60 protein-coding genes and 2 pseudogenes (1 of these 62 running past the window's edge) are annotated in these 54,251 nt (G+C 63.3%); 6 read left to right on the forward strand and 56 right to left on the reverse strand.

Features of this window, described 5'->3' with window-relative positions:
• Positions 1-123 precede the first annotated feature (123 nt).
• Positions 124-543 (reverse strand): annotated as a pseudogene (locus ACS5Q0_RS02320) (DUF599 domain-containing protein); the annotation flags it as partial.
• Between the two features lie 72 nt (positions 544-615).
• On the opposite strand from ACS5Q0_RS02320, the gene ACS5Q0_RS02325 reads away from it, so the two are divergent.
• Complete coding sequence (locus tag ACS5Q0_RS02325; protein WP_473125003.1) at positions 616-1,026, forward strand: rhodanese-like domain-containing protein; 411 nt, start codon at positions 616-618, stop codon at positions 1,024-1,026.
• Here ACS5Q0_RS02325 and ACS5Q0_RS02330 read toward each other — a convergent pair.
• The 4 genes and pseudogenes from ACS5Q0_RS02330 to ACS5Q0_RS02345 all read right to left on the reverse strand — a co-directional run bounded on the left by ACS5Q0_RS02330 (position 1,023) and on the right by ACS5Q0_RS02345 (position 4,498).
• Complete coding sequence (locus ACS5Q0_RS02330; RefSeq protein WP_473125004.1) at positions 1,023-1,316, reverse strand: acylphosphatase; 294 nt, start codon at positions 1,314-1,316, stop codon at positions 1,023-1,025. The two genes, ACS5Q0_RS02325 and ACS5Q0_RS02330, sit on opposite strands and share 4 nt — an antisense overlap.
• 209 nt (positions 1,317-1,525) lie before the next feature.
• Positions 1,526-1,936: pseudogene (locus ACS5Q0_RS02335) on the reverse strand (gamma-glutamylcyclotransferase family protein); the annotation flags it as partial.
• 29 nt (positions 1,937-1,965) lie between these two features.
• Entirely contained in the window at positions 1,966-3,966 is a 2,001-nt protein-coding gene (locus ACS5Q0_RS02340; protein ID WP_473125005.1) for an acetyl-CoA carboxylase biotin carboxylase subunit, read from the reverse strand.
• 118 nt (positions 3,967-4,084) lie between these two features.
• Entirely contained in the window at positions 4,085-4,498 is a 414-nt protein-coding gene (locus tag ACS5Q0_RS02345; RefSeq protein WP_473125006.1) for a hypothetical protein, read from the reverse strand.
• A 316-nt stretch (positions 4,499-4,814) separates the two neighbouring features.
• On the opposite strand from ACS5Q0_RS02345, the gene ACS5Q0_RS02350 reads away from it, so the two are divergent.
• Together ACS5Q0_RS02350 and ACS5Q0_RS02355 are read left to right on the forward strand one after the other, a co-directional pair.
• Entirely contained in the window at positions 4,815-5,744 is a 930-nt protein-coding gene (locus tag ACS5Q0_RS02350) for a ring-cleaving dioxygenase (RefSeq protein ID WP_473125007.1), read from the forward strand.
• A gap of 45 nt (positions 5,745-5,789) precedes the next feature.
• Positions 5,790-6,407, forward strand: coding sequence for an alpha/beta hydrolase (locus ACS5Q0_RS02355; RefSeq protein WP_473125008.1), 618 nt, complete (start codon positions 5,790-5,792; stop codon positions 6,405-6,407).
• A 119-nt stretch (positions 6,408-6,526) separates the two neighbouring features.
• Here the strand turns inward: ACS5Q0_RS02355 and ACS5Q0_RS02360 are convergent, their stop codons facing one another.
• From ACS5Q0_RS02360 to ACS5Q0_RS02370, 3 genes are read right to left on the reverse strand one after another with little or no spacing between them, the layout of a single operon-like run.
• Positions 6,527-7,597 (reverse strand): PLP-dependent cysteine synthase family protein, encoded by a 1,071-nt coding sequence (locus ACS5Q0_RS02360; protein ID WP_473125009.1) that lies wholly within the window; start codon positions 7,595-7,597, stop codon positions 6,527-6,529.
• Between the two features lie 20 nt (positions 7,598-7,617).
• Complete coding sequence (locus ACS5Q0_RS02365) at positions 7,618-8,319, reverse strand: hypothetical protein (protein ID WP_473125010.1); 702 nt, start codon at positions 8,317-8,319, stop codon at positions 7,618-7,620.
• On the reverse strand, positions 8,316-9,848 hold the full coding sequence (locus tag ACS5Q0_RS02370; RefSeq protein ID WP_473125011.1) for an acyl-CoA carboxylase subunit beta: 1,533 nt from the start codon (positions 9,846-9,848) through the stop codon (positions 8,316-8,318). The genes ACS5Q0_RS02365 and ACS5Q0_RS02370 overlap by 4 nt, the downstream gene beginning before the upstream one ends.
• A gap of 153 nt (positions 9,849-10,001) precedes the next feature.
• Between ACS5Q0_RS02370 and ACS5Q0_RS02375 the strand changes: the two genes are divergently transcribed.
• On the forward strand, positions 10,002-10,373 hold the full coding sequence (locus tag ACS5Q0_RS02375) for a hypothetical protein (RefSeq protein ID WP_473125012.1): 372 nt from the start codon (positions 10,002-10,004) through the stop codon (positions 10,371-10,373).
• Positions 10,374-10,447: 74 nt separating this feature from the next.
• Here ACS5Q0_RS02375 and ACS5Q0_RS02380 read toward each other — a convergent pair whose 3' ends face one another.
• The 4 genes from ACS5Q0_RS02380 to ACS5Q0_RS02395 all read right to left on the reverse strand — a co-directional run bounded on the left by ACS5Q0_RS02380 (position 10,448) and on the right by ACS5Q0_RS02395 (position 12,457).
• Complete coding sequence (locus ACS5Q0_RS02380; protein ID WP_473125013.1) at positions 10,448-10,741, reverse strand: hypothetical protein; 294 nt, start codon at positions 10,739-10,741, stop codon at positions 10,448-10,450.
• A gap of 97 nt (positions 10,742-10,838) precedes the next feature.
• On the reverse strand, positions 10,839-11,618 hold the full coding sequence (locus tag ACS5Q0_RS02385; RefSeq protein WP_473125014.1) for an ATP12 family chaperone protein: 780 nt from the start codon (positions 11,616-11,618) through the stop codon (positions 10,839-10,841).
• A gap of 17 nt (positions 11,619-11,635) precedes the next feature.
• Positions 11,636-12,313 carry an HAD-IA family hydrolase gene (locus tag ACS5Q0_RS02390; protein WP_473125015.1) on the reverse strand — a complete coding sequence of 226 codons (678 nt, stop codon included), beginning with the start codon at positions 12,311-12,313 and terminating at the stop codon, positions 11,636-11,638.
• Between the two features lie 18 nt (positions 12,314-12,331).
• Positions 12,332-12,457 carry a hypothetical protein gene (locus tag ACS5Q0_RS02395; RefSeq protein ID WP_473125016.1) on the reverse strand — a complete coding sequence of 42 codons (126 nt, stop codon included), beginning with the start codon at positions 12,455-12,457 and terminating at the stop codon, positions 12,332-12,334.
• A gap of 213 nt (positions 12,458-12,670) precedes the next feature.
• Between ACS5Q0_RS02395 and ACS5Q0_RS02400 the strand changes: the two genes are divergently transcribed.
• Positions 12,671-14,248, forward strand: coding sequence for a sensor histidine kinase (locus tag ACS5Q0_RS02400; protein WP_473125017.1), 1,578 nt, complete (start codon positions 12,671-12,673; stop codon positions 14,246-14,248).
• A 10-nt stretch (positions 14,249-14,258) separates the two neighbouring features.
• Here the strand turns inward: ACS5Q0_RS02400 and ftsH are convergent, their stop codons facing one another.
• The 14 genes from ftsH to rpsM all read right to left on the reverse strand — a co-directional run bounded on the left by ftsH (position 14,259) and on the right by rpsM (position 26,220).
• Positions 14,259-15,998, reverse strand: a complete 1,740-nt coding sequence (ftsH, locus tag ACS5Q0_RS02405; protein ID WP_473125018.1) for an ATP-dependent zinc metalloprotease FtsH — start codon at positions 15,996-15,998, stop codon at positions 14,259-14,261.
• Between the two features lie 145 nt (positions 15,999-16,143).
• On the reverse strand, positions 16,144-16,419 hold the full coding sequence (locus ACS5Q0_RS02410; protein WP_473125019.1) for a GNAT family N-acetyltransferase: 276 nt from the start codon (positions 16,417-16,419) through the stop codon (positions 16,144-16,146).
• A gap of 69 nt (positions 16,420-16,488) precedes the next feature.
• Positions 16,489-17,076: a GNAT family N-acetyltransferase gene (locus ACS5Q0_RS02415; protein ID WP_473125020.1), complete on the reverse strand. Its 588-nt coding sequence runs from the start codon at positions 17,074-17,076 to the stop codon at positions 16,489-16,491.
• A 127-nt stretch (positions 17,077-17,203) separates the two neighbouring features.
• A complete protein-coding gene (locus ACS5Q0_RS02420; RefSeq protein ID WP_473125021.1) occupies positions 17,204-17,665 on the reverse strand; it encodes a hypothetical protein in 462 nt (153 codons plus the stop codon).
• Positions 17,666-17,780: 115 nt separating this feature from the next.
• A complete protein-coding gene (locus tag ACS5Q0_RS02425) occupies positions 17,781-19,046 on the reverse strand; it encodes an RluA family pseudouridine synthase (RefSeq protein WP_473125271.1) in 1,266 nt (421 codons plus the stop codon).
• A gap of 212 nt (positions 19,047-19,258) precedes the next feature.
• The gene (locus ACS5Q0_RS02430) at positions 19,259-19,753 is read right to left on the reverse strand and encodes a hypothetical protein (protein ID WP_473125022.1); all 495 of its coding nucleotides are present in this window, start codon (positions 19,751-19,753) and stop codon (positions 19,259-19,261) included.
• A 108-nt stretch (positions 19,754-19,861) separates the two neighbouring features.
• Positions 19,862-20,248, reverse strand: a complete 387-nt coding sequence (gene crcB, locus ACS5Q0_RS02435) for a fluoride efflux transporter CrcB (RefSeq protein WP_473125023.1) — start codon at positions 20,246-20,248, stop codon at positions 19,862-19,864.
• Between the two features lie 3 nt (positions 20,249-20,251).
• A complete protein-coding gene (locus ACS5Q0_RS02440) occupies positions 20,252-21,574 on the reverse strand; it encodes a replication-associated recombination protein A (RefSeq protein ID WP_473125024.1) in 1,323 nt (440 codons plus the stop codon).
• Positions 21,575-21,579: 5 nt separating this feature from the next.
• The gene (locus tag ACS5Q0_RS02445) at positions 21,580-22,017 is read right to left on the reverse strand and encodes a GNAT family N-acetyltransferase (RefSeq protein WP_473125025.1); all 438 of its coding nucleotides are present in this window, start codon (positions 22,015-22,017) and stop codon (positions 21,580-21,582) included.
• On the reverse strand, positions 22,014-23,420 hold the full coding sequence (locus ACS5Q0_RS02450; protein ID WP_473125026.1) for a Do family serine endopeptidase: 1,407 nt from the start codon (positions 23,418-23,420) through the stop codon (positions 22,014-22,016). The genes ACS5Q0_RS02445 and ACS5Q0_RS02450 overlap by 4 nt, the downstream gene beginning before the upstream one ends.
• 304 nt (positions 23,421-23,724) lie before the next feature.
• Positions 23,725-24,147: a 50S ribosomal protein L17 gene (rplQ, locus tag ACS5Q0_RS02455; protein ID WP_473125027.1), complete on the reverse strand. Its 423-nt coding sequence runs from the start codon at positions 24,145-24,147 to the stop codon at positions 23,725-23,727.
• 120 nt (positions 24,148-24,267) lie between these two features.
• Positions 24,268-25,290 (reverse strand): DNA-directed RNA polymerase subunit alpha, encoded by a 1,023-nt coding sequence (locus ACS5Q0_RS02460; RefSeq protein WP_473125028.1) that lies wholly within the window; start codon positions 25,288-25,290, stop codon positions 24,268-24,270.
• A gap of 92 nt (positions 25,291-25,382) precedes the next feature.
• Positions 25,383-25,772: a 30S ribosomal protein S11 gene (gene rpsK, locus ACS5Q0_RS02465; protein ID WP_091136316.1), complete on the reverse strand. Its 390-nt coding sequence runs from the start codon at positions 25,770-25,772 to the stop codon at positions 25,383-25,385.
• A 79-nt stretch (positions 25,773-25,851) separates the two neighbouring features.
• Positions 25,852-26,220, reverse strand: a complete 369-nt coding sequence (rpsM, locus tag ACS5Q0_RS02470; RefSeq protein WP_473125029.1) for a 30S ribosomal protein S13 — start codon at positions 26,218-26,220, stop codon at positions 25,852-25,854.
• Positions 26,221-26,987: 767 nt separating this feature from the next.
• Between rpsM and ACS5Q0_RS02475 the strand changes: the two genes are divergently transcribed.
• A complete protein-coding gene (locus ACS5Q0_RS02475; protein ID WP_473125030.1) occupies positions 26,988-27,326 on the forward strand; it encodes a DUF6968 family protein in 339 nt (112 codons plus the stop codon).
• A gap of 27 nt (positions 27,327-27,353) precedes the next feature.
• On the opposite strand, the gene ACS5Q0_RS02480 is transcribed toward ACS5Q0_RS02475, so the two are convergent.
• From ACS5Q0_RS02480 to rpoB, 30 genes are all read right to left on the reverse strand, one after another.
• The gene (locus ACS5Q0_RS02480; RefSeq protein ID WP_473125031.1) at positions 27,354-27,935 is read right to left on the reverse strand and encodes an adenylate kinase; all 582 of its coding nucleotides are present in this window, start codon (positions 27,933-27,935) and stop codon (positions 27,354-27,356) included.
• A gap of 60 nt (positions 27,936-27,995) precedes the next feature.
• Positions 27,996-29,333 (reverse strand): preprotein translocase subunit SecY, encoded by a 1,338-nt coding sequence (gene secY, locus ACS5Q0_RS02485; RefSeq protein WP_473125032.1) that lies wholly within the window; start codon positions 29,331-29,333, stop codon positions 27,996-27,998.
• Positions 29,334-29,539: 206 nt separating this feature from the next.
• Positions 29,540-30,013: a 50S ribosomal protein L15 gene (gene rplO, locus ACS5Q0_RS02490; protein WP_473125033.1), complete on the reverse strand. Its 474-nt coding sequence runs from the start codon at positions 30,011-30,013 to the stop codon at positions 29,540-29,542.
• A gap of 11 nt (positions 30,014-30,024) precedes the next feature.
• The gene (gene rpmD / locus ACS5Q0_RS02495; protein ID WP_473125034.1) at positions 30,025-30,228 is read right to left on the reverse strand and encodes a 50S ribosomal protein L30; all 204 of its coding nucleotides are present in this window, start codon (positions 30,226-30,228) and stop codon (positions 30,025-30,027) included.
• Positions 30,229-30,242: 14 nt separating this feature from the next.
• Positions 30,243-30,812, reverse strand: a complete 570-nt coding sequence (gene rpsE, locus ACS5Q0_RS02500) for a 30S ribosomal protein S5 (RefSeq protein WP_370438041.1) — start codon at positions 30,810-30,812, stop codon at positions 30,243-30,245.
• 124 nt (positions 30,813-30,936) lie between these two features.
• Entirely contained in the window at positions 30,937-31,299 is a 363-nt protein-coding gene (rplR, locus tag ACS5Q0_RS02505; protein WP_370438042.1) for a 50S ribosomal protein L18, read from the reverse strand.
• Between the two features lie 12 nt (positions 31,300-31,311).
• Positions 31,312-31,845 (reverse strand): 50S ribosomal protein L6, encoded by a 534-nt coding sequence (gene rplF, locus ACS5Q0_RS02510; RefSeq protein ID WP_473125035.1) that lies wholly within the window; start codon positions 31,843-31,845, stop codon positions 31,312-31,314.
• Between the two features lie 37 nt (positions 31,846-31,882).
• The gene (gene rpsH, locus ACS5Q0_RS02515) at positions 31,883-32,278 is read right to left on the reverse strand and encodes a 30S ribosomal protein S8 (RefSeq protein WP_134499503.1); all 396 of its coding nucleotides are present in this window, start codon (positions 32,276-32,278) and stop codon (positions 31,883-31,885) included.
• A 15-nt stretch (positions 32,279-32,293) separates the two neighbouring features.
• Positions 32,294-32,599 (reverse strand): 30S ribosomal protein S14, encoded by a 306-nt coding sequence (gene rpsN / locus ACS5Q0_RS02520; RefSeq protein ID WP_473125036.1) that lies wholly within the window; start codon positions 32,597-32,599, stop codon positions 32,294-32,296.
• Between the two features lie 39 nt (positions 32,600-32,638).
• Entirely contained in the window at positions 32,639-33,205 is a 567-nt protein-coding gene (gene rplE / locus ACS5Q0_RS02525) for a 50S ribosomal protein L5 (RefSeq protein ID WP_473125037.1), read from the reverse strand.
• Positions 33,198-33,515, reverse strand: coding sequence for a 50S ribosomal protein L24 (gene rplX, locus ACS5Q0_RS02530; RefSeq protein ID WP_473125038.1), 318 nt, complete (start codon positions 33,513-33,515; stop codon positions 33,198-33,200). Before rplX ends, rplE begins: the two co-directional genes overlap by 8 nt.
• Positions 33,515-33,883 carry a 50S ribosomal protein L14 gene (gene rplN / locus ACS5Q0_RS02535; RefSeq protein WP_009764309.1) on the reverse strand — a complete coding sequence of 123 codons (369 nt, stop codon included), beginning with the start codon at positions 33,881-33,883 and terminating at the stop codon, positions 33,515-33,517. The genes rplX and rplN overlap by 1 nt, the downstream gene beginning before the upstream one ends.
• A 164-nt stretch (positions 33,884-34,047) precedes the next feature.
• Positions 34,048-34,287, reverse strand: coding sequence for a 30S ribosomal protein S17 (gene rpsQ, locus ACS5Q0_RS02540; protein WP_473125039.1), 240 nt, complete (start codon positions 34,285-34,287; stop codon positions 34,048-34,050).
• A gap of 12 nt (positions 34,288-34,299) precedes the next feature.
• Positions 34,300-34,512, reverse strand: coding sequence for a 50S ribosomal protein L29 (rpmC, locus tag ACS5Q0_RS02545; protein ID WP_473125040.1), 213 nt, complete (start codon positions 34,510-34,512; stop codon positions 34,300-34,302).
• A gap of 12 nt (positions 34,513-34,524) precedes the next feature.
• Positions 34,525-34,938 (reverse strand): 50S ribosomal protein L16, encoded by a 414-nt coding sequence (rplP, locus tag ACS5Q0_RS02550; RefSeq protein ID WP_473125041.1) that lies wholly within the window; start codon positions 34,936-34,938, stop codon positions 34,525-34,527.
• A gap of 24 nt (positions 34,939-34,962) precedes the next feature.
• A complete protein-coding gene (gene rpsC, locus ACS5Q0_RS02555; protein WP_473125042.1) occupies positions 34,963-35,667 on the reverse strand; it encodes a 30S ribosomal protein S3 in 705 nt (234 codons plus the stop codon).
• An 11-nt stretch (positions 35,668-35,678) separates the two neighbouring features.
• Positions 35,679-36,059 carry a 50S ribosomal protein L22 gene (gene rplV / locus ACS5Q0_RS02560; protein WP_161724274.1) on the reverse strand — a complete coding sequence of 127 codons (381 nt, stop codon included), beginning with the start codon at positions 36,057-36,059 and terminating at the stop codon, positions 35,679-35,681.
• Position 36,060: 1 nt separating this feature from the next.
• The gene (gene rpsS / locus ACS5Q0_RS02565; RefSeq protein WP_047186987.1) at positions 36,061-36,339 is read right to left on the reverse strand and encodes a 30S ribosomal protein S19; all 279 of its coding nucleotides are present in this window, start codon (positions 36,337-36,339) and stop codon (positions 36,061-36,063) included.
• Between the two features lie 15 nt (positions 36,340-36,354).
• Complete coding sequence (gene rplB / locus ACS5Q0_RS02570; protein WP_473125043.1) at positions 36,355-37,191, reverse strand: 50S ribosomal protein L2; 837 nt, start codon at positions 37,189-37,191, stop codon at positions 36,355-36,357.
• A gap of 20 nt (positions 37,192-37,211) precedes the next feature.
• Positions 37,212-37,508, reverse strand: coding sequence for a 50S ribosomal protein L23 (locus ACS5Q0_RS02575; protein ID WP_370438049.1), 297 nt, complete (start codon positions 37,506-37,508; stop codon positions 37,212-37,214).
• Positions 37,505-38,125: a 50S ribosomal protein L4 gene (gene rplD, locus ACS5Q0_RS02580; protein WP_473125044.1), complete on the reverse strand. Its 621-nt coding sequence runs from the start codon at positions 38,123-38,125 to the stop codon at positions 37,505-37,507. Before rplD ends, ACS5Q0_RS02575 begins: the two co-directional genes overlap by 4 nt.
• Entirely contained in the window at positions 38,125-38,853 is a 729-nt protein-coding gene (rplC, locus tag ACS5Q0_RS02585; RefSeq protein WP_473125045.1) for a 50S ribosomal protein L3, read from the reverse strand. Before rplC ends, rplD begins: the two co-directional genes overlap by 1 nt.
• A gap of 47 nt (positions 38,854-38,900) precedes the next feature.
• Positions 38,901-39,209, reverse strand: coding sequence for a 30S ribosomal protein S10 (rpsJ, locus tag ACS5Q0_RS02590; protein WP_009764298.1), 309 nt, complete (start codon positions 39,207-39,209; stop codon positions 38,901-38,903).
• Between the two features lie 67 nt (positions 39,210-39,276).
• On the reverse strand, positions 39,277-40,467 hold the full coding sequence (gene tuf / locus ACS5Q0_RS02595) for an elongation factor Tu (protein ID WP_473125046.1): 1,191 nt from the start codon (positions 40,465-40,467) through the stop codon (positions 39,277-39,279).
• A gap of 45 nt (positions 40,468-40,512) precedes the next feature.
• Positions 40,513-42,588: an elongation factor G gene (fusA, locus tag ACS5Q0_RS02600; RefSeq protein WP_473125047.1), complete on the reverse strand. Its 2,076-nt coding sequence runs from the start codon at positions 42,586-42,588 to the stop codon at positions 40,513-40,515.
• An 18-nt stretch (positions 42,589-42,606) separates the two neighbouring features.
• A complete protein-coding gene (gene rpsG / locus ACS5Q0_RS02605) occupies positions 42,607-43,077 on the reverse strand; it encodes a 30S ribosomal protein S7 (protein WP_473125048.1) in 471 nt (156 codons plus the stop codon).
• A gap of 33 nt (positions 43,078-43,110) precedes the next feature.
• Positions 43,111-43,482: a 30S ribosomal protein S12 gene (gene rpsL / locus ACS5Q0_RS02610; RefSeq protein ID WP_009764294.1), complete on the reverse strand. Its 372-nt coding sequence runs from the start codon at positions 43,480-43,482 to the stop codon at positions 43,111-43,113.
• A 460-nt stretch (positions 43,483-43,942) separates the two neighbouring features.
• The gene (locus ACS5Q0_RS02615) at positions 43,943-46,153 is read right to left on the reverse strand and encodes a hypothetical protein (RefSeq protein WP_473125049.1); all 2,211 of its coding nucleotides are present in this window, start codon (positions 46,151-46,153) and stop codon (positions 43,943-43,945) included.
• Between the two features lie 154 nt (positions 46,154-46,307).
• On the reverse strand, positions 46,308-50,483 hold the full coding sequence (rpoC, locus tag ACS5Q0_RS02620; RefSeq protein WP_473125050.1) for a DNA-directed RNA polymerase subunit beta': 4,176 nt from the start codon (positions 50,481-50,483) through the stop codon (positions 46,308-46,310).
• 111 nt (positions 50,484-50,594) lie between these two features.
• On the reverse strand, positions 50,595-54,251 hold the 3' portion of the coding sequence (gene rpoB, locus ACS5Q0_RS02625; protein WP_473125051.1) for a DNA-directed RNA polymerase subunit beta. The gene runs 504 nt beyond the window's last position; the window shows 3,657 of its 4,161 coding nt (coding positions 505-4,161); its start codon lies off the right edge, out of view; the stop codon is at positions 50,595-50,597.

Consider the following 54,251-nt stretch of genomic DNA (forward strand, 5'->3'; position numbering starts at 1 on the left):
AGGTCAGTGCGCTCGCGGCGGGTGAGATCGACAAGATAGCGCTTGAGCATGGGAGAGCCCTCCCTCAGATCCGCTCAGTTTACACCCCCTCGAACCATCCCGCAGCTCCCCTGTGGCAAAGGAGTAGTTGAACAGGCGGTACGACCAGGCGAACTTGAAGAAGGCATAGACGAAGATGATCGCAAGGCCGATCACCTTCACGTCCCAGGCGAGACGCGTCATCGGCAGGCCGAAGGGCAGCTCGGTGAAGAGCACCAGGACCTCGTCTGCCGAGCGCAGCAGCGCCAGCACGCCGCCGATCGCGATCAGGGAGGTGGAGGCGAAGAACGCCGTTCCGTTCATCAGGGAGGCCATGATCGTGGTGTCCACGATCCGATTCTCGCGCACGACCAGCTGCTCCATCCAGCGGAAGCGATACTGGTTCATGATCCTGTTGAGGCTTTTCTGTCCAGCGCCGGTCAGCTCGACGGCCGCGTGATAGCCGAGCCAGGACACGACGAAGAAGATCAGCGCCACATAATCGACGAAGGTAAACCCGAGCAAACTGCGCCTCCCGTTGACTCTGCCGTGATCATGCCCAGTTTGTTGACAGCCTCAAAGAGGAGCGAACCGGCTATGCCTCAGACCATCACCCGCGGCTACAAGACATTGCTCGATGAGGCCAGCGCAAAGATTCGAACCCTCTCCACCCAGGAGGCCATCGCCCTGCATGGACGCGAGGACGTGGTGTTCGTGGACCTGCGGGATCCGCGCGAGCTGGAACGGGAGGGCCGCATTCCCGGCGCCGTTCACTGTCCGCGCGGCATGCTCGAATTCTGGATCGACCCGGAAAGTCCCTATCACAAGCCGGTTTTCGCCCAGGACAAGACCTTCGTGTTCTTCTGCGCCGCCGGCTGGCGCTCGGCCCTGTCCGCCGCGACGGCGCAGGACATGGGGCTGAAGCCCGTGGCGCATGTCGAAGGCGGCTTCACAGCCTGGAAGGGGACCGGCGGCCCCGTCGAACAAACCGCGGCGAAGCCGAATTAAGCCGTCCTGCGCACTTCGAAACCTTTCACGCTGTCGAGCTCGTGATCAGCTCCGTCGACTGGCTCGACCAGCTGCACGAAGGATCCGATCGGCCCCTCGTGGCAGGCCTTGAGCATGACTTCCACCATCTCGCCGGGGCCTGAGAACACGGCCTCGACGCTGCCGTCCTGGCGGTTGCGGACCCAGCCGATCAATCCATGAAGCTGGGCCTGATGCTGCGCCCAGACGCGAAAGCCGACCCCCTGAACCCGTCCGTGAATCCGCACATGAGCAATCCGGTTGGCGATCATCGTTCCCTGTTCTCACACGACACATGCCGGGCATCGGCACGGCTTCGAACCTGCTACGCGCCTCGGGACTCAACGCATGCCTACGGCAAAGGTTCGAGCCAAGACGCTGCTGCTCAACCCTACTTGCGGATCGTACTCGAGGGCGCGGCCCAGAGCGGGCGGACCTTCGGCTGCGGAGCCGGAGCGGGAGCGCCCTGGTTCTTCGGCAGCCACACGCCGAGGTTTCGGACATAATCCTCCGGCAGCCCCGCACGGACGGCCGCCTCGATGACGCCTTCCATATAGCCCGGACGCGGCGTACCGGGCTTTGCGCTCCGCCCCACATAAACCACCGCCCGGCGCGGCCCCTGCTCCGTGACGACAGGCTGGATCACCTTGGTGTAGAGGCCGGTCGAGAGGCTCTCGTAGCGGTCGAGCGCGGGAACGTCCGCCAGCGCCAAATCCCACACCATGCCCCAGACCGTGCGTTGCGGATCGCGCGCCACCGTTGCGTAACCCTCATCGAAAATCATGAAGCGGTGGCGCATGAGCCGCGCGATGCCCACCGGCTTCGAGGCCGGACAGCGCTGGAGCATGGCGGCCCGGTCCATATTGGAGCCATAGGCGAAATAGAGGGGCATGGCACCTGCCTCGCGGGACCGACCGGTCTTCAGGCGAATTCCAGAATGACCGCGTCGACGGCGAGACTATCGCCTTCCTTGGCGTGAATTTTGGCGATCGTGCCGTCCCGCTCGGCGCGCAGCACGTTCTCCATCTTCATCGCCTCGACGATGCAGAGCGGCTCGCCCGCCTTGACCTCCTGGCCCTGGGACACGCTGATCGCCTTCACGAGGCCGGGCATGGGGCAGAGCAGCTGCTTGCCCGTATCCGCCTCCTGGCGCTCGGGCATGAGCGCCGCCAGCTCCGCCTCGCGCTTGGTATAGACGCGCACCTCGGCGGAGGCTCCCGCATGGGACAGGGCCATGCCGTTGAGGATGGGCCGCACCTGCACCGCGATGGCCTCGCCGCCGACCGTGCCCGTCCAGACGGGCTGGCCCGGAATCCACGCGGACTCGACAGGCCAGGACTGGCCGTCGAGCACCACGGCGACGCCGCCGTCGATATCCTCGATCACCACGTCGTGCCGTACCGCTCCGAGGAGCACGACCCGCTCCCTGTCGAACCTGAAGGACGACGCAGGGCGCATCTGACCGGAAATGTGTCGCTTGCGCTCGTTCATGAGGTGGTCGATGGCAGCTCCCACGGCCACCATGCGAAGCGCTGTCTCGCCTTCCGGCGCGGGAGCCTTGAAGCCTTGCGGGAACTCCTCGGCGATGAAGCCGGTGGAGAGCTTGCCGCTCTTCCAGCGCGGGTGCTGCATGAGCGCGGACAGGAACGGTATGTTGTGGCGGATGCCGTCGATGGCAAAGGCATCGAGGGCTGTGGCCTGAGCCTCGATGGCCTGCTCGCGGGTCGGCGCGTGGGTCACGAGCTTGGCGATCATCGGATCGTAATAGATCGAGATCTCGCCGCCCTCGTAGACGCCTGTATCATTACGCACGGTCACACCATCAGCCGTGCCCTCGTGGGGCGGCCGGTAAGTGACCAAGCGGCCCGTGGAGGGTAGGAAGTTGCGAACGGGATCTTCCGCATAGATGCGGCTTTCCACCGACCAGCCGCTGAGCCTCACATCGTCCTGCGTCAGGCTCAAGCGCTCGCCCGCGGCGACGCGGATCATCTCCTCCACGAGATCGATGCCGGTGATCATCTCGGTCACCGGATGCTCCACCTGCAGGCGGGTGTTCATCTCGAGGAAATAGAAGGACTTGTCCTGCCCTGCCACGAATTCCACGGTGCCGGCGGAATCGTAGCCCACCGCCTTGGCGAGCGCCACGGCCTGCTCGCCCATGAGGCGGCGGGTCGCCTCGTCCAGGAGAGGCGACGGAGCCTCCTCGATGACCTTCTGGTTGCGGCGCTGGATCGAGCATTCGCGCTCGCCGAGATAGATCACGTTGCCGTGCTTGTCGCCGAGCACCTGGATCTCGATGTGGCGCGGGTCGGTGATGAACTTCTCGATGAAGACCCGGTCGTCGCCGAAGGAGCTCGCCGCCTCGGACTTGGCGCGGGCGAAGCCCTCCGCCACCTCGTCCGAGGAATACGCGATGCGCATGCCCTTACCGCCGCCGCCGGCGGAGGCCTTGATCATCACGGGGTAGCCGATCTCGTCGGCGATCCGCACCGCCTGTTCCGGCCCCTCGATCACGCCGAGGAAGCCGGGGACGGTCGAGACCTTGGCGGCTGCGGCCGCCTTCTTCGACTCGATCTTGTCGCCCATGGCGGCGATGGCGCCGGGATTGGGGCCGATGAAGACGATCCCCGCCTCGGCCAGCGCCTTGGGGAAGGCCTCGCGCTCGGAAAGGAAGCCGTAGCCGGGATGCACCGCCTGCGCGCCGGTTGCCTTGCAGGCCTCGATGATCTTCTCGATCACAAGATAGGACTGGGCTGCGGCTGCCGGGCCGATATGGACGGCCTCGTCCGCCATCTCCACGTGGAGGGCGTCCCGGTCGGCATCGGAATAGACCGCCACCGTCTTGATGCCCATGCGGCGGGCGGTCTTGATGACCCGGCACGCGATCTCGCCACGGTTCGCAATCAGGATCTTGTCGAACATGAGCCTCGGACGCTCCACCCACAAAAGAACTCAACCCCACCTCCGTTACTGCACATCGGTGCATTGGGGAAGCAGGGCCACGTTCAGTATTTAGGTTAGATGGCGAAGGGCCGGGCGGTCATGCCGCCGCGAGGCTCATTCTGGCCTGCTGGCGCCCGCGCATGATGAAGTCGAGGAGCGCCACATCCACATAGCCCGCCTCGTCGAGGATGGCATAGGCGATGTTCATGGCATTGCGGCTGGGACCGCTGACCTCCAGAACGGTGGCGAGCCACAGGGCATCGTCGCCACTCACGACCCCGCGCGGCTCCCGCTTCCACACCACGAAATCCACAACAAGCTTGGTGAGGGCCGCGCCCCAGCTCTCGTCGGCCTCGACGATCCGGTCCACGGCCAGCAGCGTCTCCACCTCCAGGCGGCTGGTGATGCCGTCCTGCAGCACCTCGCCGGTGAGCGCCCGCACGGCATCGGCGGAGATAAAGTTGCAATCCGCAGCATTATCGATGAACTCGCGAAGGCTGTCCTTCATCATCCCCATGGCTCCCTCCGGCCTTCATCCTGTGTCGGGCCGGTCGATCTTTTGCATGCGATGAGTGTCACACGGGAGGTGGCGTAAACCGTTAACGCGAAATGCTGAATCGCCGTTGAGGTTAAGCCTTGCTGAGACTTTTTGGTTGCCGGATTCTTAGCCGCCCGGATTCCTCAGCTGCGACGCGGCTTTGAACCGGGGCCCCGTGCCGCTTGCATTCCCGCAAGGCCGCCCTTTCCGCACTCCCTTCCTGACCGGTGGTACATATGTTGCCGGCATGCGGCGCGCTTTTCGCAGTCGCTCGTTAAGGAACACAGCCATGCGGCATCACGGCATCCATCACGTCACCGCCATTGCGGGTCCGGCCCGTCGCAACCTCGATTTCTACACGCGGGTCCTCGGGCTTCGCCTCGTCAAGAAGACGGTGAATTTCGACGATCCCGGCACCTACCATTTCTATTTCGGCGACAGCCACGGCAGCCCGGGCTCCATCCTCACCTTCTTCCCCTGGGAGCACGTGGCTCCGGGGCGGACCGGGATCGGCTCGACCTCAGAGACCGCCTTCCGTGTGCCGGAGGGCTCCCTCGGCTACTGGAGCCATCGCTTCATCGAGCAGGGGGTCGAGCATAGCGCGCTGGAGAAGCGTTTCGGTCAGAGCGTCCTGCCTTTCAAGGATCCCCATGGCACCAGCCTGTCCCTGGTCGGGGTTCAGAACGCCGAAGCCGAGGAGGCCTGGGCCGCGGGCGAGGTTCCGGCTGAGCACGCCATCCGGGGCTTGGAAGGCGTGACGCTGCTCGTGGAAAACGGCGAGCCGACCGGTGCCATCCTCACGGATGTCTTCGGCTTCCGCGAGGTGGCGAGGGAGGGCTCTCTGGTGCGCTACAGGAGCGACGCCGCCATCGGCGGCACGGTCGACATCCGCAGCGTCGGCGGCTTTCTGCCGGGGCGCATGGGTGGCGGCTCGGTTCATCACGTGGCCTTCCGCGCCACCGACGATGACGACCAGGCCCGCATGGTGAAGACGCTCGAGGAGAAATTCGGCCTCCACGCCACCGAGCAGAAGGACCGCAACTACTTCCGTTCGGTCTATTTCCGCGAGCCTGGCGGCATTCTCTTCGAGATCGCCACCGACGCGCCCGGCTTCGCCGTGGACGAGGCGGAGGACCGGTTGGGCAGCGAGCTGAAGCTCCCCGCCTTCCTGGAGCCGCGCCGTCCGAGCATCGAGGCCCATCTGCCTGAACTGGCTTGAACAGAACCCTCTCCCCTTGCGGGAGAGGGCACGTTGAGAGAAATCATGACCGAGCTGTCCTTCATCCATCGCTATGAGCCCGCCGGCGAGCCGGGCCGCCCGCCCCTGCTGCTGCTTCACGGCACGGGCGGCGACGAGAACGATCTGATCAATCTGGGCCGCATGGTCTCGCCCGGCTCCGCCCTGCTATCCCCACGCGGCAAGATTCTGGAAAACGGCATGCCGCGCTTCTTCCGCCGGCTGGCGGAAGGCATGTTCGACGAGGAAGACGTGCGCTTTCGCGCCAACGAGCTTGCCGACTTCGTCGTCGAAGCGCGAAAGGCCTACGGCCTCGAGGCTCCGATAGCGCTCGGCTTCTCCAACGGCGCGAACATCGCCGCCGCCATGCTGATGCTGCGACCCGAGACGCTCGCGGGTGCCGCGCTGCTGCGCGCCATGGTGCCGCTCCAGGATGCGCCGGAGAGCGATCTTAAGGGCAAGCGTGTGCTGATGGTGTCGGGCCTGATGGATCCGATCATTCCAGCGGAAAACTCCGCGCAGCTCGCCGCATCGCTGTCCGCGGCGGGAGCCGAGGTCCAGCACGAGATGCTGCCGACCGGGCACGGGCTGTCCCAGACGGACTTGCAGCTGCTGGTGAAGTGGTTTGCCGAGGTCGGAAAGTAGCCATTCACCATTCTTCCCGTCATGGCCGGGCTTGACCCGGCCATCCACGTCTCCAGAACCGCAGCGTCTCAAAGACGTGGATCCCCGGCCCAGGGCCGGGGATGACGGCAAAGATGCGGCTAGAGAACGCCCGTCTCGAAGAAGCGCTCCATCGCTTCCTCCGCAGGCCTGATGTCGATGCCGCGCTCTTTCAGCCAGTCATCGTTGAAATGCGTTGAGCGGTAGCGATCGCCTGAGTCGCAAAGCAGCGTCACCACCGATCCCTTCTCTCCCTGGCTCACCATCTCACCGATGAGTTGCGCCACGGCCCAGAGATTCGTTCCGGTCGAGCCGCCGCAGGAGCGGCCGATGCGGCGGGAGAGCACGCGCGCCGCCGCGATGCTCGCCGCATCCGGGACCGCATAGGCGCGGTCGATGAGCTCGGGCACGAAGGACGGCTCGCAGCGCGGACGGCCGATACCCTCGATGACGGAAGGCGGCTCGCATGTGGTGCACACGCTGCGGTCCGCCAGATGCCGGTGGAACACGGAGGCCTCCGGATCGGCGAGGCACAGCTTCGTCGGCAGGCGGCGATAGCGGATATAGCGTCCGAGCGTCGCTGATGTGCCGCCCGTGCCCGCCCCGACCACGACCCAGCGCGGAACCGGATATTCCTCATGGCCCATCTGGCTGAAGATGGATTCCGCGATGTTGTTGTTGCCGCGCCAGTCCGTCGCCCGCTCGGCATAGGTGAACTGGTCCATGTAATGGCCGCCGAGTTCGGCCGCGAGCCGCGCGCTCTCCTCGTACATCTGAGCGGGCGAATCCACGAAATGGCTCTCTCCGCCATAGAAAGCGATCTGCGCGATCTTCTCGGCCGAGGTGGAGCGCGGCATCACGGCGATGAAGCGCAGGCCCAGCATCCGCGCGAAGTAAGCTTCCGACACCGCCGTCGATCCGCTCGACGCCTCGATGATCGTCGTGTCCGGCCCGATCCAGCCGTTGCACAATCCGTAGAGAAACAGCGAACGCGCCAGCCGGTGCTTGAGGCTCCCCGAGGGATGGGTCGATTCATCCTTCAGATACAGCGACACCCCCGGCACCGCCGGCAGCGGCACCTGCAGCAGGTGCGTATCCGACAAGCGGTTGAAATCCGCCTCGATGATCTGGATGGCGGTGGAAACCCAGGAGCGGTCGCAGGACGGTTTCATGATGGCTCTGTCAGCGCGGTTCAATGGTGTTCAGGATGAAAGCTGCCAGCATAATCTGGGCGAGGCTTTCCTTCTATGGTCGGGTTGATCTGCCGCGGCAAGCCGAGAGCTGTTTCATCTCCGTCGATGACCGCAATGAGCTGCTCGACCCCGTTCAGATGGGTCCAGACCTTGATGCGTGCCGTGTCAGCCACGACCCACAGATGATCGGCCCCCTTCTCCTGCTTGACTTCCCGCACCTCGCCCCAAGGAACCCGCATCACCGTCTTCCGTCCAGCGATCTTTTCGATCACGCTATGGTTCCAGCGAACCTTATGGCGAAAGAACAGGACGTAGGAGAGCAGCGCCAAAGCCCCGAAGCCGAGAATAAAGAAGGCGAACATGCCGATCGCCACCAGCCCGTCGCGGTCTAAGCTCGGCTTGTAATAACCCGTCCTTAGCGCAACCGCGCCTCCGGCGAGCGTTCCGAGAGAGATCAGCGATGCGCCGATCAACATGAACCACGCTATCAAGCCAGGAGTGAGATAATACCAGCCGTCCTCCCGAACGGCTTGCCACTTCCTCAGCCTCGCACTGAGCCAGATGATAAGCCCAATAGCGAATGCAGTTAAGGCAAGCTCAACGGCCTTGGAGCCGGTTCCTGCAAGTTCGGGCCCCAATCCCTCGAGCGTTGGAGCACCAGAGACAAGATTCTGAACGTATTCGAGAACGGACGACGTCATAGGGGTATGTTGTCGTGCTTCTTCCAGGGCAGCTCGGTTTCCTTGTGCCGCAACATCGCCAAGGCCCGGGCGATCCGCCGCCGCGTCGAGTGGGGCATGATCACCTCGTCGATATAGCCGCGTTCGGCCGCCACGAAGGGCGACATGAAGCGGTCCTCGTATTCCTTGGTGCGGGCGGCGATCTTCTCCGCATCGCCGATATCGCCCCGGAAGATGATCTCGACAGCGCCTTTCGCGCCCATCACCGCGATCTGGGCGGTGGGCCAAGCATAGTTGATGTCGCCGCCGATATGCTTGGACGCCATCACGTCATAGGCGCCGCCGAAGGCCTTTCGCGTGATCACCGTCACCAGCGGAACGGTGGCTTCGGAATAGGCGAAGAGCAGCTTCGCGCCGTGCTTGATCAGGCCGCCGTATTCCTGCGCCGTGCCCGGCAGGAAGCCCGGCACGTCCTCGAAGGTGACGATGGGGATGTTGAAGGCGTCGCAGAAGCGCACGAAACGTGCGGCCTTGCGCGAAGCGTCGGAATCGAGCACGCCCGCCAGCACCATCGGCTGATTGGCGACGAAGCCCACCGTGCGGCCCTCGATGCGCCCGAAGCCCGTGATGATGTTCCGGGCGTAAGCCTCCTGGATCTCGAAGAAGTCGCCCTCGTCCACGACCTTCAGGATCAGCTCCTTCATGTCGTAGGGCTTGTTCGGGTTGTCCGGGATCAGCGTGTCGAGGCTGTCGTCCGTGCGGTCCGGATCGTCGAAGCTCGGGATATCCGGTGCGCCGTCCATGTTGTTGGCGGGCAGGAAGTCGATGAGGCGGCGCACCTGCAGCAGCGCCTCCACGTCGTTGTCATAGGCGCCGTCGGCCACCGAAGACTTGGTGGTGTGCACCTTTGCGCCGCCGAGCTCCTCCGAAGTCACCGTCTCGTTGGTGACGGTCTTCACCACGTCGGGACCGGTCACGAACATGTAGGAGCGGTCGCGCACCATGAAGATGAAATCGGTCATGGCGGGCGAATAGACGTCGCCGCCCGCGCAGGGGCCCATGATGACCGAAATCTGCGGAATGACGCCGGAAGCGATCACGTTGCGCTTGAAGACCTCGCCATAGCCGCCGAGCGCCGCCACGCCCTCCTGGATACGCGCGCCGCCCGCGTCGAACAGGCCGACGATGGGCGCGCGCATCTTGAGCGCCATGTCCTGGATCTTGGTAATCTTCTGGGCGTGGGCCTCGGAGAGCGAGCCGCCGAACACCGTGAAATCCTTGGCGAACACGAAGACCGTGCGGCCGTTCACCGTGCCCCAGCCGGTGACGACGCCGTCACCCGGGATCTTGGCCTTATCCATCCCGAAATCGGTGGAGCGGTGCTCGACGAACATGTCGAACTCCTCGAACGAACTCTTGTCGAGCAGGAGCTCGATGCGCTCCCGCGCCGTGAGCTTTCCTCGGGCATGCTGCGCCTGGATGCGCTTTTCGCCGCCACCGAGGCGGGCCTGGGCCCGCCGCTCTTCCAGCCGTTCGAGAATGTCTTTCATGGATAGTCCCTGGTCCCGGGAGGATTGTTGCTCCCGCTTAGCATAGCCATAGGCCGCTCCAAAGTCCCACGATGGAAGTGTGCTCCAGAACACTTCACAGGGGGTGTCCCACAGGCTAAGATGATCCCATTATAACATTATAACGGATCAACCATGAACACCATGAAAGCCCTTGCGGCCCTCGCCCTTTCCCTCTCGGCGGCTGGCTGCGCCAGCCGCTCCGAGGACGTGGCTGCCTCCTATGTCTCTTCGTCCATGTACTCCAGCTATAGCTGCCGCGAGCTGAATGCCGAGGCGCAGCGGGTCAGCTCCGCCGCCGCCGCGGCCGCCGGGGTCCAGGATTCCGCCCGCACCCGGGACGCAGTCGCGACCACCGCCGCCCTCGTCGTCTTCTGGCCGGCCGCCTTCTTCGTCGGCGGGAACGGCGCCCAGACGGCCGAACTCGCGCGCCTGAAGGGCCAGATGCAGGCAATCGAGGAGGCCTCGATCAGGAAGCATTGCGGCATCAGCTTCCGCCGCGCCTGAGCGAACCTCGCCGGGATCAAAAGAAAATCGCCGGGGCACCAACGCCGGCGATTGTTTCATGCAGATCCCGATGCCTAATCACAGACACGGACCGAGCGGCGAACATATTCGCCGCTGTAATCGTCATAGTAAGTCCGCTGGGTCGTCCGGCAGTATGTGCGGCGCTCGACGCTGCGGGTCGCATATCCACGGTCATTCCAGTTGCCCTGACGGGCCCAGGGCGGACCGCCCCTATGGCCGGGCTTGTGGTGAATCTGAACCACCGGCGCCTCGTGCTCCGGCAGAAGCTGGGCGCCAAAGGGAGCCGCCGAGGCCTCAACTGTACCGACACACAGAAGACCGGCCACCAAGATTCCGAGCGTGCGCATTTTGCCTCCTGACCCAGAAAAAATGTCCACTCTCATGATCAAAATCTTTGCGGGTCTATTCGTTCCGCTGCTCAGCAGGCTTTGAGCCCGGGGTCGCCTATGCGACCAGGCTGTAGACCAGGGAAGCCGCCTTGAAATCGGCCTCGCGCTTGCGGCGGCGCTCCATGGCCTCCTCGTCCTTGCCCCAGACGCTCTCCTGATAGAGCTCGTCCACATGGGCGGCGGCCCAGGCCCGGTCCGCATCGAGCGGCCCCGAGGCATGGGCCAGGGCGATCAGCACCGACCCGGAGAGCGTGGTCATCACATGGACGGCCGCGAGCGCGAAGGGGGACTCGATCCGCTCGAGCGCCACCCGGATCGCGGCGACCGCCTCATCCGGCTGGGTGACATGCATAACGCCCTCGGCCAGAGTGAAGCGGGCTCCATGGTTTTCCCTGGTCCAGTCGAGGATCGGGTTCCAGGCGTCGTCCTGCGACTGGACGAGCCTTGCGGGTTCGCTCACGCGGTAGAAGATCAGGTCGGACCCCGCATATCGCACGAGGTCGTCCACCACCTCGGCCTGGCGCGCGGCCACGCCGTCGATGGCGGAATTGACGATGCGGGTGATCGGCATCGTGGAGGGATCGATCTCGGCCGCCTGCCCCGCCCATTCCTGCGCCATGGCCTCGGCCAGCCCGCGCGAAGGCACCGCCAGCGCCTGCTTGCCCGGAGTTTTGGCCAAACGTCCGTCGAGGGTGAGGTGGAAAAGCCCGTCTCGCTCCTCGACCCCCGCTTCCTTGTAGAAGCGTTTCGGCAGCGTGGGCTTCATGCCGGCTTGAGCCGCCCGCATAGGGTTCGGCTCGTCCTGTGATGGGAACCAGTCGCGTGAATCTGTCATGGCAAAGAGATAGGCCTTCAGGCGGAAAGATACGAGGGGAGCGAGATGAAAGTCCGGAGCACCGGCTCGAGCTCCTCATAGCTGTCGACGATGCGTTTCGCCCCCGCCTCGTTCAGCGCAGTGACCGGCTGGAAGCCCCAGGACACACCGATCGGAAGAACCCCGGCGGCCCGCGCCATCGCCATATCGTAACTGGAATCGCCGATCATCATCGTGTCTTCCGGTGCGACGCCAAGCTCCTCCATCGCCTGCAGGATCATGGCCGGATGGGGCTTGGACGGCGCATCGTCCGCCGTCTGGGTCGTGGCGAAAACGTCCTCCCAGCCCTGTTGCGACATCAGGCGCACCACGCCCTTCCGGGACTTGCCCGTTGCGAGGCCGAGAAGCACGTCGGCGTGATCCTTCAGACGTGCGATGCATTCGCCCGCCCCGGGAAAGAGCGGCGCCTCGTTCTCCGGATCGCGGTGCAGAACGGTATAGGCGTCCTTATAGGCCTGGGCCAAGCCTTCGACGGGAGCCTTCGGACCCGCGAGCACCGTGAAGGCCTCGACCAGCGACAGGCCGACGATCGAAAGCGCTCGTTCCCGGCTCGGCGGTTCCAGCCCATAGGCGTGGAACGCCCCTCGCACCGAGGCCACGATGACGTTCTGGCTGTCGACGAGCGTGCCGTCGACATCGAAGAGGATGAGCTTCACCAGGACTTCCCCGCTCGCTCAGCCCTGAGGATTTGAGCCGTGGCAGAACTGCGGCGTATTGATGTTCCAGTTGCCGCACTTGTCGCAGGCGGTCGCCAGAAATCCGATTCCGATCACGACGGCCGCTTGGAGGATACGCTTCATCACCCGTTGTCCCTGAACTGAAGCGGCACCTTATTCAATTCATCCGCCTCCTGCCAGTGCAGGCATGCATCCTGTCACGGGAAGCCTGGGGATGCGCGACGCCTGAAAGGGGCGAGCGAGGATCTCCATGGACTCGTCATGTGTTGTATCAGCTCTATCTTCAGCGGACCCCGCCAAGTTTGCCACACGAACCGAACCAAGGCACCCTATAACGTGAATCATGACCTTCTGCGGCGGATCGAGGAGTTGGAGCGGGCCAATCACGAACTGCGCCTCCGACTCCGCGAGCAAGACAGGCTGTCGCACGCGACCGCGCTGTTTCAAGAGGCCCAGGGCCGTGAACACGCGGAGAAGATGTCCTCCGCGTCTCTTCGCATCGATTCCCTGCAGGTCTCCCGGGCCACCCTCCAGGCGAGCGAGAGCCGCTTGCGCGAAAGCGAAATACGAGCCCGCGCCAGCGAGGAGAAGCTGCGGCAGATCACCGACAACCTTCCTGCCCTGATCGCCTATGTCGATGCGGATGAGTGCTACCGCTTCAACAACAAGGCCTACGAGACCTGGCTGCTCCAGTCTCCCGAGGATCTGTACGGCGTCCGATTGCAGGATGCAGTCGGCGTGGCGGCTTACAGCCGCGTGAAACCTTTCATCGATGTCGTGCTCTCGGGAAAACGCGTCTGCCATGAATGGTGGGCCCATTTCCCCGGTGGGCTGCGTTACGTGAAGTCGGAGTACATTCCGGACCTGCGGGAGGACGGAGGTATTGCCGGTTTCTACGTGCTCGCCTCCGATCTGACCGACATCAAGCAGTCGCAGACCGCTCTGTCCGAGAGCGAGGCCAGGCTGCGCCTGGCGATTGACGCCGGACACATGGCGATCTGGGAAGCGGAGACCGCCACGAGCACGATCAAGTCCTCGCCTGAGCTGAACCGCCTTCTCGGCCTGCCTCCGGGGTTCGTTCCCACCACGGGCGACATCCGGCAGCGTCTTGCTCCAGGCGAGCGGGTCAGGCTCTGGCGTGTGACTCTGCAGGCTCTGGCCCGAGGCGACCGCTTCGCCGAAACGGAACTCACGGTCGTCTGGCCCGACGGCTCATGGCACTGGCTGCTGCTGCGGGTCGAATTGCTGGACATCGAAAACGGCGTCCCGGCCCGCACCATTGGAGTGGCTCTGGATATCACAGCCCGCAAGAAGTCGGAGGAGCATCAGCAATTGCTGATCAACGAGCTCAACCACCGGGTCAAGAACACGCTTGCCACCGTGCAGTCGATCGCGACCCAGAGCCTGCGCAACGCGGCGACGACCATGGAGGCCCGCGAGGCGGTCGAGGGCCGCCTTATCGCCCTTTCGCGCGCCCACGATGTTCTCACGCGCGAGAACTGGGACGGAGCTTCCCTGGTCGAGCTGGTTCAGCAGGCGATCGAGCCGTTTCGCAGCACCGGAGATCGTTTCGCGGTGTCCGGCGCCGACGTCCGCCTGCCGCCCCGTATCGCCCTTGCCATCGCCATGGCCCTTCAGGAGCTCGGCACCAATGCGGCCAAATACGGAGCCCTGGCAGGCGAATCCGGACGCGTCGCCATCGAATGGACCGTTCTGAACCGGAAATCCGATCCGCAGCTCAGGATGGTCTGGCGAGAGATGGACGGACCAGCCGTCGCACCGCCCGAACGCCGCGGCTTCGGAACGCGTCTGATCGAACGCAGCCTCGCCCAGGAGCTCAACGGGTCGGTCACCATCGACTTCGCGCCGACAGGGGTCGTCTGCAGGATCGACGCTCCCCTGACAGAAGCCTGAAAGCCTGAAATCAGGCGGCCATCCGCCTTTCGCTCGGAGCCACGATCCGGCGAACCTCGTCGCCCTCGATGGTCTCGTGCTCCAGGAGCGCATCGACGAGAGCGTCCAGCGACTCACGATTGTCCTCGATGCAGGCTTTGGCGGCCGCGTACATCTCTTCGACGATGCGGCGGATCTCCTGCTCCACCTCGCGCGGGAAACTCTCGCCCGAGCGAGCCACCTTCACCATGCCGATGGCCGGGCTCATGCCCCATTCCGTGACCATGCGCGTGGCAATGTTGGTGGCATGAGCGATGTCGCTCGCGGCGCCTGTGGTGACCTTGCGGGGACCGAAGACCACCTCCTCCGCCGCGCGTCCGCCCATGGCCACGATCAGATCGGCTTCGAGCTTCTCCACGGGAATGCAGTAACGGTCGTTTTCCGGCAGGCGCATGACGAGGCCCAGCGCCTGGCCATGCGGAATGATGGTGGCGCTGTGCACCTTGTCGGAACCCGGCGTCAGGCAGGCGCAGAGGGCATGGCCCGCTTCGTGCACCGCAACGAGCCTGCGCTCTTCTGTGCTGATCACGAGCGAACGGCGCTCCAGACCCATGATGATCTTGTTGCGGGCTGCCTCCAGGTGCTCGCGGCAGATCTCGCCCACGCCGTCCCGCGCCGCGAAGATCGCCGCCTCGTTGAGGAGGTTGCCCAGGTCGGCGCCGGAGAAGCCGGGTGTGCCGCGGGCGATCGACGCAAGCTCGACGCCGGCCGCCAGCTTCACGTTTCGCGCATGCACGGAGAGGATCGCCTCCCGGCCCGTGATGTCGGGCAGGCCGATATGAACCTGCCGGTCGAAGCGGCCGGGCCGCAGCAGGGCAGGATCGAGCACGTCGACCCGGTTGGTCGCGCCGATCACGATCACGCCCGTGGTCGTATTGAAGCCGTCCATCTCCACGAGGAGCTGGTTCAGGGTGGACTCGAATTCACGATCCGCCGCCGATCCGCCGCCCCCGCGCTTGCGGCCGATGGCGTCGATCTCGTCGATGAAGATCAGGCAGGGCGCGCGCCGGCGGGCCTGCTCGAAGAGCTTGGACACGCGGCTCTTGGCGATGCCGATGAGGGGGGCGGAGAAGTCGCTGCCCGAAACGGCGATGAAGGAAACGCCCGCCTCACCCGCGAGCGCTTTGGCAATCAGGGTCTTGCCCGTTCCGGGCGGGCCCACCATCAGCACCCCTTTGGGGATGCGCGCGCCTACCCTCTCGAAGGCCTCGGCGTCGCTGAGAAAGGCGATGACCTCCTGCAGCTCGGCCTTCGCCTCCTCCTGACCCGCCACGTCGTCGAAACGGTCTGGAATGTTCTTGACCGCCCGGGGCCAGCGGGACGTCGGCTTGAAATCGACCTGGACGGCCACGAGCGCCAGAACTGCCGCGACCATGATGAGGGAGATGACGAAACTCGCCGCATGGGCGGGATCAATCCCGGACGGCTGAAACACTACCTGCGCGCCGGCGGCGGTCGCCCGGTCGACGGTCTGGGCGCTCAGATGCGAACTCGGCACCCGCACGAAGGCCTTCTGGTCCTCGATCCAGACGGACAGGCCGCCCTCCTGCACCTGGACCTTGCGAATTTTGCCCGCCTCGAGTTCGCGGGAGAAGTCCGAATAGGCAATCTCGTCGGTCGTCTCGGAGAGGAAGAAAGGCACCGTTACGGCAGCCACGACCACGGCCAAAGCCAGAACGGCAGCGCTGATGGCAACGCTTTTCCTGCGCAAGAGCCTTCTTGCTTTCTCGATCACACCGGACACGGACGCCCCCTGTCGAACTTCGTTTCTTGTCGATGAAGTTCAACCTGTAATCTTTTTGGCCTCGCTCCGCAGTACGGCGAAAAGGCACACCCTTTTCAGAGGGATTGCGCGATCAGTTCAGAAGGTCGTGAAACTCCTTGTGCCGGCGGATCCATGCATAAGCGTAGCCGCAGAGCGGCGTGATCTTGCGGCCTTCGGAGCGGGCGATCTCGGCAACCCCGCGCATCAGCTCGTCCGCGGCACCCGTGCCGCGCAGCGGAACGGCCGCTTCGACATGCCGGATGACGAGAGACGAGGCGCGGCGCTCATAGTTGGCGAAAGCAAGATGGCCGTTCCGCTCGAGCTCGAAGCGATGGCCGGCTGTATTGTCGCGAACGGCGCTGCCCATTCATCAACTCCATCATTGACCGGTGAAGATCAACGCTCCCCCGCGGAGCGCGTTCCGGCAGGGGAACGCTCAAGCTTCCAGCCGCTGCTCCAGACGGGCTTTCACCTCGGGCCATTCCTCCCGGAGGATGCTGTAGACCGCCGTGTCGCGGATATGCCCGTCCGGCATGATCATGTGGCGTCGCAGGATGCCGTCGAGCTTGGCGCCGAGGCGCTCGATGGCGGCGCGGGACTGATCGTTCAGCGAATGCGTCCGGATCTCGACCGCATTGCAATCCAGAACCTCGAAGGCGTGGCGAAGCATGAGAAACTTCGCATGCGTGTTCACGAAGGTACGCTGCCAGGATTTCGCGATCCAGGTGGTGCCGATTTCCACCCTGTGATTGGTCGCATCGATGTTCATGTAGCGCGTCGATCCCACGACGCGCTCGCCGTCCCTGACGACCGTGGTGAAGGGTAGAGCGAGGCCGGCCGCCTGCAGCTCGAGCGCCTTCCGGACGTATTCCCCGAACCCTTCGGGCCTCGGCACCGTGGTCGTCTTCTTCTCCCAGAGGGCCCCGTCGCTGGCGGCCTCGCCCAAAGCGGGCACGTCATCGAGGCTCAGGGGGCGGAGAATGAGCCGGTCGGTCGAGAGGGTTACGGGCTCGATGCGAAGCATGGAGAAGGGCCTTTCACGCGGGAGCTTCTCCATTCATCGTCGAGCCTGCGGCCGCAGTCAAACGGCACCGACCGGGGAAGGCACCTTTCCCCGGCCGAAAGGAAGCGTCACGGCCCTCTCGCGCGGCTCAGCGCAGGAAGTACACGAGCGCCGGCAGGCCCACCGCCAGGCTCGCGAGAGCCCAGGCTCCAATGGCCTGCTGCCAGGCCACGTCGCCCGTCGTGTTGCGCAGACGCTGGGCGAAGGCCCCGGATTCCGCCGTGTGCCCGCTGAGGCACGAGCAAAGGGCGTAATGCGCCTGCCCGTCGGTGAGTCCGAAATACCGCATGGCATCGCCGAGCCGGTCGCTCGCAAGCCCGTCGGCCCGCAGGACCGGGTCTTCATAGGCGACGGTCAAGGGAGAATTGTCCTCCCGGACCAGGGCCCGCTCTACCGGTGGCTTGTATTCGATTTCACCAAGCGAATTCAGGCGGCGTGTCGGATCGCGTTCGAGAAGGCTGATCCATCGGTCAAGCCGCTCCTCTTTGGTCAGAGGCTTCGGCTGAATGTCGGCTACGCTACGGAGATACTCGAGATCTTTGTGTTCCATCGATCCCCTCCTTGCCAATGTCCCGGCCGCCCGCTGGGCGGCCGAGGCAATCAAGGGTGCGCCTGGCCCACGGCAAAAGTACGACAAGAAGGCATGGAAAAGCGAAAAGTCCGGATTACTCCTCGGGTGCCTCGACGATGGGATCGTACTGGCTCGTATCGAACCCGAGCAGGTTGAAGCTCTGCTGCATGTGCGGCGGCAGCGGAGCGGTGACGTCGATTGGCTTCCCGGTCCTCGGATGGGCGATCACGATGCGCCGCGCCAGCAGATGCAGCTTGTTCTGAATGCCGCCAGGCAGCTCCCAGTTCTCGATATCGAAATATTTCGGATCGCCGACGATGGGATGGCCGATATGAGCCGCATGTGCGCGCAGCTGGTGCGTGCGCCCGGTGACCGGCTTCAGCGAAAGCCAGGCGAGCTTCTGCGCCGCAGTGTCGATGACGGCGTAATAGGTGAGCGCGTGGCTGGCTCCCTCGTCGCCGTGACGGGCCACCTTCATGCGCGAGTCGCCCTCGTCGCCTTCCTTGGCGAGGTAGGTCGACACACGCCCCTGACGCACGCGCGGCACGCCTGCGACCAGCGCCCAATAGATCTTGCGCGTAGTGCGGGCGCGAAAGGATTTCGCCATGGTCGAGGCGGCAAAGCGCGTCTTGGCGATGACGAGACAGCCCGCCGTGTCCTTGTCGAGGCGATGCACGAGGCGCGGCTTCTGACCCTCGTCATCGCGCATGCATTCGAGCAAGCCGTCCACATGGCGCGTCGTGCCGGAACCGCCCTGCACCGCCAGCCCCATGGGCTTGTTGATGATGAGAACGTCCTTGTCCTCATAGAGCGTAATGGATTGCAGGAACTCGCGGTCGCTCTGATCCTTGGCGGCGCTGCGGGACACGGGCCGCGGCTGATCGAGCTTGAGCGGCGGAATGCGGACCTTCTGCCCCGCCGCCAGCCGGTCGTTGGGCTGCGCACGTTTGCCGTCGACGCGCAGCTCACCTTTTCGGACGATGCGCTGAATATGCGTGAAGGCCAGCTGCGGGAATCGGGCGACCAGGAACCGGTCGACCCGCATGTCGGCCTCGTCGGGCTCGACCACGAGCGTCTGCACGCCGGTCGCCAGCACCTCCTGAGCTTCGGCCTTGGCCTGGGCGCGCGTCGGCTGGCGCGGAGCTTCCAACGCGGCGGGCCGCGCCGGCGGCCGTGCCGCAGGCTTCTCGCTGCGAGCGGCGGTCGAAGGACGGGGCGCCTTCCCTGCCGCCTTCACGGGGCTCTTCTTTGAAGGTCCGCCTGCGCGCGCGGGTTTGTCCTCGCGGGAGCGGAAGCCCTGCCGAGAACCCGCGCGACCGCCACGGGCGCCGTTATTCTGTCCTGAACTGCTTTTTTTCATGAGATTGTGGGTACCAGAGCGCCGCATGGGCGGCAATCGAGCACCTGAATGATTTCGACTGCGGCGTCATATTCCGGAGGATGCTCGCAAGCCGACGGGGAGATAGCGTCGAAATCGCCCGGCAGAGGAGACCATGCCGGGCGATCTGCCCTAATGACCCTTACAGCCCCCTGGCACATCAAGTCAGGGGGCCGCTTCGATCAGTCGTTCTGCTAGTCGCAAACCACTACGCGACGCAGGGCGAGATGCCCCCACGGGTCCACGACCCGGCGGTGAACGATATAGCAGTCGCCGCCATAGGCGACACCATAGGTGGGATAGCCATAGCCGTAATACGGGTAATAGGGATATCCGTAGGCCAGTCCACCGAGAACCGCCCCACTCACGACGCCGAGCGCAAAGCCATTGTCATGATGGAAGTGGTCGTGATCGAAGAATGGACGATGCCCAATAAAGGGGTGGCCGGCGAAACCCGGGTGGAAGCCTGGATTGAAGCCCATCCGGGAGCCGCCATTCATCATGAGCGGGGGATGGAATCCGCCGAACCCGCCCATGCTGCCGTGGAATCCCCCCATGCTTCCATGGAAGCCGCCCATGCCGCCTATCCGGGCATCTGCAGGTGCCGCAATCGCGATGGTTCCCGCGCCGATGACAGCAGCGGCCAGCAGAGATTTGAATGTCGAATTGGATTGGAACGTGACGTCCATGACAATGCCCTCCATTAGGGCCAACTCACTCTTGTCATAAACAACACTTCTGATTGCAAATTATTCGAACATGACTGTGGTGCCGGAGCCCTCTCCGGTCGACCTTGATCAGGCGGCCATCGCCCGGACCAGCCCGAGTCCCAACACGAGCCCCGCGACGGAAAGCAGAACCGAGAGGGCGATATATGCGATGGCGAACGGCACCTGCCCGCGCTCCCAGATCAGCACAACATCAAGGGAGAAGGCGGAGAATGTCGTGAAGCCGCCGAGGATTCCGGTGGTGAGGAAAAGGCGCAGAGGCTGGCTCCACCCCTCGCCCGCCTTGAACGCCAGCCATCCGGCAATGGCACCCATGAGGAAGGACCCCACCACGTTCACGGTCAGCGTGCCCCATGGAAAAGCCGTTCCGCAGACACGGGCGCAGCCGAGATTCACCCCATGGCGGAGAGCCCCGCCGATCCCGGCGCCGAGGAAGACGAGAAGATAGGATTTCATCCGTCAGTCCTGATCGCTTTCGCCGCGCCGTTCCCGACGAAGCTTCTCCCACCACTCGAGGCGCTTCTTCACCTCGCGCTCGAAGCCGCGGTCGACCGGTTCGTAGAACGACTGGCGCCCGAGCTTCTCAGGCCAGTAATCCTGCCCCGAGAACGCATCCGGCTCGTCGTGATCGTAGCGGTAGTTCTCCCCGTAGCCGATCTTCTTCATGAGCTTCGTCGGGGCATTCAGGATCGTCCTGGGCGGCATAAGGGAGCCGTTCTCCTTCGCAACGGCCGTCGCCGCCTTGTAGGCCGTGTAGAGCGCATTCGATTTCGGCGCGGCGGCGAGATAGACGGTGGCCTGCGCCAGCGCCAGCTCGCCCTCGGGAGATCCCAGGAAGTCGAAGGCGTCCTTTGCCGCGTTCGCGATCACCAGCGCCTGCGGATCGGCGAGCCCGATATCCTCCACCGCCGCGCGCACGAGACGGCGGGCGATGAAGAGCCGGTCCTCGCCGGCATCCAGCATGCGCGCAAGGTAATAGAGCGCCGCATCGGGATCCGAGCCGCGAATGGTTTTGTGCAGGGCGGATATGAGGTTGTAATGCCCCTCCTGGCCCTTGTCGTAGACCGGCGCGCGGCGCTGGATGATCTCCTGCAACTGCGCCGCGTCGAAGACCTCGTCGGGCTTGGCCGAACGCCAGACCTCTTCGGCCAAGGTCAGCGCGGCGCGCCCGTCCCCATCGGCCATGCGCACGAGGGATGCCCTCGCCTCCCCGTCGAGCGGCAGGCGCTTCCCGGTGATCTCCTCCGCTCTGGCGAGGATCTTTTCGATCGCCTGTTCGTCGAGGGACTTGAACAGAAGCACGCGGGCGCGCGAGAGAAGCGCCGCGTTCAGCTCGAAAGACGGGTTCTCGGTGGTCGCACCGACCAGGGTGATCGTGCCGTCCTCCATGACGGGCAGGAAGGCATCGAGCTGAGCCCGGTTGAAGCGATGGATCTCGTCGACGAAGAGCAGCGTGCCCTTGCCCAGCATCCGGCGCTGGCGGGCGGCCTCGAACACCTTCTTCAAGTCGGCAACGCCGGAAAAGATGGCTGAGATCTGATCGAAGTGCAGGTCAGTGTCATGGGCGAGAAGCCGCGCGACCGTGGTCTTGCCGGTCCCGGGCGGCCCCCAGAAGATCAGGGAGCCGAGAGACTTCGAGGCGATCAACCGGGTCAGAATTCCATCCGGTCCGACCAGGTGATCCTGCCCCACGACCTCGGACAGATTCTGCGGTCGCATCCGATCGGCCAGAGGTCGGGGGGCGTTTTGATCGAGGCCCGCGGATGAGAAGAGATCGCTCATGATGCTCAAGAACTTAGGCGCGCATAGACGTCCTGGTCCAGCCGCTGCATGAGCCTTTCAGGATTTTCCAGAGGCAAAAAGCCGTACTGTACGTAAAGACCATGGGCATCGCGCGTGGCCAGCATCCAGCGGCGCAGGTCCTGAAGCTCCGGGTGCTCCATGATGGCGCTCACCAGCGCCTTTCCTGCCCCTTTGCCGCGCGTGCCGGCGCAGACGAAGACATCGGAGAGATAGGCGAAGGTGGCCTTGTCCGTCACGACACGGGCAAAGCCACGCAGCTCGCCGGCCGCATCGCGTAAGGCAAAGCAGAGGGAATTCGCCACGGACCTCTCGAAGATTGCGCGCGGCAGCCCCTTGGCCCAATAACTCTCCGTCGAGATCCAGCGATAGGCTGTGTCGATCTCATCAGGAGACAGCGCGTTCGAGATCGTCCAGCCGCTCATCGGCCGAGAACCGTCGTAAAGACGCGGCCGCCACGATTGATCGTGATCTCCCAATAACCGCCTGCCTGGCCGATCAGCCGCTCGGCGTCCTTGGTCGAGGCCGGTCGCTCGCCGTTGATGGCGACGATCAGGTCGCCCTTCTGGAAGCCGACATTCGCCGCCACGCCACGGTCGTCGAGATCCGCGACCACCACTCCCTGGTCGGCAACGCCGATCTGGAGCTCGTCGGCCACCGCGGGCGAGATATTGACCAGGGTCGCGCCGGCGAACGGAGTGCGCGCACTCCCGCGCACGGGATCGCGCGGCGGGGTCTCGGGCGGAGGCATAAGCCTGACCTGGATCGTGCTCTGCTTGCCGCTCCGCAGGATTGTCAGCGGCGTCTGTCCCTGCGTGCCTTTCAGCGTAAAGCGGTAGCCGAAAGAATCGGGGTTATCGATGGGCTGCCCGTCCACCGCCAGGATCACGTCGCCCCTCTTGAGCCCGGCATCGGCGGCAGGCCCCTTGTCGTAGACGGACGTGACCAGAGCCCCGGTGGGATGATCGAGGCCCAGTCCCTTCGCGATGTCCCCGTCCACGCCCTGGAGCTGAGCGCCCAGCCACGGACGCACCAGGTTGCGCGCGCCGCCCTTGGCCGAGTTGATGACGGCCCGCACCATGCTGGACGGAATGGCGAAGCCGATGCCGATGCTGCCGCCGGAGCGGGAATAGATCGCCGTGTTGATGCCGACGAGCTGACCGTTCATATTGATGAGGGCACCGCCGGAATTGCCGGGATTGATGGCCGCGTCGGTCTGGATGAAGAACTGATAATCCGAAATGCCGACCTGCGTGCGGGCCACCGCAGAGACGATGCCCTGGGTCACTGTCTGGCCGACGCCGAAGGGGTTACCGATGGCCAGAACGATGTCGCCGACCTGCAAGGCCTCCGAGTCGCCGATGGCGATGCTTTGAAGGTTCGTCGCGCCCTTCAGTTTCAGCACGGCGAGGTCGATGCGGCTGTCGCGAAGGACGATCTCGGCCTCGAATTCCCGCCTGTCGGCGAGCGCCACCTTCACCTCGTTCATGTTCTCGATGACGTGGTTGTTGGTGATCACGAGGCCCGAGGAATCGACGATCACGCCCGAGCCGAGAGAGCTCTGGGAGCGGCCGCGCGGAACCCCGGGAGCGTCGTCGCCGAAGAAGCGGCGGAAGAACTCATCCATCGACGGATTCTGCCGCCGGTCGTTCCGGCTTGCATAGACGTTCACCACGGCCCCGGCCGTCTCGCGGACGATGGGCGCGAACGAGAGCTGAATCTGCCCCTTGCTCTCCGGCACGATCCGCTGGGTCTGGGCCGAAGCGCTCCCCAGCGCGAGCACAAGAGCGGCGGCTACGAGAATCGGACGGATCGGAGAAAAGCGCATGGGGTCGAATCCCTTCAACATTGGCAGCAATCGATAAAACGCCAAACCTGAAACACCAAGTTCCGCAGACCTAGCGCAACGTACAGAAAAGCGGAGCCGGCTTTCCTTACCGGGGCCCTTCGGGTCGCCGCCCCGGCCCTGCGGGTCCGCGTCAAACGATGGACCCACCCGAAAAGGGAGCACCGGATTGATCCCGACAGCGGATTCCACTTTCAACGTCCGATGCTCTACGGCGGACCGGCCTGCAAGCAAAAAGGGCGGCCCGAGGGGCCGCCCTTGATGCAATCGGCTGAAGCCCGAGCAGTTACTCGGCGGCCTCGACGATCTCGGTCTTCTGGGTCGGGCCCGAGTCCTGACCGCGCGCATCGACGTCGCGATCAACGAACTCGATCACGGCCATCGGGGCGTTGTCGCCGAAGCGGAAACCAGCCTTCAGGACGCGGGTGTAGCCGCCGTTGCGGTCCTTGTAGCGAGCGCCAAGAACGTCGAACAGCTTCTTCACCATGGCCTCGTCACGCAGCTTGGACATGGCCTGACGGCGAGCGTGCAGGTCGCCGCGCTTGCCGAGCGTGATCAGCTTCTCGACGACCGGACGGAGGTCCTTGGCCTTCGGGAGGGTGGTGACGATCTGCTCGTGCTTGATCAGCGCAGCCGCCATGTTGGCGAACATTGCTTTGCGGTGCTCGCTCGTGCGGTTGAAGCGACGACCACTGAATCCGTGACGCATTGGCTTTCTCCTAGGATTTTACGGCCGCCGTGCCAAGGTACGGCCGTCTCTCTTGATTCACCGCCGTTCCCGGCGGAGCAGATTCGAAGCCGCCCTTGGATGAAGGGCGGCTTCGGAAACTCAGTAATGCTCTTCGAAGCGCTTCGCGAGATCTTCGATGTTCTCCGGCGGCCAGCCCGGCACGTCCATGCCGAGGTGCAGGCCCATGCCGGCCAGAACTTCCTTGATCTCGTTGAGCGACTTGCGGCCGAAGTTCGGGGTGCGGAGCATTTCCGCCTCGGACTTCTGGATGAGGTCGCCGATATAGACGATGTTGTCGTTCTTCAGGCAGTTCGCCGAACGGACCGACAGCTCGAGCTCGTCGACCTTCTTGAGCAGGGCCGGGTTGAACGGAAGCTGCGGCGCGGCTGCAGCCGTCTCCTCCTTGCGCGGCTCTTCGAAGTTGACGAAGACCTGGAGCTGGTCCTGCAGGATGCGGGCGGCATAAGCCACGGCATCCTCAGGCGTCACGGCGCCATTGGTCTCGACCGTCATGATCAGCTTGTCGTAGTCGAGAATCTGGCCCTCGCGGGTGTTCTCGATGCGGTACGACACCTTCTTCACCGGGCTGTACAGCGAGTCGACCGGGATGAGACCGATCGGAGCATCCTCGGCGCGGTTACGCTCGGCGGGAACATAGCCCTTGCCGGTGTCAACCGTGAACTCCATGCGGATCTCGGCACCGTCGTCGAGGGTGCAGAGAACGTGCTCGGGGTTCAGGATCTGAACGTCGCCGACCGTGTTGATGTCGCCAGCGGTGACGGCGCCGGGGCCGGTCTTGCGAAGCGTCATGCGCTTCGGACCCTCGCCCTGCATCTTGATGGCGATCGCCTTCACATTGAGGACGATGTCGGTCACGTCCTCGCGGACGCCCGGAATGGACGAGAACTCGTGCAGCACGCCGTCGATATGAATCGACGTCACCGCCGCGCCCTGGAGCGACGACAGGAGAACGCGACGCAGCGAGTTGCCGAGCGTCGTGCCGAAGCCACGCTCGAGCGGCTCGGCCACGACCGTCGCGATGCGCTTCGGATCGTCACCGGGGGCGACTTCGAGCTTGTTGGGCTTAATCAGCTCTTGCCAGTTCTTTTGGATCACAACCACACCTCTTGAGGTACGGCTTGAAGGGAGGCTTCAGACCGACCCTTTAAACCGAAACGCGCGCGGGCTTGGGCCCACGCGCCGGATGATCTTAATTAGACGCGGCGACGCTTGCGCGGGCGGCAGCCGTTGTGCGGGATCGGCGTCACGTCACGGATCGAGGTGACGGTGAAGCCAGCCGACTGGAGGGCGCGGAGTGCGGACTCACGGCCGGAGCCGGGACCGGACACCTCGACCTCGAGGGTGCGCATGCCGTGCTCGGCAGCCTTGCGGGCCGCGTCCTCAGCAGCGACCTGCGCAGCGTAAGGGGTCGACTTGCGGGAGCCCTTGAAGCCCATCGCGCCGGCCGAGGACCACGAGATCGTGTTGCCCTGGGCGTCGGTGATGGTGATCATAGTGTTGTTGAACGAGGCGTTCACATGCGCCACGCCGGAGACAATGTTCTTGCGTTCGCGGCGGCGGACGCGGGTCGCTTCTTTAGCCATTCCAAAGATCCTTCAAACGCGCCCGTCATGCCAGGCGCTCGGGAGATAAGGGCCGCCCGAAAAGGCGGTCGCTGAAAAATTACTTCTTCTTGCCGGCGATCGGCTTCGCCTTGCCCTTGCGGGTGCGTGCATTGGTGTGCGTGCGCTGGCCGCGAACCGGCAGGCTGCGGCGGTGGCGCAGGCCACGATAGGCGCCGAGATCCATCAGGCGCTTAATGTTCATGGACACTTCGCGGCGAAGGTCACCTTCCACGACGTAGTCGCGGTCGATGGCTTCGCGGATGGCCAAAACTTCTGCGTCGGTCAGCTGGTTCACGCGGCGCTCGGCCGGGATGTTGACCTTCTCGACGATCTCCTGAGCCTTCTTGGGCCCAATGCCGTGGATATACTGAAGCGCGATCACAACGCGCTTGCCGGTCGGGATGTTGACGCCTGCTATACGGGCCATCGTCCGTCTCCATGTGGTGAAGCCTGAGCTTCCGTTGATGCTTGTCGCGCGTCCGGTGGAGGCCGGCCCCTGCGCGGGTTATGAATGCAAAAGAAAACGGCCCGAGCGACCTCCTCCGAAGCCCCCAGAACCGAATGCCTTCTGATGCAAGGGGTGGCACATAGCTGCTTTTTGAAGTGGCGTCAACTCTTTTGACCATCAGGGAGATACCCGCATTCTACGGAACTATAGATCTCCATGCGCTTGAGGTCCTCGGCATTTGTTCCATATTTGTTCTTGTCTTTATCCCTTTTTACGATATAATATTCGAAGCTTGGTTTAGGTCATTTTGAATGAAGCAGTCCCGCCACCCAAAAACTAATTTGCTGTCGCTGAAGTACCGCCTTGTTTCGCTCAAGCAGAGAGCTATCGATCTTCGATTACGCCAAATCCTTGAATACCGCTATGATCCTAACCAGCCGCGCATTCCCGCAGGAACTTCTGGAGGCGGCCAATGGACAAGCGGTGGTTCTTTAGCTTCACCCGCTTCAACGATTGCCCCCCGGTACCACGTCCGCGGGTCTAAGCGGCCACTATCCCAAAGAGAAGCCTGGCCGCTTTACCCTCGCAGCAAGACGAACCCTGGCTCAGTGTGAGGAGCAGTACGACCGAGACGTATTCCAATGCAAGATGGTTGGCCTGAAAACCTGTTACGCACAAGCCATGGTACGAAGGGTTGCGTGCGAAAAAGGGCATCCAATTCCGCCACTCAATTATTGAGACCCATAATGCTTATCGCTCAGAGAATTCTTGTGTTCGAAACGGGGACCGGAGCCAAAATTGAAGTACCGATCTCTCTTTATGCCCCCGAGGGAACCGACAACCATTGGCAGTGCCGCTACACCATTGGATGGCCGAATGGAACCTATAGTAGCGAAGGCTACGGGGTTGATCAGTTCCAAGCAATTCTGCTGTCTATGCAAAAAATCGGAACTGATATCTATTTCAGCGACTACCACAGAACAGGGCGGCTTTATTTCGAAACACCCGGAAGCGGGTATGGCTTCCCAGTACCGAAAAATGCACGCGACCTACTGGTAGGCGACGACAAGCGCTTTGATGGATGATCCGCAATAAAACGGTGAGGCCCAGCCTCACCGTCCAAGGATTCCTTTGACCACCTCGGTCACCTCGTCGATGGGCTTCATGCCGTCGACGGCCTTCAGCATGCCCCTTCCCTCGTAATAGGCGGATAGCGGGGCCGTCTGGGTCCGATAGGCCTCCAAACGGGTCTTGAAGACTTCAGGATTGTCGTCCTTGCGGACCTGCTCGCCGCGGGCCTCGGTCTCCTTGGCCCGCTTCACGATGCGGTCCACGAGCTCGTGCTCGTTGACCTTGAACTCGACCACGGCGTCGAGCTTCAGGCCTTTCTCGGCCAGCATCGAATCGAACGCCTCGGCCTGGGCGACCGTGCGGGGGAAGCCATCGAGGATGAAGCCCTTCTTGGCATCGGCCTCCTCGATCCGGTCGGCGATGATGCCGACCACGATGTCGTCGGACACCAGCTCGCCGCGGTCCATCACGGCCTTGGCCTTGAGGCCCACCGGCGTGCCGGCAGCCACCGCTGCCCGGAGCATATCGCCGGTCGACAGCTGGGGTATTCCCAGGCGCTCGACCAGACGCACGGCCTGGGTCCCTTTACCGGCCCCAGGCGGCCCCAGCAGGATGATCCTCATAGACGTTCCCCTCACAACTTGAACGGTTTCCCCGCATTGCCCCGCGGGGAAACCTGCCTCTTACCGCCGCCGTGCGCCCTTGAGCTTCGCCTTCTTGACGAGCCCTTCGTACTGGTGAGCCAAGAGATGGCCGTGCACCTGGGCAACCGTGTCCATGGTAACAGACACGACGATCAGGAGCGAAGTGCCGCCAAAGTAGAATGGCAGCGCCGCGTAGGACACCAGAACTTCCGGAATCAGGCAGATGATGACGAGGTAAGCTGCACCGAGAACGGTGATGCGAGTCAACACCTGATCGATGAAGTCCGCCGTCCTTTCGCCGGGACGGATGCCCGGAATGAAGCCACCCTGCTTCTTCAGGTTGTCGGCGGTCTCCGTCGGGTTGAAGACAATGGCCGTGTAGAAGAACGCGAAGAACACGATCAACGCCGCGTAGAGGAACATGTAGGCGGGCCGCCCATGGCCGAGATAGGCCGTGAGCATGGAGATGATGCCCGTGCCGTCCGTTCCGGTCTGGAAGCTGGCAATGGTCGCCGGCAGCAGCAGGAGCGACGAGGCGAAAATCGGGGGGATGACGCCCGAGGTGTTCAGCTTCAGCGGCAGGAACGAGGTCTGGCCCTCGTACATCCGGTTGCCGACCTGGCGCTTCGGATAGTTGATCAGAAGGCGCCGCTGAGCCCGCTCCATGAACACGACGAAGTAGATGATGGCGACCGCCATCACGATGACGCCGAGGATCAGGCCCGTGGAGATCGCGCCCTGGCGACCGAGCTCGAGCGTACCGGCAATGGCCCGCGGAAGGTTGGCGACGATACCCGCGAAGATGATGAGCGAAGTGCCGTTACCGATGCCTCGCGACGTGATCTGCTCACCCAGCCACATCAGGAACATGGTGCCGCCGGTCAGGGTGATGACCGTCGAGATCAGGAAGAAGGGGCCGGGAGCCAGAACGATGTTGCCGGAGCTCTGCAGTCCCACGGCGATGCCCCAGGACTGGAACACCGCGAGGAACACCGTCAGGTAGCGGGTGTACTGGTTCAGGATCTTGCGGCCCGCCTCCCCTTCCTTCTTGAGCGCTTCGAGAGAAGGAAGCACGGAGGTGAGGAGCTGAACGATGATCGATGCCGAAATGTAGGGCATGATGTTCAGGGCGAAGATCGCCATGCGCTCCACGGCGCCGCCCGAAAACATGTTGAAAAGCCCGAGAACGCCGCCGCTGGCATTCTGGAAGCTCTGCGACAGAGCCTCCGGGTTGATGCCCGGCAGCGGGATATAGGTGCCGAGGCGATAGATGATGAGCGCACCGAGGGTGAACCAAATGCGCTTCTTCAATTCCTCCGCCTTGGCGATCGACCCGAAATTGATGTTTGCGGCGAGTTGCTCGGCTGCTGAAGCCATTTTTCGTCCCCGAAATCCCGAGGCATGATCGACGTCGGCCGGAGCCGGCTCCGCACGGACCATGCAAAACTTGTGAAGGCTGGAGCTTGATCGCGCCTTCCTCAGGCGCAGTCAAATCCTAACTTACGGAACTCACATCACACAAACGGCGGCCACGCGATCAGACGCGGGCCGCCGCTTGGATCTGGCTTAATGTGGGCTCAGGCTCACGCCTGTGCAACGGCGCCCAGGAGGGTCACCGAACCGCCAGCCTTCTCGATCGCCTCGACGGCCGACTTGGAGGCGCCGTGGACCTGGAAGGACAGCTTGGCCTTGAGTTCGCCGACGCCGAGGATCTTCACGCCGTCGCGCGGCTTGGAGACCACGCCAGCGGCGACCAGCGCCTCGACGGTGACCGGAGCGGCCTTGTCGAGCTTGCCGGCCTCGACGGCCTGCTGGATGCGGCCGACATTGACCTCGTTCAGATCGATCGCGTTCGGCTTGTTGAAGCCGCGCTTCGGCAGACGGCGATGCAGGGGCATCTGACCGCCTTCGAAGCCCTTGATCGACACGCCGGTACGGGACTTCTGACCCTTGACGCCACGGCCGCCGGTCTTGCCCTTGCCGGAGCCGATACCACGGCCGACGCGCATACGGTTCTTGGTGGAACCTTCGTTGTCACGAATTTCGTTGAGTTTCATGACCGCTCTCCTCACTGCCCGTCGACAACGCGCACGAGGTGCTTGACCTTTTCGATCATGCCGCGAACCGCAGGCGTGTCTTCCAAGGTCGAAGTGCGATGAAGCTTGTTGAGCTTAAGGCCGATCAGCGTCTGGCGCTGCTTGGCCTCGCGGCGGATCGGCGAACCGATCTGCTCAACGGTGATGGTTGCTGCTGAAGCAGGCTTCTTTGCCATTCTGGAAGCCCTCCTTACGCGTCAGCGCCAGCGTCGGCGCCAGCATCCGCATCGCGGCGGCGAGCCTGCAACGTCGAAACCTTCAGGCCACGACGGGCAGCCACGGCGCGCGGGCTATCCTCGTTCTTGAGGGCGTCGAAGGTTGCACGAACCAGGTTGTAGGGGTTCGACGAACCGAGCGACTTCGACACGACGTCCTGCATGCCGACCGCCTCGAAGACGGCGCGCATCGGACCGCCGGCGATGATGCCGGTACCCTGGGGGGCAGCACGCAGCACGACCTTGCCGGCGCCATGGCGGCCGTTCACGTCGTGGTGGAGAGTGCGACCCTCGCGCAGCGACACGCGGATCATCGAGCGCTTCGCAGCGTCGGTGGCCTTGCGGATCGCCTCCGGAACCTCACGGGCCTTGCCGTGACCGAAGCCGACGCGGCCCTTCTGATCGCCGACGACGACGAGAGCGGCGAAGCCGAAACGACGGCCGCCCTTCACGACTTTGGCGACGCGGTTGATATGGACCAGACGGTCCACGAATTCGCTGTCGCGCTCGTCGCGATCAGCACGTTCTCTAGGTTCTCTTGCCATGAGACCTCTCACTTGCGCGGGCGGCGGGCCCGCTCGCTAGGGGTTGGTATACGATACCCGCCGTAAAGCACGATCGGGACGGGAGGTAAACCACTCCCCGCCCCGCTCGTGAAATGTCGAATGATTAGAACTCGAGACCGCCTTCACGGGCAGCGTCGGCCAGAGCCTTGACGCGGCCGTGATAGAGGTAGCCCGAGCGATCGAAGATCACCTGCTTCACGCCAGCCTTGGCTGCGCGCTCGGCAACGAGCTTGCCCACTTCCTTCGCCGCATCGACGGTGGCGCCGGTCTTGAGCTTGCCGCGGAGATCCTTCTCGATCGTCGAGGCGGACGCGACGGTCACGCCGCGCTCGTCATCGATGACCTGGGCATAGATCTGCTTGGACGAACGGAACACCGACAAACGCGGGCGGCCGTTCGCTGCTTTCCTGATCGCACGGCGTACACGAGCCTTGCGGCGATCTTCAGCGCCTTTCTTCTCAGCCATGATACGTCGTCCTTACTTCTTCTTGCCTTCCTTGCGGAAGATGAACTCGCCGGCATACCTGACGCCCTTGCCCTTATAGGGCTCCGGACCGCGATACTCGCGGATCTCGGCGGCCGTCTGTCCGACTTTCTGCTTGTCGATACCGGTGACGACGACTTCCGTCGGCTTCGGCGTCGTGACCGTGATGCCGGCCGGGATCTCGTAGTCGATGTCGTGGCTGTAGCCGAGCGACAGCTTCAGCACCTTGCCAGCGACAACGGCCTTGTAGCCGACGCCGTTGATCTCGAGGCGCTTCTCGAAGCCATTCGACACACCCTGCACCAGATTCGCAACCTGGGCGCGGGAGAGGCCCCACTTGGAACGGGCCGCCTTCGACTGATCGCGCGGAGCGACCGTGACGGCACCGTCCGCGAAAGCGACCGACACTTCATCGGGAACGACGAACGACAGCTCGCCCTTCGCACCCTTCATCTTCACCATCTGGCCGTCAACGGTCGCCGTCACTCCCGACGGAACCGGAATCGGCTTTTTGCCTACTCGTGACATTCTGGAATCTCCGTGGTTCTGTGCTGTTGCTTTGGCCTTAGAAGACCTTGCAGAGCACTTCGCCGCCCACGTTCTTCTCACGGGCCTCATGATCGGCCATCACGCCCTGGGGCGTCGAGAGAATGGTGATGCCGAGGCCGTCAGCCACGCGGGGCATGGTGTCGACGGAAGCATACACGCGGCGGCCCGGCTTGGAGACGCGCTCGATCGAGCGGATCACCGGCTGACCGTCATAGTACTTCAGCTCGATCGAAAACTCCGTACGGCCATTGCCGAACTCGGTCTGCGAATAGTCCCGGATGTAACCCTCGCTCTTGAGAACCTCGAGAACACGGGCGCGGAGCTTCGAGCCAGGGGTCGTGACGACACCGCGACGGCGCATCTGCGCGTTGCGGATACGGGTGAGCATATCGCCCAACGGATCGTTGATCATATATTGCTCTCCCTCTTACCAGCTGGACTTCACGAGGCCCGGGATCAGGCCCTTGTTGCCGAGCTCGCGCAGAGCGATGCGCGACATGCCGAGCTTGCGGTAGTAAGCGCGCGGACGGCCCGTGATCTCGCAACGGTTGCGGATACGGGTCGGGCTCGCATTGCGCGGCAGCTCGGCCAGCTTGAGGCGCGCCTCGAAGCGCTCCTCCATGGACTTCGACTCGTCGTTCGCGACCGCCAGGAGGCGCTCGCGGCGGCCGGCGAACTTCTTCACCAGCTTGCGACGATGCTTGTTCTTCTCAATAGCGCTTTTCTTAGCCATTCTTTTATCTCCAGTGTCCGCGTCTGAGGACAGCTATCCTCACTGCCGGAACGGGAAGTTGAAGTGACGCAGCAGAGCGCGGGCTTCGTCATCGGTCTTGGCCGTCGTCGTGATGATGACGTCCATACCCCAAACCTGCTCAACCTTGTCGTAGTTGATCTCAGGGAACACGAGGTGCTCCTTGATACCCATCGCGTAGTTGCCGCGGCCGTCGAACGACTTGGGGTTCAGACCCCGGAAGTCGCGGACGCGGGGAAGCGCGATGGTGACGAGCCGATCGAGGAACTCGTACATGCGCACCTTGCGGAGCGTAACCTTGGCGCCGATCGGCATGCCCTCGCGGACCTTGAACTGCGAGATCGCCTTGCGGGCCTTCGTGATCACCGGCTTCTGGCCGGCGATGAGCGCGAGATCCGAAGCGGCCACGGAGGCCTTCTTCGAATCGGCGGTCGACTCGCCAACGCCCATGTTCAGCACGATCTTGTCGATCTGCGGAACTTCCATGGGGTTCTTGTAGCCGAACTCTTCAATGAGCTTCGGACGCACCACTTCCTCGTAGTGCTTCTTCAGCCGCGGCGTGTAGCCGTCCACCTGAGCCTTAGCCATCGATCAGGTCTCCCGAACGCTTGGCGAAGCGAACCTTGCGGCCGTCTTCGAGAACTTTGAAACCAACCCGGGTCGGCTTGCCGTCCTTCGGGTCCGCATAGGCCAGGTTCGACAGATGGATCGGGGCTTCCTTCGTGATGATGCCGCTCTCCTGAGTCGCCGTCTGGCGCTGGTGGCGCTTCACCAGGTTCACGCCACGGACGACCGCGCGCTCTTCCTTCGGGAGCACCTGCACGACTTCACCGGTCTTGCCCTTGTCGCGACCGGTCAGGACGACGACTTTGTCGCCCTTCTTGATCTTCGCGGCCATTAGAGCACCTCCGGCGCAAGCGAAATGATCTTCATGTGATTCTTGGCACGCAGCTCGCGCGGAACGGGCCCGAAGATACGGGTGCCGACCGGCTCTTTCTGATTGTTGATCAGAACGGCGGCGTTACGGTCAAATCGGATGACCGAACCGTCGGCGCGACGGATGTCCTTGGCGGTGCGCACGACGACCGCCTTCATGACGTCGCCCTTCTTCACGCGGCCGCGCGGGATAGCCTCTTTCACGGATACGACGATGATATCGCCCACGGAAGCGTACTTACGCTTCGAACCGCCGAGAACCTTGATGCACATCACGCGACGGGCGCCGGAATTGTCGGCGACGTCAAGATTCGTCTGCATCTGGATCATGGCTTTGATCCTTTCCTTTGTTTCAGACAGGTTTCCGGGTCAAGGCACGATTGCCCCCCGGACTACGCCTGACGGGGATCTGTCGTCCCCTGCCCTTCAAATGTCGAGAGAGGCGGCCGTATACACGAACCGCCCCTGCTAGACAACCCCAAAAAGAAGGCCGGTTAGGCCTCCGCTTGGTCGACGAGCACCCAGGTCTTGAGTTTGGAGAACGGCTTGGTCTCTTCGATGAAGACCGTGTCGCCCACCTTAGCTTGATTATTCTCGTCGTGAGCGTGGTAGTTCTTCGTCTTACGCACGGTCTTCTTCAGAACCGGGTGCGTGAAACGACGTTCCACCTTCACGACGACCGTCTTGTCCTGCTTGTCGCTGACAACGACGCCCTGCAAAACGCGCTTCGGCATCTTGATTTCCTCTTAAGCCTTAGCCGCAGCGACCTTCTGCCGCTGCAGTGTCTTGACGCGGGCGATGTCCCGGCGGACTTCACGGACGCGTCCGGTGTTCTCGAGCTGGCCCGTGGCGCGCTGGAACCGGAGGTTGAACTGCTCCTTCTTGAGGTTGAGCAGCTCGTCCGACAGCTGGTCAGCAGACATAGCCTTGAGGTTCGAGAATCTTTCCTTCGACTTCATGATTCCCTCTCCTTACTCGGCAATACGCTGGATGAAGCGGGTCTTGATCGGGAGCTTGGCCGCGCCGAGACGGAGCGCCTCGCGGGCGATCTCCTCGGACACGCCGTCGATCTCGAACATGATACGGCCGGGCTTCACCTTGGCCGCCCAGAACTCGGGCGACCCCTTACCCTTACCCATACGTACTTCGGTCGGCTTGCTCGAAACCGGCACGTCCGGGAAAATCCGGATCCACACCCGGCCCGCGCGCTTCATGGCGCGGGTGATGGCGCGGCGTGCCGCTTCGATCTGACGAGCGTTGATCCGCTCGGGTTCCATCGCCTTCAGGCCGAACTGGCCGAAGTTGAGGTCCGTACCGCCCTTCGCAGCGCCGGAAATGCGGCCCTTGAACTGCTTACGGAACTTGGTTTTCTTCGGTTGCAACATGGCAAACCTCTCCTGACCTCTCCGTTACGCCGCTTGCTCGCGGCGGCCACCAGAGCGGCCTCCTTCCTCGTTCATCCGCTTGTCCTGGGCCATCGGATCGTGCTCAAGGATTTCGCCCTTGAAGATCCAGACCTTGATGCCGCAGGTGCCATAGGTCGTAAACGCCGTAGACACGCCGTAATCGACATCCGCACGCAGCGTGTGCAGCGGAACGCGGCCCTCGCGGTACCACTCCAGGCGGGCGATTTCCGCGCCACCCAGACGGCCCGAGCAGTTGATGCGGATGCCCTCGGCGCCGAGACGCATCGCCGACTGAACGGCGCGCTTCATGGCGCGGCGGAAAGCGACGCGACGCTCGAGCTGCTGAGCGATCGAGTCGGCCACCAGGGTGGCGTCCACTTCCGGCTTACGGACTTCGACGATGTTGATCGCCACGTCCGCGTCGGTCATCTTCGAGACGATCTTGCGGAGCTTCTCGATGTCGGCACCCTTCTTGCCGATCACCACGCCCGGACGGCCCGAGTGAATGGTGACGCGGCACTTCTTGTGCGGACGCTCGATGACGATCTTCGAAACGGCGGCCTGCTTCAGCTGCTTCATCAGCGCTTCGCGGATCGCCATGTCCTCATGCATCAGTTTGGCGTACTCGCCCTTGCCGGCGAACCAGCGCGAGTCCCAGGTCCGGTTGATGCCGAGCCGAAGACCGATCGGGTTGATTTTCTGACCCATCTGGTTCTCCTTTATGCCTGTTCGGCAACTTCCCGAACCACGATCGTGAGGTTCGAGAACGGCTTTTCGATACGAGCGCCCCGGCCACGGGCCCGAGCGTGGAAGCGCTTCATGACGAGCGCCTTGCCGACAAAAGCCTGGCTGACGACGAGATCGTCCACATCGAGGTTGTGGTTGTTCTCGGCGTTGGCGATGGCGCTCTCGAGGCACTTCTTCACGTCGCGAGCGATGCGCTTGCGGGAGAACTCGAGGTCGGCGAGAGCCGCAGAAACCTTCTTGCCGCGGATAAGGGCCGCAACAAGATTGAGCTTCTGGGGGCTGACGCGCAGCATGCGAGCGACGGCTTGAGCCTCGTTGTCGCTCAATGCGCGAGGAGTCGCGGCCTTACCCATCTTACTTCCTCTTCGCCTTCTTGTCCGCCGCGTGACCGTGGAAAGTGCGGGTCGGCGAGAACTCGCCGAACTTGTGACCCACCATTTCCTCGCTCACGAGAACGGGAATGTGCTTCTGACCATTGTAGACCCCGAACGTGAGGCCCACGAATTGCGGGAGGATCGTGGAGCGGCGGCTCCAGATCTTGATGACCTCGTTGCGGCCCGAAGAACGGGCAGCCTCGGCCTTCTTGAGGAGGTAACCGTCGACGAACGGGCCCTTCCAAAGCGAACGTGCCATGACGTGCCTCTATCCTTACTTCTTCCGAGCGTGACGGCTCGACACGATGAACTTGTCGGTCCGCTTGTTCGAACGGGTTTTCTTGCCCTTGGTGGGAACGCCCCACGGCGACACCGGATGGCGGCCACCGGAGGTACGACCTTCACCACCACCGTGCGGGTGGTCGATCGGGTTCATGGAAACGCCGCGGTTGTGCGGACGCTTGCCGAGCCAGCGGTTGCGACCGGCCTTGCCGACCGAGGTGTTCATGTGGTCCGGGTTGGACACGGCGCCGACGCTGGCGAAGCACTGGCCATGGACCATGCGCTGCTCGCCGGAGTTCAGGCGGACCGTCACGTAGCCCTGGTCACGACCCACGATCTGAGCATAGGTGCCGGCGGAGCGGGCGAGAGCGCCGCCCTTGCCGATCTTCAGCTCGATATTGTGGATGATCGTTCCCACCGGCATGTTGCCGATCGGCATCGCGTTGCCCGGCTTAATGTCGACCTGCTCGCCGGCCGAAACCTGGTCGCCGACAGCGAGACGCTGCGGGGCCAGGATGTAGGACAGCTCGCCATCGGCGTAGCGGATGAGCGCGATGAAGGCGGTGCGGTTCGGATCGTACTCGATCCGGTCCACGATCGCCACATCGCCCATACGGCCGCGACGCTTGAAGTCGACCAGGCGCAGGGTGCGCTTGTGACCACCGCCACGGAAGCGGACGGTCACGCGACCCATGTTGTTACGGCCGCCGGAGGAGCTCTTGCCCTCCGTCAGCGCCTTGACCGGCTTGCCCTTGTAGAGCTCGCTGCGGTCGACGATCACCAGCTGGCGCAGGCCGGGGGTGATTGGTTTGAAGGTTTTCAAAGCCATCGGATCACTCTCTCAACCGATCAGAGGCCCGTCGTGACATCGATGGTCTGGCCCTCTTCGAGGGTTACAACCGCCTTCTTCACGTCCGACCGCTGGCCGCGGGTGCCGCGGAACATCTTCACTTTGCCTTTGGTTACGAGCGTATTGACGCTCTTCACCTTGACATCGAACAGCTTCTCAACCGCTTCCTTGATCTGCGGCTTCGTTGCTTCCGGACGCACCTTGAAGACGACCTTGTTCTGTTCAGACAGAGCGGTCGCCTTCTCGGTGATGACCGGGCTTACGATCACATCGTAATGGCGCGGGTCCAGGCTCATTTAAAGCGCGCCTCCAGCGCATCGACAGCTGCCTTCGTGAGAACGAGCTTCTCGCGACGCAGAATGTCATAGACGTTGATGCCCTGCACCGGCAGGACGTCGATGTTCGGGATGTTGCGAGCAGCCCGCTGGAAGTTCGTCTCGATCTCAGCGCCCCCGATGATGAGGGCATTGGCGAGACCGAGCTTGCCGAAGCGCTCGACAAGAGCCTTCGTCTTGGGCTCGGACAGCGTCACGTCGTCGATGACGACGAGCGAGGCGTCTTTGGCCTTGGACGAGAGCGCATGCCTCAGGGCCAGCGCGCGGACCTTCTTGGGCAGGTCGTGAGCATGGCTGCGGACCTGCGGGCCGAACGCACGACCGCCGCCCCGGAACTGGGGAGCGCTCGCAGCGCCGTGGCGGGCGCTGCCAGTGCCCTTCTGCTTGTAGACCTTCTTCGTCGTCCGGTCGATGTCCGAACGATTTTTGACGGCGTGCGTGCCGGCCTGGCGCTTCGCGAGCTGCCAGCGGACGCAACGGGCAAGGAGGTCGGCGCGCGGCTCGAGACCGAAAATGGTCTCGTTCAGCTCAACGGAGCCGGACGTTTTGCCCTCAAGCGTGGTGACATCAAGCTTCATCACGCATTCTCCTCTTGGGCCTGCTCAGCCTGGGGGGCCGGTGCAGCATCATTGGCCGAGCGGAATGCGCCGGGCATCGGCACTTCCTTCGGCAGCTTCCGCTTCACCGCGTCGCGGACGAAGATCCAGCCGCCAGCAACGCCCGGAACGGCGCCTTCGACGAGGATCAGACCGCGCTCGACGTCGGTCGACACAACACGCAGGTTCTGCGTGGTGACGCGCTCGACACCAAGATGACCCGGCATCTTCTTGTTCTTGAACGTCTTGCCCGGATCCTGGCGGCCACCGGTCGAACCGATCGAGCGGTGGGAGATCGACACGCCGTGGGTGGCGCGCAGACCGCCGAAGTTCCAGCGCTTCATACCGCCGGCGAAGCCCTTACCCGTTGTGATGCCCGTGACGTCCACGAACTGACCAGCAACGAAGTGATCGGCGGTGATCTCGGCGCCCACCGGGATGACGGCATCCTCGGAGACGCGGAACTCCGCGAGCTTGCGCTTCGGCTCGACCTGAGCGACGGCGAAATGCCCGCGCTCGGCCTTCGAAACGTTCTTCACCTTGGCCTTGCCGACGCCGACCTGCAGCGCGGTGTAGCCGTTCTTTTCCTTGGTCCGGTGGGCAACGACCTGACAGTTGTCGACCTTCAGAACCGTGACCGGGACATGTTCGCCGGCATCCGTGAAGATGCGGGTCATCCCGACTTTCTGTGCAATGACGCCTGAGCGCATGTGCGTATCCTCTCGGCGTGTCTACCGAAAGCTCCAAGCCTAACGGCTCAGAGCTTGATTTCCACGTCCACACCAGCAGCGAGATCGAGCTTCATCAGAGCGTCAACCGTCTGCGGGGTGGGGTCCACGATATCGAGAACACGCTTATGAGTGCGCATCTCGAACTGCTCGCGCGACTTCTTGTCGATGTGCGGCGAGCGAAGCACCGTAAAGCGCTCGATGCGCGTCGGCAGCGGGATGGGCCCGCGCACCTGGGCGCCGGTCCGCTTCGCGGTCGACACGATTTCGCGTGTCGAAGCGTCGAGGATCCGGTGGTCGAACGCCTTAAGGCGAATACGAATGTTTTGACCGTTCATGGCTTATCCATTCAACAAGGGAAGCGGCCGAGCCGAAACCCGGCCGCTGTCCTTTGATCCTCTCTTGTTAATCCATCACGGCGGCGACGACGCCGGCGCCGACGGTACGGCCGCCTTCACGGATTGCGAAGCGCAGCTTCTCTTCCATGGCGATCGGCGCAATCAGCTCGACTTCCATCGTGATGTTGTCGCCCGGCATCACCATCTCGGTGCCCTCGGGCAGCTTCACCACGCCCGTCACGTCGGTCGTGCGGAAGTAGAACTGCGGACGGTAGTTGCCGAAGAACGGCGTATGACGGCCGCCCTCTTCCTTGGTCAGGATGTAGGCCTCGGCCTTGAACTTCGTGTGCGGCTTGATCGAGCCGGGCTTGCACAGCACCTGGCCGCGCTCCACGTCCTCGCGCTTCGTGCCGCGCAGCAGAACGCCCACGTTGTCGCCCGCCTGGCCCTGGTCGAGCAGCTTGCGGAACATCTCGACGCCCGTGACCGTCGTCTTCACCGTCGCCTTCAGGCCGACGATCTCGACTTCCTCACCGACCTTCACGATGCCGCGCTCGACGCGACCCGTCACCACCGTGCCGCGGCCCGAAATCGAGAACACGTCCTCGATCGGCATCAGGAACGGCTGGTCGATCGGACGCTCCGGCTGCGGGATGTAGCGGTCAACCTCGGCCATCAGCTCGAGCACGCGCTCGCGGCCGATCTCCGGCTGACGGTCTTCCAGCGCGCACAAAGCCGAGCCCTTCACGATCGGAATGTCGTCGCCGGGGAAGTCGTACTTCGACAGAAGCTCGCGCACTTCCAGCTCAACCAGGTCGAGCAGCTCCGGATCGTCGACCATGTCGACCTTGTTCATGAACACCACCAGCGCCGGCACGCCGACCTGACGCGCCAGCAGGATGTGCTCGCGGGTCTGCGGCATCGGGCCGTCGGCCGACGACACCACCAGGATCGCGCCGTCCATCTGCGCCGCGCCCGTGATCATGTTCTTCACGTAGTCGGCGTGGCCGGGGCAGTCGACGTGGGCATAGTGCCGGTTCGCCGTCTCGTACTCCACGTGCGCCGTGGAGATCGTGATGCCGCGCGCCTTCTCTTCCGGCGCCTTGTCGATCTGATCGTACGCGGTGAACGTCGCGCCACCCGCCTCCGCCAGAACCTTCGTGATCGCCGCCGTCAGAGACGTCTTGCCGTGGTCGACGTGACCAATCGTCCCGATGTTGCAGTGCGGCTTCGTCCGCTCAAACTTTTCCTTCGCCATCGTGGCACCCGTTCCTTTGATATTCCAATATTCGCTTTAGTGGGTTCAGGCGTATTTCGCCTGAACCTCGGCAGCCACGTTCGACGGCACCTGCTCGTAGTGGTCGAACTGCATGGTGTAGTTGGCCCGGCCCTGGCTCATGGAGCGCAGGGTGTTCACGTAGCCGAACATGTTGGCGAGCGGGACCATCGCATTGATGACCACAGCGTTGCCGCGCATGTCCTGACCCTGGATCTGGCCACGACGGGAGTTCAGGTCACCGATGACCGAGCCCGTGTAGTCCTCGGGGGTCACAACCTCGACCTTCATCACCGGCTCGAGCAGAACCGAAGCGCCCTTCTGAAGGGCCTCACGGAGAGCAGCGCGAGAGGCGATTTCGAAGGCCAGGGCCGACGAGTCGACTTCGTGGAAGGCGCCGTCGATGAGCTCGACCTTGAGATCGACCACCGGGAAGCCGGCAATGACGCCAGCGCCCACGACCGACTGAAGGCCCTTTTCGACGCCCGGGATGTATTCCTTCGGAACAGCACCGCCGACGATCTTCGACTCGAACGAGAAGCCTGCGCCGGTCTCGTTCGGCTGGACGACCAGCTTCACGCGAGCGAACTGGCCCGTACCGCCGGTCTGCTTCTTGTGGGTGTAGTCCACCTCGGTCTTCTTCGTGATCGTCTCACGATAGGCCACCTGGGGAGCGCCCACATTCGCATCGACCTTGTAGGTACGGCGCAGAATGTCGACTTTGATGTCGAGGTGAAGCTCGCCCATGCCCTTCAGGATCGTCTGGCCCGATTCCGAGTCGGTCGAGACGCGGAACGACGGGTCCTCAGCCGCGAGCTTGGCGAGAGCCAGGCCCAGCTTCTCCTGGTCGGCCTTCGACTTCGGCTCGATGGCGATCTCGATGACGGGCTCGGGGAACTCCATCTTCTCGAGGATCACGGCCTTGATCGGATCGCAGAGCGTGTCACCCGTGCGGACTTCCTTGAGGCCGGCGAGAGCGACGATGTCGCCAGCATAGGCCTCCTTGATGTCCTCGCGGTTGTTCGCATGCATCAGAAGCATGCGGCCGACGCGCTCTTTCTTGTCGCGGGTCGAGTTGAGGATCGAGGAACCAGCCTCGACCTTGCCCGAGTACACGCGGCAGAAGGTGATCGTGCCCACGAAGGGGTCGTCCATGATCTTGAAGGCGAGCATGGAGAACGGCTCTTCGTCCAACGGCTTGCGAACGATCTCTTCCTCGGTCTTGAAGTCGATGCCCTTGATCTCGCCACGGTCAACCGGGGACGGCAGGAAGTCGACGACTGCGTCGAGGAGCGGCTGAACGCCCTTGTTCTTGAACGCGGAACCGCAAAGAACAGGATGGAACGCGCGACGCTGCACGGCCGTGCGAACCAAGCGACGCAGGGTCGCGTCGTCCGGCTCCTGACCATCCAGGTAGGCCACCATGGCCTCGTCGTCCATCTCGACAGCGGCCTCGACCAGCTTGCCGCGGTATTCCTTGGCCTGGTCGAGCAGGTCGGCGGGGATCTCCTCCTCAGCGAAGGGAGCGCCAGGGCCTTCACCGGACCAGACGATCGCCTTCATCTTGACGAGGTCGATCACGCCCTTGAAATCCGACTCCGCGCCGATCGGCAGCTGAAGGCAGACGGGCTTGCCGGCCACGCGGTCGACGATGTCGTCGACGCACTTGAAGAAGTTCGCGCCGATCTTGTCCATCTTGTTGACGAACACGACGCGCGGAACGTCGTACTTGTCGGCCTGACGCCAAACGGTCTCGGTCTGGGGCTCGACGCCCTGGTTGCCGTCGAGCACGCAGACGGCGCCGTCGAGGACGCGCAGCGAACGCTCCACCTCGATGGTGAAGTCGACGTGGCCGGGGGTGTCGATGATGTTCAGACGCTTGCCGTTCCAGAAGCAGGTGGTGGCAGCGGACGTGATCGTGATGCCACGCTCCTGCTCCTGCTCCATCCAATCCATAGTGGCGGAACCCTCGTGGGTCTCGCCGACCTTGTGGGACTTGCCGGTGTAGTACAGGATGCGCTCGGTCGTCGTCGTCTTGCCGGCATCAATGTGAGCCATGATGCCGAAGTTACGGTAGTCCTCAATCGCGTGCGTGCGGGGCATCGCTTAAGCTCCTTACCGTTACCAGCGGTAGTGCGAGAACGCACGGTTGGCTTCCGCCATACGGTGAGTGTCTTCGCGCTTCTTCACGGCGTTGCCGCGGTTGTTCGAGGCATCGAGCAGCTCGGCGGAGAGGCGCTCGACCATGGTCTTGTCGTTGCGGCCGCGGGCAGCCTGGATGATCCAGCGGATCGCCAGAGCCTGACGGCGCTCGGCTCGAACCTCGACGGGGACCTGGTAGGTCGCACCGCCGACGCGGCGGGAACGGACCTCGATCGCCGGGGCGACGTTGTCGAGGGCCTGCTTGAAGACCTCGAGCGGGTTGGACTTGGCGCGGCTTTCGACGACGTCGAACGCACCGTAGACAATGCGCTCGGCAGCGGACTTCTTGCCGTCGTACATGATGGAGTTCATGAACTTCGTAACGACGACATCCCCGAACTTCGGATCCGGGATGATCTCACGCTTTTCGGCGCTATGGCGGCGGGACATGAGCTAGCTCCGACCTGAATTGATGTTGACGGCTTACTTCGGCCGCTTCGCGCCGTACTTCGAACGACGCTGCTTACGATTCTTCACGCCCTGGGTGTCAAGAACACCACGGAGGATGTGATAGCGAACACCGGGAAGGTCCTTCACACGGCCGCCGCGGATCATGACCACGGAGTGCTCCTGAAGGTTGTGGCCCTCGCCCGGGATATAACCGATGACTTCGAAGCCATTGGTCAGGCGAACCTTGGCGACCTTACGGAGAGCCGAGTTCGGCTTCTTCGGGGTCGTGGTGTAAACGCGCGTGCACACGCCGCGCTTCTGCGGGCAGGCCTCAAGCGCGGGGACCTTATTCCGGCTCTTTTGCGCCGTCCGCGGCTTGCGGATCAGCTGAGAGATCGTTGGCATCCTGTGCCCTCTTTCACCAGCCACCGATCCGGTGGCCTTTGAGTGTCTTCAACGGTTCAACGCCGCACATGACGTTCCATGCAAAGCCTGTGGCTGCACAAAACGAAGCCACGCCATTGACTTAGAAAAGCCCTTGGCGCGGTGCGATTGCAGAGGACCACGATGATCTGGCATCGCGGTCATGCCCTAAATCTGACATGTGTCAGTCAAGGTTGAGTTCGGCAGCGTTTAGGTGGCATCGGTCGAAGCTAGGCGCTTCAACTGGCGGAAACCTACGGCCAGCCGGAAAGTCCGGTTTCTGTAGCGCCCGAGTCGCGGAAAGTCAACAGGTTTCCGCTAACCAACCGGTAAGCACTCTGCTCAAGTGCTTAGGGATACTTCAGTCTCACGACTGAACGGTCCCGCAGCCCGTACGAGGAACCTGACCTTTGGGAAAGGGTAGTTAGGAGCAGGGTACGCCTCAGACGACGTGGAAATCTGCATAGGTTAGAGCCGTCCCCACCTTGACTTTGGCAAAGGCCACCGCTCCTCCCGAGCCGGAACCGTCGGCGTCATAGTAGAGGTAGCCGCTATTTTTATTATAGACAATAAAGTCGTTCGCATCCCCTGCCGTTGCCCCGACCTTGAAGGATGCGCTGCTCAGAATCCCGGTTTTGAGCAGCTTTTTGAAGACTGCGCTTTCTAGCAATATCGTATCGTAACGAGGGTCGAAATCGCCAATGACGTCCAGGTTATAGCGCCCATTCGGCGTGGTGTTGAACACGAACCTGTCGGATCCCGATTCCCCCCAGAGTTGATCGTTGCCGAGGCCGCCGCTGAGCGTATCGTTCCCGGTCTTGCCGTGAAGTCGATTGGCGGAAGCGTTGCCGTTTATTACGTTGCTCAGTGCATTTCCGGCCAAGGTCAAGGTCCCCGTGCCGGTGGCGGTCAGGCGCTCGACGTATCTCGGTAGGGTATAGTTTATGGAGGTATGAACGTGATCGGCCCCACCGCCCGTGGAACCTTCGATCACGGCATCGTACCGGTTATCCACGTAGTAGATGTCATTGCCGCCTCCCCCGCTCATCCGATCTGCGCCGCCCCTGCCGTTCAGCGTGTCGTTACTGGCACCACCGCAGAAGGTATCGTTCCCCCCTGTGCCCGTAATCCGCTCCGGATTCACATCCGCGACGGCGATCGTGAATGTCTTTTCATAGCTGAGACCACCGCCATCTGTGACCTTGATCCGGATGCTGTGCGACTTGACCCGCTCATAGTCGAGCAGGAGACCGTTGGCTACTTTGAGCTGACTTCCTTCGATCTTGAAGCGGTCGTCGGTGCTGTCCCAAGTCCCGTCAGTTCTTTGGAGAGAATAGCTAAAGGTGCTACCAGCCGAATCCGTAGCTGACAGGTCTCCAATGAGCGTCCCCGCGGCTGTCATTTCACGGGGAGCAACCACATTGGACAGCCCGATATCTGTAGGGGCTATGTTTACCGGCACACCGCCGATATCGACGATCTGTGCGTAGACACCCCCATTAGGATCATCCTGGGTCGTGAGCGGGTTCTCCCAAGAGACGAGAAGATGGCCGTCGGCCAGAACGGCTATGTCTGGCTTCTCGTGCTGGGCGGTGTCAAAACTCGCAACGACGAAATCACTGTCCAGGCGACGAGAACCGTCAGCACTGAAGAGAGCCATACGAATATCAGTCCGGCCCGGGTCGGGTCCGCTGGGCTCGACAATATGATCGTAGGTGATGGCAAAGCCGCCATCCGGTAGGGCCGTCGCAACAGAATAGATCTGTGTATCCACTCCACCGCTGACGACGAACTCAGTGCCCAGCTTGGTGCCGTCAGCACTGAAGATCTGCCCCTTGACGTCCACAGTGCCGCTTCCATCAGTGGTCCAGGTCACCACAAAGTTGCCGTTGACCAAGGAGGACGCCGAGGCCGAGCCTTTGCGGCCAGGCCCCGCTGTCGGCACGAGGAACTCGGCTTTGACCTCCTGACCGTCAGCGGCCAAGATCCGCCCGCGCAAGGTGAAGCCTACAGGATCGTCGGGGCTGCTGCTGTAATCGTTGTAAAAAACCGCGTAGCCATCACCGCAGCGAGCGGCGTAAGGCTCCATTTGAATGTTAGCGGTCGTTGTGTTGACGAGAACCTCGTTTCCGACATGCGCTAAACTGGCATCAAAGGCCTGGGATCTAATATCACCGTAGCTGCTGTCTTCCGAGTAGGACAGATAAGAGACGGCGAAGCCGCCATTCGCCAAAGCCGCTATGGAAGGCTGCAACTGATCGTTGAGGGTCGCCGTATTGATGAGGAAGGGACCATCTGCTGGGGCCCCGTTTGCATTGTAAACGCGTGCGGCCACGCCATAGCTGGATCCGTCGGCAGCGATACCGGGATCGCCCCAGGCTACGACGAACCGCCCGTCATTGAGGACGGCAAGGCTCGGCTCCGACCGCATAGCCGCAGAGATATCGCTGATCAGCAGCTCACCTCCTCTCTTCGTCCCATCGGCATTGAAGAGCTGGCCACGGATGATCTTGTTGCTGCTGCTGATTTGACTGTCGTCCTGCCAGACCGCAACGAAGCCGCCATCCTTCAAGGCGTCGATCCTAACCTGCCCTTGATAGCCCGCGGTCATTGTATTGATGTGAATCGAATTGCCGATGAGGACAGGCGCCATCTCTGGGTGCTTCCATAAGGTCCAGCTCAGTATAAAGTCCTTTCTCGTGACCACAAGAATATAATATCCTTACTAGAATGTGGTCGAGCGCCTCTCCAATAGAAAAAGGCCGCCCGAGGGGCGGCCTTTCTATTTGCGCCTTTGTCGGAGCTGCTTACTCGGCTGCCGGAGGAAGCTCGCCGAGCTGGGCAGCCGACTCGGACCGCTTCTGCTGGAGAATCAGCTCGTCGCGGTGGCTCGCCACGGCCTTGATCTGGGCCGTGAGAGCGCCCGTGCCAGCCGGGATGAGGCTGCCGACGATGACGTTCTCCTTGAGGCCCTCGAGGGTGTCGACCTTTCCGTTGACGGCCGCCTCGGTGAGGACGCGGGTGGTCTCCTGGAAGGACGCCGCCGAGATGAAGGAGCGGGTCTGCAGCGAGGCCTTCGTGATACCGAGGAGAACCGGCACGCCTTCGGCGGGCTTCTTCTTCTCGGCCACCAGGCGCTCGTTGGCCTCCTCGAACTCGAGACGATCGACCTGCTCGCCCGTGAGGAACTCGCTGTCGCCGCCATCGGTGATCTCAACCTTCTGCAGCATCTGGCGAACGATCACCTCGATGTGCTTGTCGTTGATGAGCACGCCCTGGAGGCGATAGACCTCCTGGATCTCGTTCACGAGGTAGGCCGCCAGCTCCTCGACGCCCTTGATCGCAAGGATGTCGTGCGGGGCCGGGTTGCCGTCCACGATGAAGTCGCCGATTTCGACCACGTCGCCGTCCTGAAGGTGGATGTGCTTGCCTTTCGGGATCAGGTACTCCACCGGCTCCGAACCATCGTGCGGAGTCAGCGTCAGGCGACGCTTGCTCTTGTAGTCGCGGCCGAACTGGATCGTGCCGGACTTCTCCGCGATGATGGCCGCATCCTTCGGACGACGGGCCTCGAACAGCTCCGCCACGCGCGGCAGACCCCCCGTGATGTCGCGGGTCTTCGCGCTCTCGGTCGAGACACGGGCCAGAACGTCGCCGGCCTTCACCTTCGAGCCGGGATCGACCGCAAGGATCGCGTCCACGGGCAGGAGGTAACGGGCGTCACCGCCGCGGGCCAGCTTGGCGATCTTGCCGCCCTTGCCCTCGATGAACACAGCCGGGCGAAGATCGGCCGTACGGACCGAACCGCGCCAGTCGATGACCACGCGCTTGGCGATGCCGGTCGACTCGTCCATGGACTCGATCATCGAAGCGCCGTCCACGAGGTCCTCGTAGCCGACGGTTCCCTCGACCTCGGTCAGAATCGGGCGGGAATAGGGATCCCACTCCGCGATGCGCTGACCGCGCTTGATGGTGTCGCCCTCGTCGACCTTCAGGCGCGAGCCGTACTGCAGACGGTGAACCGCGCGCTCCGTGCCGTCGGGACCGGTGATCACAACCGCCACGTTGCGGCCCATGACGACGAGGTCGCCGTCGGAGTTGCGCGCAATGTTCTTGTTGCGGAAGCCGATCGTGCCCTCGAAGCTCGACTCGATGAAGGACGAGTCGGCGATCTGAGCCGCGCCGCCGATGTGGAAGGTACGCATGGTGAGCTGGGTGCCCGGCTCGCCGATGGACTGAGCGGCGATGACGCCGACAGCCTCGCCATGGTTGACCGGGGTACCCCGAGCCAGGTCGCGGCCGTAGCAGGTGGCGCAGACGCCGTTCTTGGACTCGCAGACGAGCACGGAACGGATCTTGACCTCCTGGATACCGGCGGCGCCGATGGCCTCGAGGTGATGCTCCTCGATCATCGTGCCCTTCGGAACGATCACGGTGCCGTCCTGAGCCACCAGATCCTCGGCCGTCGAACGGCCCAGGATGCGGGACGCCAGCGACGCGACCACCTGGCCGGCGTCGATGATGGCGCGCATCTTGATGCCCTTCTCGGTGCCGCAATCCGGCTCACGGATGACCGCGTCCTGCGCCACGTCCACGAGGCGGCGGGTCAGGTAACCCGAGTTCGCGGTCTTGAGCGCGGTGTCGGCGAGGCCCTTACGGGCGCCGTGGGTCGAGTTGAAGTACTCGAGAACGTCGAGGCCTTCCTTGAAGTTCGAGATGATCGGCGTCTCGATGATCTCGCCCGAAGGCTTGGCCATGAGGCCGCGCATGGCGGCGAGCTGCTTCATCTGAGCCGGCGAACCACGAGCGCCCGAGTGCGACATCATGTAGATCGAGTTGACCTGCTTGTCGCGGCCGAGCTCGTCCTTCTGCACGGTCGAGATGCGGTTCATCATCTCGGCGGCGAGACGATCCGAGCACTTCGCCCATGCGTCGACGACCTTGTTGTATTTCTCACCCTGGGTGATGAGGCCGTCCTGGTACTGCTGCTCGTAGTCCTTCGCGAGGGCGCGGGTCTCCTCGACGATCTGCCACTTGTTCTCCGGGATCACCATGTCGTCCTTGCCGAACGAAATGCCGGCGCGGAACGCATTGTAGAAGCCGAGGCCCATGATGCGATCGCAGAAGATGACCGATTCCTTCTGACCGCAATGGCGGTAGACGGCATCGATCATGCCCGAGATCTCCTTCTTCGTCATGAGCTTGTTCACGACGTCAAAGGACAGGGCCGGATGCTTCGGCAGGAGGCGCGAGAGCATGACGCGACCAGCGGTCGTGTCGACGATCTTGGTGTAGGGCTTGCCGTCCTCACCAACGCCTTCCCAGCGGTAGCGGATCTTGGAGTGGAGCGTGATGACCTTCTCGTTGAGGGCGTGCTCGATCTCGCCCATGTCGGCGAAGGCCTTGCCCTGGCCGGGCTGACCGTCGGAGACGATGGAGAGATAGTAGAGGCCCAGAACGATGTCCTGCGACGGCACGATGATCGGCTGACCGTTGGCCGGGTGCAGGATGTTGTTGGTGGACATCATCAGCACGCGGGCTTCGAGCTGAGCCTCGAGCGAGAGCGGCACGTGGACGGCCATCTGGTCGCCGTCGAAGTCCGCGTTGAACGCGGCGCAGACGAGCGGATGCAGCTGGATCGCCTTGCCCTCGATCAGGGTGGGCTCGAAGGCCTGGATGCCGAGGCGGTGGAGGGTCGGAGCGCGGTTGAGCAGCACCGGGTGCTCGCGGATGACCTCGTCCAGGATATCCCAAACCTCGGGCTTCTCCTTCTCGACGAGCTTCTTCGCCTGCTTGACGGTGGCGGACAGGCCGCGCGCGTCGAGCTTGGCGTAGATGAACGGCTTGAAGAGCTCGAGAGCCATCTTCTTCGGCAGGCCGCACTGGTGGAGCTTGAGCTCCGGACCGACCACGATGACCGAACGGCCCGAATAGTCGACGCGCTTGCCGAGCAGGTTCTGACGGAACCGGCCCTGCTTGCCCTTCAGCATGTCGGCGAGCGACTTCAGCGGACGCTTGTTGGCGCCGGTGATGACGCGGCCGCGGCGGCCGTTGTCGAACAGGGCGTCCACGGCCTCCTGCAGCATGCGCTTCTCGTTGCGGACGATGATGTCCGGAGCGCGCAGCTCCATGAGCCGCTTCAGGCGGTTGTTGCGGTTGATGACGCGGCGGTACAGGTCGTTGAGGTCCGACGTCGCGAAGCGGCCGCCGTCGAGCGGCACGAGCGGACGCAGATCCGGCGGGATCACCGGAACGACGGTCATGATCATCCACTCGGGCTTGTTGCCCGACTGAACGAAGGCCTCGATGATCTTGAGGCGCTTCATGAGCTTCTTCGGCTTCAGCTCCGACGTGGTGACCGCGATTTCCTCACGGATGTCCTGGGCCGTCTTCTCGAGGTCGAGCTCCTGCAGGATGCGGCGGATGGCCTCCGCGCCGATCATGGCGGTGAAGCTGTCCTCACCGTACTCGTCCTGAGCGCGGATGTACTCTTCCTCGGTCAGCAGCTGACGGTCCTTGAGGGGCGTCAGGCCGGCATCGACGACGATGTAGGATTCGAAATAAAGGATGCGTTCCAGATCCTTCAGGGTCATGTCGAGCAGCAGACCGATGCGGCTCGGCAGGGACTTGAGGAACCAGATATGCGCGACGGGAGCCGCGAGCTCGATGTGACCCATGCGGTCGCGACGTACGCGCGCGAGCGTCACTTCGACGCCGCACTTCTCGCAGATCACGCCCTTGTACTTCATGCGCTTGTACTTGCCGCACAAGCACTCGTAATCCTTGATCGGGCCGAAGATGCGCGCGCAGAACAAGCCGTCGCGCTCGGGCTTGAACGTGCGGTAGTTGATGGTCTCGGGCTTTTTGATTTCGCCGTAGGACCAGGACAGAATCTTCTCAGGGCTCGCGATCGAGATCTTGATCTGATCGAAGCTCTGCGGCTGAGCCGTCTGGTTGAAGAGATTCATGACCTCTTGATTCATCGCCGTCTCCTGGGCTGAAGGGCGCTCACATAAGCACCCTCACCGGCAATTGCATGGGGCCGCGGCGTTTTGGCCGCGGCCTGACGTCATATTCAGAAGCGCTTGCGCACCTTACTCGGCGGCTTCCGACGGAGGCAGCTGCTCCGCCTCGTTGGCCGCCTTCTTGGAGTTGGTCAGCTCCACATTGAGACCCAGCGAACGCATTTCCTTCACGAGAACGTTGAAGCTCTCCGGAATGCCCGACTCGAAGGTGTCGTCGCCACGAACGATGGCTTCGTAGACCTTGGTTCGGCCGGCCACGTCGTCCGACTTGACCGTGAGCATTTCCTGAAGGGTGTACGCGGCGCCGTAAGCCTCGAGCGCCCAGACCTCCATTTCGCCGAAGCGCTGGCCGCCGAACTGGGCCTTGCCGCCCAGCGGCTGCTGGGTGACGAGGCTGTAGGGGCCGATGGAGCGGGCGTGGATCTTGTCGTCCACGAGGTGGTGAAGCTTCAGCATGTAGATGTAGCCCACCGTAACCTTGCGGTCGAAAGGCTCACCGGTCTTGCCGTCGTACAGCGTGACCTGACCCGAGGGGTCGAGGCCGGCCTTCTGGAGCATGGCTTCGATGTCCGCCTCCTTCGCGCCGTCGAAGACGGGCGTGGCGAAGGGAACACCGCGGCGCAGCTTGTTGCCGAGTTCCACCAGCTCTTCGTCGGCAGCCTGTTCGATCTCGGGCAGGTTGCCGTAGATCGAGACCAGCTGGTCGCGCAGCCCCTTGGACTGACCGTTCCTCATGTAGGCGTCGACCGCCTGAGCGACCTGCTTGCCGAGGCCGGCAGCGGCCCAGCCGAGGTGCGTCTCGAGGATCTGACCCACGTTCATGCGGCTCGGCACGCCCAGCGGGTTGAGCACGATATCCGCGTGGGTGCCGTCCTCGAGGAACGGCATGTCCTCGATCGGAACGATGCGCGACACGACACCCTTGTTGCCGTGACGGCCGGCCATCTTGTCGCCGGGCTGGATCTTGCGCTTCACCGCCACGAAGACCTTGACCATCTTCATGACGCCGGGCGGAAGCTCATCGCCGCGCTGCAGCTTCTCGACCTTGTCGAGGAAGCGCTGCTCGAGACGCTTCTTCGACTCGTCGTACTGCTTCTGCATGGCCTCGATCTCGGTCATCAGAGCATCGTCTTCGACCGCGAACTGCCACCATTGCGACCGCGGATACTCGTTGAGCAGCTCGCGGGTGATCGGCGCGTCCTTCTTGTAGCCCTTAGGCCCGGCCACGCCCTTCTTGCCGGTCAGGATCTCGGCCAGACGCGCATAGGTGTTGCGGTCCAGGATCGCCTGCTCGTCGTCGCGGTCCTTGGCGAGACGCTCGATTTCCTCGCGCTCGATGGCCTGGGCACGCTCGTCCTTGTCGACGCCGTGGCGGTTGAAGACGCGCACTTCCACGATGGTGCCGGTCACGCCCGGGGGCACGCGCAGCGAGGTATCGCGAACGTCGGACGCCTTCTCGCCGAAGATGGCGCGCAGGAGCTTCTCTTCCGGCGTCATCGGGCTTTCGCCCTTCGGCGTGATCTTGCCGACGAGGATGTCACCGGCATGGACCTCGGCGCCGATATAGACGATGCCGGCTTCGTCGAGGTTCTTCAGCGCCTCTTCCGACACGTTCGGAATGTCGCGCGTGATTTCCTCGGGACCCAGCTTGGTGTCGCGGGCCATCACTTCGAATTCCTCGATGTGGATCGAGGTGAAGACGTCTTCCTTCACGATCCGCTCGGAGAGCAGGATCGAGTCTTCGAAGTTGTAGCCGTTCCACGGCATGAACGCGACGAGCACGTTCCGGCCCAGTGCGAGCTCACCGTACTCCGTCGACGGACCGTCGGCGATGATGTCGCCCTTGCGGACCAGGTCGCCGGCGCGGACCAGCGGCTTCTGCGTGATGCAGGTCGACTGGTTCGAGCGCTGGAACTTCTGCAGCCGGTAGATGTCGACGCCCGGACGGGTCGGATCCGTGTTCTCCGTCGCGCGGATAACGATACGGGTCGCGTCCACCTGGTCGACGATGCCGGTGCGGCGGGCCGCAATGGCAGCGCCGGAGTCGCGGGCCACGACCGCTTCCATACCGGTGCCGACGAACGGAGCGTCCGCCTGGACCAGAGGCACGGCCTGACGCTGCATGTTCGAGCCCATGAGAGCGCGGTTCGCGTCATCGTTCTCAAGGAACGGGATGAGCGCGGCCGCAACCGACACGAGCTGCTTCGGCGACACTTCCATCAGGTCCACGCGATCGGGCGCGACCACGATGTTCTCACCGGCGCGGCGGCAGATCACCAGCTCTTCGGTGAGCGTGCCATTGTCATCCAGCGTCGAGTTCGCCTGGGCGATGTTGTACTTCGCCTCTTCCATCGCGGAGAGATACACAACCTCGTCCGTCACCTTGCTGTCGCGAACGCGGCGGAACGGCGTCTCGATGAAGCCGTACTTGTTGACGCGCGCGAAGGTGGCCAGCGAGTTGATCAGACCGATGTTCGGGCCTTCCGGCGTTTCGATCGGGCAGATACGGCCGTAATGCGTCGGGTGCACGTCGCGCACCTCGAAGCCGGCGCGCTCGCGTGTCAGACCGCCCGGGCCAAGCGCCGAGAGACGACGCTTGTGCGTGACCTCGGAGAGCGGGTTGGTCTGGTCCATGAACTGCGAGAGCTGCGAGGAGCCGAAGAACTCGCGCACGGCGGCGGCGGCAGGCTTCGCGTTGATCAGGTCCTGCGGCATGACGGTGTCGATATCGACGGACGACATGCGCTCCTTGATCGCGCGCTCCATGCGCAGCAGGCCGAGGCGGTACTGGTTCTCCATGAGCTCGCCGACCGAGCGCACGCGGCGGTTGCCGAGATGGTCGATATCGTCGATCTCGCCTTTGCCGTCGCGCAGGTCCACGAGCGCCTTCGTGACCGCGAGAATGTCCTCGCGGCGAAGCGTGCGCACGGTGTCCTCGGCGTCGAGGTCGAGGCGCATGTTCATCTTCACGCGGCCGACCGCCGAGAGATCGTAACGCTCGGCGTCGAAGAACAGCGAGTTGAACATGGCTTCGGCCGTATCGAGGATCGGCGGCTCGCCCGGACGCATGACACGGTAGATGTCGAACAGCGCATCCTCGCGGGAGGACGCTTTGTCGATCGCCAGCGTGTTGCGGATGTAGGGACCGACAGTGACGTGGTCGATGTCGAGGACCGGGATCTCCGTGTAGCCCAGCTCGATGAGATCGGCCAGCTTGCCCTTGCGGTCGCCGCTCTTTGCGTCGACCGACAAGTCGAGCTCGTCGCCCGCTTCGGCGTAGATCTCGCCGGTCTGCGGATTCACGAGATCCTCGGCGATGTACTGGCCGACGAGATCCTCGTCCGTCACGCGCAGATGCGTGAGGCCCTTCTCAGCGAGCTGGCGGGCGGCGCGGGCGGTCAGCTTCTTGCCGGCCTCGAGCACCACTTCGCCGGTCTTCGCGTCGATGAGATCGACGGAGGCCTTGAATCCTTTCATACGCTCGGCATCGTAAGGAATGGTCCAGCCATCCTTCGCTTTGGTGTAGACGATGCGGTTGTAGAAGGTGTTGAGGATCTCCTCGCCGTCGAGGCCGAGGGCGTAGAGCAGCGACGTGACCGGGAGCTTACGCTTGCGGTCGATACGGGCGTAGACGATGTCCTTGGCGTCGAACTCGATGTCGAGCCAGGAACCGCGATACGGAATGATGCGGGCGGCAAACAGCAGCTTGCCGGAGGAGTGCGTCTT

The sequence above is a fragment of the Microvirga sp. HS2 genome (genome assembly GCF_055792805.1).

What these genes read in the sequence shown, in the direction of transcription:
- ACS5Q0_RS02575 (WP_370438049.1), bottom strand. Translation starts at nt 37,508, where the DNA reads ATGAGCCTGGACCCGCGCCATTACGATGTGATCGTAAGCCCGGTCATC.
- ACS5Q0_RS02365 (WP_473125010.1), bottom strand. Translation starts at nt 8,319, where the DNA reads ATGACGTCGTCCGTTCTCGAATACGTTCAGAATCTTGTCTCTGGTGCT.
- rpsE (WP_370438041.1), bottom strand. Translation starts at nt 30,812, where the DNA reads ATGGCAAGAGAACCTAGAGAACGTGCTGATCGCGACGAGCGCGACAGC.
- tuf (WP_473125046.1), bottom strand. Translation starts at nt 40,467, where the DNA reads ATGGCGAAGGAAAAGTTTGAGCGGACGAAGCCGCACTGCAACATCGGG.
- rpmC (WP_473125040.1), bottom strand. Translation starts at nt 34,512, where the DNA reads ATGAAGTCGAAGGAAAGATTCTCGAACCTCAAGGCTATGTCTGCTGAC.
- rplX (WP_473125038.1), bottom strand. Translation starts at nt 33,515, where the DNA reads ATGGCCGCGAAGATCAAGAAGGGCGACAAAGTCGTCGTCCTGACCGGT.
- ACS5Q0_RS02445 (WP_473125025.1), bottom strand. Translation starts at nt 22,017, where the DNA reads ATGAGCGGCTGGACGATCTCGAACGCGCTGTCTCCTGATGAGATCGAC.
- rpsK (WP_091136316.1), bottom strand. Translation starts at nt 25,772, where the DNA reads ATGGCTAAAGAAGCGACCCGCGTCCGCCGCCGCGAACGCAAGAACATT.
- ACS5Q0_RS02395 (WP_473125016.1), bottom strand. Translation starts at nt 12,457, where the DNA reads ATGAAGCGTATCCTCCAAGCGGCCGTCGTGATCGGAATCGGATTTCTG.
- ACS5Q0_RS02375 (WP_473125012.1), top strand. Translation starts at nt 10,002, where the DNA reads ATGAACACCATGAAAGCCCTTGCGGCCCTCGCCCTTTCCCTCTCGGCG.
- rplP (WP_473125041.1), bottom strand. Translation starts at nt 34,938, where the DNA reads ATGTTGCAACCGAAGAAAACCAAGTTCCGTAAGCAGTTCAAGGGCCGC.
- rplF (WP_473125035.1), bottom strand. Translation starts at nt 31,845, where the DNA reads ATGTCACGAGTAGGCAAAAAGCCGATTCCGGTTCCGTCGGGAGTGACG.
- rpsJ (WP_009764298.1), bottom strand. Translation starts at nt 39,209, where the DNA reads ATGAACGGTCAAAACATTCGTATTCGCCTTAAGGCGTTCGACCACCGG.
- ACS5Q0_RS02345 (WP_473125006.1), bottom strand. Translation starts at nt 4,498, where the DNA reads ATGATGAAGGACAGCCTTCGCGAGTTCATCGATAATGCTGCGGATTGC.
- ACS5Q0_RS02330 (WP_473125004.1), bottom strand. Translation starts at nt 1,316, where the DNA reads ATGATCGCCAACCGGATTGCTCATGTGCGGATTCACGGACGGGTTCAG.
- ACS5Q0_RS02380 (WP_473125013.1), bottom strand. Translation starts at nt 10,741, where the DNA reads ATGCGCACGCTCGGAATCTTGGTGGCCGGTCTTCTGTGTGTCGGTACA.
- rpoC (WP_473125050.1), bottom strand. Translation starts at nt 50,483, where the DNA reads ATGAATCAAGAGGTCATGAATCTCTTCAACCAGACGGCTCAGCCGCAG.
- ACS5Q0_RS02450 (WP_473125026.1), bottom strand. Translation starts at nt 23,420, where the DNA reads ATGCGCTTTTCTCCGATCCGTCCGATTCTCGTAGCCGCCGCTCTTGTG.
- rpsS (WP_047186987.1), bottom strand. Translation starts at nt 36,339, where the DNA reads ATGGCACGTTCGCTTTGGAAGGGCCCGTTCGTCGACGGTTACCTCCTC.
- rplR (WP_370438042.1), bottom strand. Translation starts at nt 31,299, where the DNA reads ATGGCTGAGAAGAAAGGCGCTGAAGATCGCCGCAAGGCTCGTGTACGC.
- ACS5Q0_RS02420 (WP_473125021.1), bottom strand. Translation starts at nt 17,665, where the DNA reads ATGGAACACAAAGATCTCGAGTATCTCCGTAGCGTAGCCGACATTCAG.
- rpsG (WP_473125048.1), bottom strand. Translation starts at nt 43,077, where the DNA reads ATGTCCCGCCGCCATAGCGCCGAAAAGCGTGAGATCATCCCGGATCCG.
- rpsC (WP_473125042.1), bottom strand. Translation starts at nt 35,667, where the DNA reads ATGGGTCAGAAAATCAACCCGATCGGTCTTCGGCTCGGCATCAACCGG.
- ACS5Q0_RS02410 (WP_473125019.1), bottom strand. Translation starts at nt 16,419, where the DNA reads ATGGGCAGCGCCGTTCGCGACAATACAGCCGGCCATCGCTTCGAGCTC.
- ACS5Q0_RS02430 (WP_473125022.1), bottom strand. Translation starts at nt 19,753, where the DNA reads ATGGACGTCACGTTCCAATCCAATTCGACATTCAAATCTCTGCTGGCC.
- ACS5Q0_RS02480 (WP_473125031.1), bottom strand. Translation starts at nt 27,935, where the DNA reads ATGAGGATCATCCTGCTGGGGCCGCCTGGGGCCGGTAAAGGGACCCAG.
- rpsM (WP_473125029.1), bottom strand. Translation starts at nt 26,220, where the DNA reads ATGGCCCGTATAGCAGGCGTCAACATCCCGACCGGCAAGCGCGTTGTG.
- rplN (WP_009764309.1), bottom strand. Translation starts at nt 33,883, where the DNA reads ATGATCCAGATGCAGACGAATCTTGACGTCGCCGACAATTCCGGCGCC.
- secY (WP_473125032.1), bottom strand. Translation starts at nt 29,333, where the DNA reads ATGGCTTCAGCAGCCGAGCAACTCGCCGCAAACATCAATTTCGGGTCG.
- rpsL (WP_009764294.1), bottom strand. Translation starts at nt 43,482, where the DNA reads ATGCCAACGATCTCTCAGCTGATCCGCAAGCCGCGGACGGCGCAAAAG.
- ACS5Q0_RS02350 (WP_473125007.1), top strand. Translation starts at nt 4,815, where the DNA reads ATGCGGCATCACGGCATCCATCACGTCACCGCCATTGCGGGTCCGGCC.
- rplO (WP_473125033.1), bottom strand. Translation starts at nt 30,013, where the DNA reads ATGAAACTCAACGAAATTCGTGACAACGAAGGTTCCACCAAGAACCGT.
- ACS5Q0_RS02440 (WP_473125024.1), bottom strand. Translation starts at nt 21,574, where the DNA reads ATGAGCGATCTCTTCTCATCCGCGGGCCTCGATCAAAACGCCCCCCGA.
- ACS5Q0_RS02475 (WP_473125030.1), top strand. Translation starts at nt 26,988, where the DNA reads ATGCTTATCGCTCAGAGAATTCTTGTGTTCGAAACGGGGACCGGAGCC.
- fusA (WP_473125047.1), bottom strand. Translation starts at nt 42,588, where the DNA reads ATGCCCCGCACGCACGCGATTGAGGACTACCGTAACTTCGGCATCATG.
- rplC (WP_473125045.1), bottom strand. Translation starts at nt 38,853, where the DNA reads ATGCGCTCAGGCGTCATTGCACAGAAAGTCGGGATGACCCGCATCTTC.
- rplB (WP_473125043.1), bottom strand. Translation starts at nt 37,191, where the DNA reads ATGGCTTTGAAAACCTTCAAACCAATCACCCCCGGCCTGCGCCAGCTG.
- ACS5Q0_RS02360 (WP_473125009.1), bottom strand. Translation starts at nt 7,597, where the DNA reads ATGAAACCGTCCTGCGACCGCTCCTGGGTTTCCACCGCCATCCAGATC.
- rpsH (WP_134499503.1), bottom strand. Translation starts at nt 32,278, where the DNA reads ATGATCAACGATCCGTTGGGCGATATGCTCACCCGTATCCGCAACGCG.
- rplD (WP_473125044.1), bottom strand. Translation starts at nt 38,125, where the DNA reads ATGAAGCTTGATGTCACCACGCTTGAGGGCAAAACGTCCGGCTCCGTT.
- crcB (WP_473125023.1), bottom strand. Translation starts at nt 20,248, where the DNA reads ATGAAATCCTATCTTCTCGTCTTCCTCGGCGCCGGGATCGGCGGGGCT.
- rplV (WP_161724274.1), bottom strand. Translation starts at nt 36,059, where the DNA reads ATGGGTAAGGCCGCGACTCCTCGCGCATTGAGCGACAACGAGGCTCAA.
- ACS5Q0_RS02385 (WP_473125014.1), bottom strand. Translation starts at nt 11,618, where the DNA reads ATGACAGATTCACGCGACTGGTTCCCATCACAGGACGAGCCGAACCCT.
- ACS5Q0_RS02355 (WP_473125008.1), top strand. Translation starts at nt 5,790, where the DNA reads ATGACCGAGCTGTCCTTCATCCATCGCTATGAGCCCGCCGGCGAGCCG.
- ACS5Q0_RS02370 (WP_473125011.1), bottom strand. Translation starts at nt 9,848, where the DNA reads ATGAAAGACATTCTCGAACGGCTGGAAGAGCGGCGGGCCCAGGCCCGC.
- rpsN (WP_473125036.1), bottom strand. Translation starts at nt 32,599, where the DNA reads ATGGCTAAGAAAAGCGCTATTGAGAAGAACAAGCATCGTCGCAAGCTG.
- ACS5Q0_RS02425 (WP_473125271.1), bottom strand. Translation starts at nt 19,046, where the DNA reads ATGAAAAAAAGCAGTTCAGGACAGAATAACGGCGCCCGTGGCGGTCGC.
- rpsQ (WP_473125039.1), bottom strand. Translation starts at nt 34,287, where the DNA reads ATGCCGAAGCGCGTTTTGCAGGGCGTCGTTGTCAGCGACAAGCAGGAC.
- rpmD (WP_473125034.1), bottom strand. Translation starts at nt 30,228, where the DNA reads ATGGCAAAGAAGCCTGCTTCAGCAGCAACCATCACCGTTGAGCAGATC.
- rplE (WP_473125037.1), bottom strand. Translation starts at nt 33,205, where the DNA reads ATGGCTAAGGCTCAGGTGGACGGCTACACGCCGCGGCTGAAGAAGCAC.
- ACS5Q0_RS02340 (WP_473125005.1), bottom strand. Translation starts at nt 3,966, where the DNA reads ATGTTCGACAAGATCCTGATTGCGAACCGTGGCGAGATCGCGTGCCGG.
- ACS5Q0_RS02415 (WP_473125020.1), bottom strand. Translation starts at nt 17,076, where the DNA reads ATGCTTCGCATCGAGCCCGTAACCCTCTCGACCGACCGGCTCATTCTC.
- ACS5Q0_RS02615 (WP_473125049.1), bottom strand. Translation starts at nt 46,153, where the DNA reads ATGGCGCCTGTCCTCATCGGCAATTCGATTCACATCAATACAATGACC.
- rplQ (WP_473125027.1), bottom strand. Translation starts at nt 24,147, where the DNA reads ATGCGTCACGGATTCAGTGGTCGTCGCTTCAACCGCACGAGCGAGCAC.
- ACS5Q0_RS02325 (WP_473125003.1), top strand. Translation starts at nt 616, where the DNA reads ATGCCTCAGACCATCACCCGCGGCTACAAGACATTGCTCGATGAGGCC.